57 protein-coding genes (1 of these 57 cut by a window edge) are annotated in these 56,602 nt (G+C 68.0%); 29 read left to right on the forward strand and 28 right to left on the reverse strand.

Annotated elements, in window-relative coordinates:
- Nucleotides 1–312: 312 nt before the first annotated feature.
- Complete coding sequence (locus ACFYO1_RS21580; RefSeq protein WP_387233648.1) at nt 313–1,176, reverse strand: helix-turn-helix domain-containing protein; 864 nt, start codon at nt 1,174–1,176, stop codon at nt 313–315.
- Between the two features lie 471 nt (nt 1,177–1,647).
- Here ACFYO1_RS21580 and ACFYO1_RS21585 point away from each other — a divergent pair, with 471 nt between their 5' ends.
- Nucleotides 1,648–2,097: a DUF4254 domain-containing protein gene (locus tag ACFYO1_RS21585; RefSeq protein ID WP_387233651.1), complete on the forward strand. Its 450-nt coding sequence runs from the start codon at nt 1,648–1,650 to the stop codon at nt 2,095–2,097.
- Between the two features lie 1,210 nt (nt 2,098–3,307).
- Here ACFYO1_RS21585 and ACFYO1_RS21590 read toward each other — a convergent pair.
- The 6 genes from ACFYO1_RS21590 to ACFYO1_RS21615 all read right to left on the reverse strand — a co-directional run bounded on the left by ACFYO1_RS21590 (nt 3,308) and on the right by ACFYO1_RS21615 (nt 8,606).
- Nucleotides 3,308–3,619, reverse strand: coding sequence for a DUF3349 domain-containing protein (locus tag ACFYO1_RS21590; RefSeq protein ID WP_387233654.1), 312 nt, complete (start codon nt 3,617–3,619; stop codon nt 3,308–3,310).
- Between the two features lie 18 nt (nt 3,620–3,637).
- Nucleotides 3,638–3,973 (reverse strand): DUF3349 domain-containing protein, encoded by a 336-nt coding sequence (locus ACFYO1_RS21595; protein WP_387233656.1) that lies wholly within the window; start codon nt 3,971–3,973, stop codon nt 3,638–3,640.
- 10 nt (nt 3,974–3,983) lie between these two features.
- Nucleotides 3,984–4,268, reverse strand: coding sequence for a hypothetical protein (locus ACFYO1_RS21600; RefSeq protein WP_387233659.1), 285 nt, complete (start codon nt 4,266–4,268; stop codon nt 3,984–3,986).
- An 11-nt stretch (nt 4,269–4,279) separates the two neighbouring features.
- On the reverse strand, nt 4,280–5,545 hold the full coding sequence (locus tag ACFYO1_RS21605; RefSeq protein ID WP_387233662.1) for an anion permease: 1,266 nt from the start codon (nt 5,543–5,545) through the stop codon (nt 4,280–4,282).
- Between the two features lie 112 nt (nt 5,546–5,657).
- On the reverse strand, nt 5,658–6,893 hold the full coding sequence (locus ACFYO1_RS21610) for a lipase family protein (RefSeq protein ID WP_387235285.1): 1,236 nt from the start codon (nt 6,891–6,893) through the stop codon (nt 5,658–5,660).
- Nucleotides 6,894–7,094: 201 nt separating this feature from the next.
- Nucleotides 7,095–8,606: an ATP-dependent DNA ligase gene (locus ACFYO1_RS21615; protein WP_387233665.1), complete on the reverse strand. Its 1,512-nt coding sequence runs from the start codon at nt 8,604–8,606 to the stop codon at nt 7,095–7,097.
- Between the two features lie 93 nt (nt 8,607–8,699).
- On the opposite strand from ACFYO1_RS21615, the gene ramB reads away from it, so the two are divergent.
- On the forward strand, nt 8,700–10,106 hold the full coding sequence (gene ramB, locus ACFYO1_RS21620) for an acetate metabolism transcriptional regulator RamB (protein WP_387233668.1): 1,407 nt from the start codon (nt 8,700–8,702) through the stop codon (nt 10,104–10,106).
- Nucleotides 10,107–10,285: 179 nt separating this feature from the next.
- On the opposite strand, the gene ACFYO1_RS21625 is transcribed toward ramB, so the two are convergent.
- A complete protein-coding gene (locus ACFYO1_RS21625) occupies nt 10,286–11,521 on the reverse strand; it encodes an MFS transporter (RefSeq protein ID WP_387233671.1) in 1,236 nt (411 codons plus the stop codon).
- Between the two features lie 75 nt (nt 11,522–11,596).
- Here ACFYO1_RS21625 and ACFYO1_RS21630 point away from each other — a divergent pair, with 75 nt between their 5' ends.
- Nucleotides 11,597–12,436 carry a TetR/AcrR family transcriptional regulator gene (locus ACFYO1_RS21630; RefSeq protein WP_387233674.1) on the forward strand — a complete coding sequence of 280 codons (840 nt, stop codon included), beginning with the start codon at nt 11,597–11,599 and terminating at the stop codon, nt 12,434–12,436.
- Between the two features lie 70 nt (nt 12,437–12,506).
- On the opposite strand, the gene ACFYO1_RS21635 is transcribed toward ACFYO1_RS21630, so the two are convergent.
- Nucleotides 12,507–14,333, reverse strand: coding sequence for an acyl-CoA dehydrogenase (locus ACFYO1_RS21635; RefSeq protein ID WP_387233677.1), 1,827 nt, complete (start codon nt 14,331–14,333; stop codon nt 12,507–12,509).
- A gap of 370 nt (nt 14,334–14,703) precedes the next feature.
- Here ACFYO1_RS21635 and urtA point away from each other — a divergent pair, with 370 nt between their 5' ends.
- From urtA to ACFYO1_RS21665, 6 genes are all read left to right on the forward strand, one after another.
- Nucleotides 14,704–15,942, forward strand: coding sequence for an urea ABC transporter substrate-binding protein (urtA, locus tag ACFYO1_RS21640; protein ID WP_387235287.1), 1,239 nt, complete (start codon nt 14,704–14,706; stop codon nt 15,940–15,942).
- A gap of 72 nt (nt 15,943–16,014) precedes the next feature.
- Nucleotides 16,015–16,899 carry an urea ABC transporter permease subunit UrtB gene (gene urtB, locus ACFYO1_RS21645; protein WP_387233680.1) on the forward strand — a complete coding sequence of 295 codons (885 nt, stop codon included), beginning with the start codon at nt 16,015–16,017 and terminating at the stop codon, nt 16,897–16,899.
- A complete protein-coding gene (gene urtC, locus ACFYO1_RS21650; protein WP_387233683.1) occupies nt 16,896–18,044 on the forward strand; it encodes an urea ABC transporter permease subunit UrtC in 1,149 nt (382 codons plus the stop codon). Before urtB ends, urtC begins: the two co-directional genes overlap by 4 nt.
- Nucleotides 18,041–18,883: an urea ABC transporter ATP-binding protein UrtD gene (gene urtD / locus ACFYO1_RS21655; RefSeq protein WP_387233687.1), complete on the forward strand. Its 843-nt coding sequence runs from the start codon at nt 18,041–18,043 to the stop codon at nt 18,881–18,883. The genes urtC and urtD overlap by 4 nt, the downstream gene beginning before the upstream one ends.
- Nucleotides 18,883–19,575, forward strand: a complete 693-nt coding sequence (urtE, locus tag ACFYO1_RS21660; RefSeq protein ID WP_387233690.1) for an urea ABC transporter ATP-binding subunit UrtE — start codon at nt 18,883–18,885, stop codon at nt 19,573–19,575. Before urtD ends, urtE begins: the two co-directional genes overlap by 1 nt.
- 10 nt (nt 19,576–19,585) lie before the next feature.
- Nucleotides 19,586–20,290, forward strand: coding sequence for a GntR family transcriptional regulator (locus tag ACFYO1_RS21665; RefSeq protein WP_387233693.1), 705 nt, complete (start codon nt 19,586–19,588; stop codon nt 20,288–20,290).
- A 3-nt stretch (nt 20,291–20,293) separates the two neighbouring features.
- Here the strand turns inward: ACFYO1_RS21665 and ACFYO1_RS21670 are convergent, their stop codons facing one another.
- Nucleotides 20,294–21,166, reverse strand: coding sequence for an NERD domain-containing protein (locus tag ACFYO1_RS21670; RefSeq protein ID WP_387233696.1), 873 nt, complete (start codon nt 21,164–21,166; stop codon nt 20,294–20,296).
- A gap of 193 nt (nt 21,167–21,359) precedes the next feature.
- Here ACFYO1_RS21670 and ACFYO1_RS21675 point away from each other — a divergent pair, with 193 nt between their 5' ends.
- Complete coding sequence (locus ACFYO1_RS21675; protein WP_387235290.1) at nt 21,360–21,893, forward strand: carboxymuconolactone decarboxylase family protein; 534 nt, start codon at nt 21,360–21,362, stop codon at nt 21,891–21,893.
- A gap of 86 nt (nt 21,894–21,979) precedes the next feature.
- On the opposite strand, the gene ACFYO1_RS21680 is transcribed toward ACFYO1_RS21675, so the two are convergent.
- Nucleotides 21,980–22,684 carry a TetR/AcrR family transcriptional regulator gene (locus tag ACFYO1_RS21680; RefSeq protein WP_387235293.1) on the reverse strand — a complete coding sequence of 235 codons (705 nt, stop codon included), beginning with the start codon at nt 22,682–22,684 and terminating at the stop codon, nt 21,980–21,982.
- Nucleotides 22,685–22,900: 216 nt separating this feature from the next.
- Here ACFYO1_RS21680 and ACFYO1_RS21685 point away from each other — a divergent pair, with 216 nt between their 5' ends.
- The gene (locus ACFYO1_RS21685; RefSeq protein ID WP_387233699.1) at nt 22,901–23,278 is read left to right on the forward strand and encodes a VOC family protein; all 378 of its coding nucleotides are present in this window, start codon (nt 22,901–22,903) and stop codon (nt 23,276–23,278) included.
- Between the two features lie 73 nt (nt 23,279–23,351).
- On the opposite strand, the gene ACFYO1_RS21690 is transcribed toward ACFYO1_RS21685, so the two are convergent.
- Complete coding sequence (locus ACFYO1_RS21690; RefSeq protein ID WP_387233702.1) at nt 23,352–24,203, reverse strand: SDR family oxidoreductase; 852 nt, start codon at nt 24,201–24,203, stop codon at nt 23,352–23,354.
- A 99-nt stretch (nt 24,204–24,302) separates the two neighbouring features.
- On the opposite strand from ACFYO1_RS21690, the gene ACFYO1_RS21695 reads away from it, so the two are divergent.
- On the forward strand, nt 24,303–24,701 hold the full coding sequence (locus tag ACFYO1_RS21695; RefSeq protein ID WP_378722140.1) for a winged helix-turn-helix transcriptional regulator: 399 nt from the start codon (nt 24,303–24,305) through the stop codon (nt 24,699–24,701).
- A 46-nt stretch (nt 24,702–24,747) separates the two neighbouring features.
- The gene (locus ACFYO1_RS21700; RefSeq protein ID WP_378722141.1) at nt 24,748–25,164 is read left to right on the forward strand and encodes a PPOX class F420-dependent oxidoreductase; all 417 of its coding nucleotides are present in this window, start codon (nt 24,748–24,750) and stop codon (nt 25,162–25,164) included.
- Here the strand turns inward: ACFYO1_RS21700 and ACFYO1_RS21705 are convergent, their stop codons facing one another.
- Both ACFYO1_RS21705 and lpdA read right to left on the reverse strand, forming a co-directional pair.
- Nucleotides 25,165–25,869, reverse strand: coding sequence for a polysaccharide deacetylase family protein (locus ACFYO1_RS21705; protein WP_387233707.1), 705 nt, complete (start codon nt 25,867–25,869; stop codon nt 25,165–25,167).
- A gap of 104 nt (nt 25,870–25,973) precedes the next feature.
- Nucleotides 25,974–27,377 carry a dihydrolipoyl dehydrogenase gene (gene lpdA, locus ACFYO1_RS21710; protein WP_387233710.1) on the reverse strand — a complete coding sequence of 468 codons (1,404 nt, stop codon included), beginning with the start codon at nt 27,375–27,377 and terminating at the stop codon, nt 25,974–25,976.
- Nucleotides 27,378–27,537: 160 nt separating this feature from the next.
- On the opposite strand from lpdA, the gene ACFYO1_RS21715 reads away from it, so the two are divergent.
- Entirely contained in the window at nt 27,538–27,876 is a 339-nt protein-coding gene (locus ACFYO1_RS21715; protein WP_387233713.1) for an MmcQ/YjbR family DNA-binding protein, read from the forward strand.
- Here ACFYO1_RS21715 and ACFYO1_RS21720 read toward each other — a convergent pair.
- Nucleotides 27,873–28,847, reverse strand: a complete 975-nt coding sequence (locus ACFYO1_RS21720; protein WP_387233716.1) for a dipeptidase — start codon at nt 28,845–28,847, stop codon at nt 27,873–27,875. The two genes, ACFYO1_RS21715 and ACFYO1_RS21720, sit on opposite strands and share 4 nt — an antisense overlap.
- 130 nt (nt 28,848–28,977) lie before the next feature.
- Here ACFYO1_RS21720 and ACFYO1_RS21725 point away from each other — a divergent pair, with 130 nt between their 5' ends.
- The 3 genes from ACFYO1_RS21725 (at nt 28,978) to ACFYO1_RS21735 (ending at nt 32,347) form a co-directional block, all read left to right on the forward strand.
- Nucleotides 28,978–29,523, forward strand: coding sequence for a hypothetical protein (locus ACFYO1_RS21725; RefSeq protein ID WP_387233719.1), 546 nt, complete (start codon nt 28,978–28,980; stop codon nt 29,521–29,523).
- Between the two features lie 41 nt (nt 29,524–29,564).
- The gene (locus ACFYO1_RS21730; RefSeq protein WP_387233722.1) at nt 29,565–31,622 is read left to right on the forward strand and encodes a prolyl oligopeptidase family protein; all 2,058 of its coding nucleotides are present in this window, start codon (nt 29,565–29,567) and stop codon (nt 31,620–31,622) included.
- Nucleotides 31,623–31,699: 77 nt separating this feature from the next.
- Nucleotides 31,700–32,347, forward strand: a complete 648-nt coding sequence (locus ACFYO1_RS21735) for a TetR/AcrR family transcriptional regulator C-terminal domain-containing protein (RefSeq protein ID WP_387233725.1) — start codon at nt 31,700–31,702, stop codon at nt 32,345–32,347.
- On the opposite strand, the gene ACFYO1_RS21740 is transcribed toward ACFYO1_RS21735, so the two are convergent.
- The 3 genes from ACFYO1_RS21740 to ACFYO1_RS21750 form a co-directional block, all read right to left on the reverse strand.
- Nucleotides 32,344–33,204, reverse strand: coding sequence for an alpha/beta fold hydrolase (locus ACFYO1_RS21740; protein ID WP_387233728.1), 861 nt, complete (start codon nt 33,202–33,204; stop codon nt 32,344–32,346). The two genes, ACFYO1_RS21735 and ACFYO1_RS21740, sit on opposite strands and share 4 nt — an antisense overlap.
- 50 nt (nt 33,205–33,254) lie before the next feature.
- Nucleotides 33,255–33,887, reverse strand: coding sequence for a TetR/AcrR family transcriptional regulator (locus ACFYO1_RS21745; protein ID WP_387233731.1), 633 nt, complete (start codon nt 33,885–33,887; stop codon nt 33,255–33,257).
- Nucleotides 33,888–34,307: 420 nt separating this feature from the next.
- A complete protein-coding gene (locus tag ACFYO1_RS21750; RefSeq protein WP_387233734.1) occupies nt 34,308–34,772 on the reverse strand; it encodes a MarR family winged helix-turn-helix transcriptional regulator in 465 nt (154 codons plus the stop codon).
- Nucleotides 34,773–34,881: 109 nt separating this feature from the next.
- Here ACFYO1_RS21750 and ACFYO1_RS21755 point away from each other — a divergent pair, with 109 nt between their 5' ends.
- The gene (locus ACFYO1_RS21755) at nt 34,882–35,916 is read left to right on the forward strand and encodes an SMP-30/gluconolactonase/LRE family protein (RefSeq protein WP_387233737.1); all 1,035 of its coding nucleotides are present in this window, start codon (nt 34,882–34,884) and stop codon (nt 35,914–35,916) included.
- A 153-nt stretch (nt 35,917–36,069) separates the two neighbouring features.
- On the opposite strand, the gene groL is transcribed toward ACFYO1_RS21755, so the two are convergent.
- Nucleotides 36,070–37,695 (reverse strand): chaperonin GroEL, encoded by a 1,626-nt coding sequence (gene groL / locus ACFYO1_RS21760; RefSeq protein WP_387233740.1) that lies wholly within the window; start codon nt 37,693–37,695, stop codon nt 36,070–36,072.
- 208 nt (nt 37,696–37,903) lie between these two features.
- On the reverse strand, nt 37,904–38,197 hold the full coding sequence (locus tag ACFYO1_RS21765) for a hypothetical protein (protein ID WP_107659693.1): 294 nt from the start codon (nt 38,195–38,197) through the stop codon (nt 37,904–37,906).
- Between the two features lie 87 nt (nt 38,198–38,284).
- On the opposite strand from ACFYO1_RS21765, the gene ACFYO1_RS21770 reads away from it, so the two are divergent.
- On the forward strand, nt 38,285–40,342 hold the full coding sequence (locus ACFYO1_RS21770) for an NAD(+) synthase (protein ID WP_387233745.1): 2,058 nt from the start codon (nt 38,285–38,287) through the stop codon (nt 40,340–40,342).
- A gap of 114 nt (nt 40,343–40,456) precedes the next feature.
- Nucleotides 40,457–41,131 (forward strand): suppressor of fused domain protein, encoded by a 675-nt coding sequence (locus tag ACFYO1_RS21775; RefSeq protein WP_387233748.1) that lies wholly within the window; start codon nt 40,457–40,459, stop codon nt 41,129–41,131.
- A gap of 1 nt (nt 41,132) precedes the next feature.
- Here the strand turns inward: ACFYO1_RS21775 and ACFYO1_RS21780 are convergent, their stop codons facing one another.
- The 6 genes from ACFYO1_RS21780 to ACFYO1_RS21805 form a co-directional block, all read right to left on the reverse strand.
- Complete coding sequence (locus ACFYO1_RS21780) at nt 41,133–41,342, reverse strand: hypothetical protein (protein ID WP_387233751.1); 210 nt, start codon at nt 41,340–41,342, stop codon at nt 41,133–41,135.
- Nucleotides 41,343–41,376: 34 nt separating this feature from the next.
- Nucleotides 41,377–42,105 carry a Clp protease N-terminal domain-containing protein gene (locus ACFYO1_RS21785; protein ID WP_387233753.1) on the reverse strand — a complete coding sequence of 243 codons (729 nt, stop codon included), beginning with the start codon at nt 42,103–42,105 and terminating at the stop codon, nt 41,377–41,379.
- Between the two features lie 71 nt (nt 42,106–42,176).
- Nucleotides 42,177–43,256: an RNA polymerase sigma-70 factor gene (locus ACFYO1_RS21790; protein WP_387233755.1), complete on the reverse strand. Its 1,080-nt coding sequence runs from the start codon at nt 43,254–43,256 to the stop codon at nt 42,177–42,179.
- A 63-nt stretch (nt 43,257–43,319) separates the two neighbouring features.
- On the reverse strand, nt 43,320–44,222 hold the full coding sequence (locus ACFYO1_RS21795) for a CDP-alcohol phosphatidyltransferase family protein (RefSeq protein WP_387235295.1): 903 nt from the start codon (nt 44,220–44,222) through the stop codon (nt 43,320–43,322).
- Nucleotides 44,222–44,956, reverse strand: coding sequence for a phosphatidylserine decarboxylase (locus ACFYO1_RS21800; RefSeq protein ID WP_387233758.1), 735 nt, complete (start codon nt 44,954–44,956; stop codon nt 44,222–44,224). Before ACFYO1_RS21800 ends, ACFYO1_RS21795 begins: the two co-directional genes overlap by 1 nt.
- Before the next feature lie 102 nt (nt 44,957–45,058).
- Nucleotides 45,059–45,331 carry a GlsB/YeaQ/YmgE family stress response membrane protein gene (locus tag ACFYO1_RS21805; protein ID WP_387235298.1) on the reverse strand — a complete coding sequence of 91 codons (273 nt, stop codon included), beginning with the start codon at nt 45,329–45,331 and terminating at the stop codon, nt 45,059–45,061.
- Nucleotides 45,332–45,592: 261 nt separating this feature from the next.
- Between ACFYO1_RS21805 and ACFYO1_RS21810 the strand changes: the two genes are divergently transcribed.
- A complete protein-coding gene (locus tag ACFYO1_RS21810; protein ID WP_387233760.1) occupies nt 45,593–46,630 on the forward strand; it encodes a beta-ketoacyl-ACP synthase III in 1,038 nt (345 codons plus the stop codon).
- Here ACFYO1_RS21810 and ACFYO1_RS21815 read toward each other — a convergent pair.
- Nucleotides 46,627–47,355 (reverse strand): SIMPL domain-containing protein, encoded by a 729-nt coding sequence (locus tag ACFYO1_RS21815; protein ID WP_387233763.1) that lies wholly within the window; start codon nt 47,353–47,355, stop codon nt 46,627–46,629. The two genes, ACFYO1_RS21810 and ACFYO1_RS21815, sit on opposite strands and share 4 nt — an antisense overlap.
- Nucleotides 47,356–47,388: 33 nt before the next feature.
- Entirely contained in the window at nt 47,389–47,844 is a 456-nt protein-coding gene (locus ACFYO1_RS21820; RefSeq protein WP_387233766.1) for an SRPBCC family protein, read from the reverse strand.
- Nucleotides 47,845–48,047: 203 nt separating this feature from the next.
- Here ACFYO1_RS21820 and ACFYO1_RS21825 point away from each other — a divergent pair, with 203 nt between their 5' ends.
- The 8 genes from ACFYO1_RS21825 to ACFYO1_RS21860 form a co-directional block, all read left to right on the forward strand.
- A complete protein-coding gene (locus ACFYO1_RS21825; RefSeq protein ID WP_387233769.1) occupies nt 48,048–48,212 on the forward strand; it encodes a hypothetical protein in 165 nt (54 codons plus the stop codon).
- 67 nt (nt 48,213–48,279) lie between these two features.
- Entirely contained in the window at nt 48,280–49,947 is a 1,668-nt protein-coding gene (locus ACFYO1_RS21830; RefSeq protein WP_387233772.1) for an FAD-dependent oxidoreductase, read from the forward strand.
- A 16-nt stretch (nt 49,948–49,963) separates the two neighbouring features.
- Nucleotides 49,964–51,475, forward strand: coding sequence for an ATP-binding protein (locus tag ACFYO1_RS21835; protein ID WP_387233775.1), 1,512 nt, complete (start codon nt 49,964–49,966; stop codon nt 51,473–51,475).
- Nucleotides 51,472–51,825: a UBP-type zinc finger domain-containing protein gene (locus tag ACFYO1_RS21840; RefSeq protein WP_387233778.1), complete on the forward strand. Its 354-nt coding sequence runs from the start codon at nt 51,472–51,474 to the stop codon at nt 51,823–51,825. Before ACFYO1_RS21835 ends, ACFYO1_RS21840 begins: the two co-directional genes overlap by 4 nt.
- 84 nt (nt 51,826–51,909) lie before the next feature.
- Nucleotides 51,910–52,353 carry a hypothetical protein gene (locus ACFYO1_RS21845; RefSeq protein ID WP_387233781.1) on the forward strand — a complete coding sequence of 148 codons (444 nt, stop codon included), beginning with the start codon at nt 51,910–51,912 and terminating at the stop codon, nt 52,351–52,353.
- A 40-nt stretch (nt 52,354–52,393) separates the two neighbouring features.
- A complete protein-coding gene (locus ACFYO1_RS21850; protein WP_387233783.1) occupies nt 52,394–54,694 on the forward strand; it encodes an AAA family ATPase in 2,301 nt (766 codons plus the stop codon).
- A 135-nt stretch (nt 54,695–54,829) separates the two neighbouring features.
- On the forward strand, nt 54,830–56,125 hold the full coding sequence (locus ACFYO1_RS21855) for a hypothetical protein (RefSeq protein ID WP_387233786.1): 1,296 nt from the start codon (nt 54,830–54,832) through the stop codon (nt 56,123–56,125).
- 112 nt (nt 56,126–56,237) lie between these two features.
- Nucleotides 56,238–56,602: the beginning of a Na+/H+ antiporter subunit A gene (locus ACFYO1_RS21860; protein ID WP_387233790.1), read on the forward strand. 2,560 nt of this gene lie beyond the right edge of the window; only the first 365 of its 2,925 coding nucleotides appear in the window; it begins with the start codon at nt 56,238–56,240; its stop codon lies beyond the right edge, outside the window.

Genomic DNA, 56,602 nt, shown 5'->3' on the forward strand with positions numbered 1-56,602 from the left:
GTCTGCGCGCGCGCCCCGGGCGGCTGCCGCCCGCGGGATGCCGCGGGGGGGGGGGGGGGGGGGGGGGGCGGCCGGCGCGCCCGCCCCCCCCCCCCCCCCCCCCCCCCCCCGGCGGTGTGGTGGACCGGGCAGTGGCCCACCAAGCTCATATGCCGGGCGCCCCCTTCCCGACACCCACCATCCTCCCCACCCCACCTGAACGCCCGCCCCAGCCCAGCTGGGAGTCGGCTGGGAGCCGAATCCACATTCGGTGGCACACCATGGCGGACCCTTCTCGGGTTTTGCCGCCACCATGTGCCACTGAATGCGGATTCATCGGTGGCTTTGTAGCTTGCGTTCGATCAGGGTGAGGGATTCCTCGGGAGGAAGCGCGCCGTCGGCAATGGCGTTGGCGTACAGGGTGTTCAGGTGGCGTACCGGTTCGGCGTCTTCGACCAGGGCCTGATAGATCAGGGTTTCGGTCCAGGCGATGTCCGGTAGGAGTGGGTTGTCGAATCCGAGCAGCGAAAAGGTTGCGCCGCCGAGCAACCCGCCGCCGGTGGCGTCGAAGGGGATGACCCGGATGTCGATCGTGTCCGGATGCTGCTCGACCATGGCGGCGAGATGGCGCAGTTGGCCTTGCCAGATTTCGCGACCACCGATCTGCTGGTTCAGCGCTGCCTCGTTGACAACTGCCGTGAGGTGCAACGGGTCCTCGGTGATCAATCGCTGCTGCCTGCCAAGGCGCACCTGCACCAGGCGATCGATATCGACCTGCCGGATTCGCGCAACATCGCTGAGCAGCAACGCACGCACGTAATCGGCAGTCTGTAACAGGCCCGGAATCAGGATGCTGTCGTAGGTTCGGACCTTTTGCGCGCCGAACTCGAGGCCGTACAGCCGAATGAGGCTATCCGGTAGCAGATCCGCATAATTCGACCACCATCCGCGCTGCTTGGCGATCTCGCGTAAGCGCAACATCTCCGCACGTTCGGCCGGGTCGAACTCGAATAGGGCCATCAGCTTCTTCAGCTTGTCCTCGGCCAGGATTCGCTCCTTCTCTACCTTCGACCAGTAGGAGAGGGTGAAGCCGAGTTCCTTGGCGATGACCGAGGCGCTGACATCGAACTCGGTGCGGCGGCGGCGAATTCGGAGCATCAGCTCCCAGCGAGCGACCGTGGGCGAGAGTGGAGCCATGGCTCGAGGGTGTCCTTCCAGCTCTGTTGATGCGTGGAGTCGACCGAACTTCCGCTAGAGTACGCCACCGACTTGTCCAGCGATAGGTCAACTTGACTTATCGCTGGACATAGCTTTAACTCGTTGTGTCACACGCCACATGTGGACTTGGATCGGGCTCGCGCGGTGGGAGCGAGGGGTTTCGCGTGTCGACGCATGCCATCAATAGACCTGGATAGCCGGCGACCGGACAGCGCATCATGCCCGATGAGCCGATGACGACGCCTGGGTGATGCCGCGCGGTCAGAGGATGACGACGGAGTACGCGGCGGTGACCGCCTATGCGGCAGAAGCGGTTTCGCTGAACGAGTTGATAGAGCGGATGGAACTGACGGCGTTCGAGCCGGTGCCTTCGTCGATCGCCGGGCAACCCAGGCCGATAGATCCATACCTGTTGCCCAGTAACGATATTCACGTCAGGGGGTTATCACCTTGGAACCACTTCCGCCCAAAGCCATGCTCCTCGAAGCCTGCCGAACCGCGCCGCTCTCCGGCCACCCACTGCTCGAATCCGCCTATCTACTAACCGGATTGCACAAGCGGCGCACCCGCTCCGATCCGCGCGCAATCGCCGACATCGACGCCCACCGCGCCCGCCTGGTCCTCGCCATCGACCGCTGGGTCACCACCGAAGTCCCCCCACCCCACGACAGCGCACACTTGCACACCGAAACCGTCGGCATGGTGATCGACCGACTAGCCCAGTTCTCCGTCACCGCCAACGAATCCCTGTCCAGCACACCGGAATGGGCCATACACGACGCCTGGGAACGCCTCGCCGAACTCGCCACCGGCTACCACGACCTGGCCTTCGAAGTCTCCGCCGGCTTCCGCCGCCTCCCCACCCTCACCCACCCCCGAACCCACAACCCACTCCCATAGACAACCCACCCACGCCTCTCACCAAAAGAGTCATCGATCAGCGCAACTCGACTCTCCACCGCAGCCACGTCCCACTCACCCGCCCACCCCTGACCGAACGGGACACCACAGCGCCGCCACCCGACCTCCGCCACAGCCACGTCCCGCTGGTCACCGATCCGGCACCGGTCGGGACAAACCATCAGCGAACGGGACACCACGGCGGGCCCACTCGCACTTCGGCGCAATCACGTCCCGTTCAGGGGTCCGCTGGTGGTCAAACGGGACATCACAGCGCCGCCACTCGCACTTCGCCGTAACCAGGTCCCGAGGGCACCTATTCTGGCCGCCGGGAGCAGGCAGCCACCGAGCAGAGTTCGACGAAAGGCCCAGCGGCACTTCAACGCAACCAGGCCCCCTTCAGCCGCTCAGCGCTCTGCACTCAGCCGTTCGGCAGCGCCGATACCCGACCTTCGCCGCAACCATGCCCCGCTCGTCACCGATCCGACACCGGTCGGGACAAACCATCACCGAACGGGACACCACGGCGGGCCCACTCGCACTTCGGCGCAATCACGTCCCATTCAGGCGTCCGCTGCTGGTCGAACGGGACATCACAGCGCCGCCACTCGGCCTTTGCCGCAACCAGGTCCCGAGGGCACCCGTTCTGGCCGCTGGGAGCAGGCAGGCACCGAGCAGAGTTCGACGAAAGGCCCAGCGGCACTTCAACGCAACCAGGCCCCCTTCAGCCGCTCAGCGCTCGGCACTCAGCCGCTCAGCGCTCGGCAGCGCCGCCACCCGACCTACGCCGCAACCACGTCCCACTCAACTGCCCACCGCTGGCCGAACGGGACATCACAGCGCCGACACTCGCACTTCGGCGCAACCAGGTCCGAGGGGCACCAGCCCTGGCCGCCGGGAGCAGGCAGGCACCGAGCAGAGTTCGACGAAAGGCCCAGCGGCACTTCGCAACCAGGCCCCTCCAGCCGCTCAGCACTCAGCGCTCGGCAGCGCGCCGACACCCGACCTTCGCCGCAACCATGTCCCGCTCGTCACCGATCCGACACCGGTCGAGACAAACCATCACCGAACGGGACACCACGGCGGGCCCACTCGCACTTCGGCGCAATCATGTCCCACTCACCCGCCCACCGCTTGCCGAACGGGACACCACAGCGCCGCCACCCGCACCTCGCCACGGCCAAGTACCGTTCGGCGATTTACCCGACGGTCAGAGTGGTGTCGGGTCTTCCGGGGACGAGCCGTCTTGTGGCCAGGCGTGGGCTTCCAGTCGGGTTTGGACGCGGAGAACGTCTGTCTCCGAGGGCATTTCGTTGGTGATCTTGGTGATCATTACCTGGATGTCGGTTTTGTCGGCGGGGAGGTCGCCGGTGCCGGCCAGTTCGGCGGCTATTTGGCGGACCTCGTCGTCGGAGAGGCGGCGGCGGAGGAGGGCGAGCAGCGGGATGTAGTCGGATTCCGGGACACCGTCCGGATATCCGGCCCGTAGCCAGTCGATGATGGCGTTCAGGAAGGGAGGCATCGGTGAACGCGTCTCGGGCTAGTCGACGTCGGCCGGTGGGGTGGCCAGCGGCCAGCCGCCCGCCGCGAGGTGGGAGGCCACCCGCGCGACATCGGTCTCGGCCGGCTGTTCCTTCGCGACTCGCGCGATGGCTTCCTCGATCTCGGTGCGGGTGATCGCGCTGTCCGGATTCTCCGCCGCGAGTTCCTCGGCGATCGCGACCACCTCGAAATCGGTGAGATGCCGGTGCAGCACCGCGAACAGCGCCACATAATCCGAATGCGGGATGCCCTGCGGATAGCCGGCGCGCAGCCAGCCGATGATCCGGCCGAGGACGTTCGGCCTGAGCTCTGCGGATTTCGCTTGATCGGTCACATTGCGCCCTTCAGGACTGTCCGAACAGGTGAATGCCGAACCTGGCGGCGATGAAAGCCTTTGCCGTGTACAGGATTCCGGTCATGATCGCCGCGATGATCAGCCCGAAGCACAATACCGCGACGGCAAGCGCGGGGTAGTTGCGCCGAGCGACCCGGCCGTCCGCGGTCACGGAGTCCCCGGCCGACCAGAATCGGACGCCGACCGCGAACACCAGCGGCAGCCCGGCGCCGAGGATCAGCCCGGCGAGCATGACCTTCCACAGCGCGTTCAGGTTCGTGATGAGCGTATGCACGTCTACTCCTTCTAAACCTGCGCCGACCGGGTCGACTGCCCCGGCTCCGCTGGCAGATCCGCGCTGTCCGGTGTGCCGGATTCTGCACTATCGGCGCGCGCCGCGCTCTCCGGCTTAACAACATCACCGGGGCCACCCGGCGTGTCGTCGGGCCATTCGTTGACGTTGCTGGTGTCGACCGGATCCCGGCGCGACCGCACATACATCAGCCCGGACAGGCCGAGCAGGATCGCGAACACCACGAGCACGCCCGGCAGGCCGCCGATGAAATGCGCGATCGCCCAGCAGGCCGCGCCGGCCAGACCGGCGAGCGGCAGGGTGAGCATCCACGCGACGACCATGCGGCCCATCACGCCCCAGCGCACCTCCGCGCCCTTGCCGAGACCGGTGCCGAGGATGGACCCGGTCGCGGTCTGCGTGGTGGACAGCGGCAGCCCGAAGTGCGCGGAGCTGAGAATGATGGCCGCCGACGCGGTTTCGGCCGCCAGCCCCTGCGGCGATTCGATCTCCACCAGGCCCTTGCCGAGGGTGCGGATGATCCGCCAGCCGCCGAGGTAGGTGCCCGCTGCGATGGCGATCGCACAGGCGGCCATCACCCAGATCGGCATCTCGGCGTTCTTGGTGAGCGTGCCGTGCGCGACCAGGGCCAGGAAGATGACGCCCATCGTTTTCTGCGCGTCGTTGGTGCCGTGCGCGAGCGAGACCAGCGAGGCCGAGCCGATCTGGCCCCAGCGGAAACCGGCCTCCACCTTCTTCGGGTCGGACTTCTTGGTGATCCGGTAGACCAGCCAGGTGCCCAGGGCCGACACCAGCGCCGCCACGATCGGGGCGAGCACGGCGGGCAGAATGATCTTGGTGAGCACGCCGTCCGAACCGGCCGCCCAGATCACGCCGCTGAAGCCGAGCGCGGCGAGGGTGGCGCCGATCAGGCCGCCGAACAGTGCGTGCGAGGAACTCGACGGCAGGCCGAACAGCCAGGTGAGCAGGTTCCAGAGAATGCCGCCGACCAGACCGGCGAACACGATGATCAACAGGTCGTGTCCCTGCACCGCGTCGAGCCGGACGATGCCCTTGGCCACGGTGGCGGCCACGGCGACGGAGAGAAACGCGCCGACCAGATTCAGCACCGCCGACAACGCCACCGCGACCCGTGGCCGCAGCGCGCCGGTGGCGATCGAGGTCGCCATGGCGTTCGCGGTGTCATGGAAGCCGTTGGTGAAATCGAATGCGAGTGCTGTGACGATGACGATCAGGAGAACCAATAATTCGACGGTCACATGTCCAGTGTGCGGCACAGGTCAATAGGATTGCCAGGTGGTTGCGGTTCACCGCGCGTCGCCGATGCGTTAAGTTGGACCCTGTCCTCTATCGGCTCGGATTCGCCAGCTATCAGCCGAATCGGGTGCAGCCCTGCGGCACCGGTTTTCCGGCAAATCGATCTTCGATCCAGGCGTAAGCGCCCGGAATTCCGCTGGTGCTGACGATGAAATGTTCACCGAGATATACCTGGAAATCCACCTGGGTACCGCCTCGGCACCAGTCCCGATAGAGGTTCTCGGCGCCGGCCAGCGGCACCCACCATTCGTTCAGGCCGTGGTACAGGAACACCGGGATGGCCGGCGGCAGCGCACCGAGCCGGTTCTGCGCCAGAATGTCCCGGATGAACGGCAGCTCGGTCGGTGCGGGCACATCGGTGAGCGCCTGCACCGGAATCGGCGCGACCACCCCGACCGCCTCCTCGTGCGCCATGCAGAAATCTTTGCCGATGCGCGCGAGCCGCCAGCCGTTGTCGTTCATCAGGCCGAGCATCTCCGGATACTCCCGCGCCATGCCCAGGGTCGCGGCGAGGAAGATCCCGGAGGCGAGGGGTTGGCCGTTCATGGTGTGCAGCAGCATGTCGAAATCGGCGGGCACGCCGCCGAACGCGACACCGACGAGATTCAATTCCGGCGCGTACTGCGGCGCCAGCTGCGCGGCCCACGCCGAGGCGATGGCGCCGCCGGAATAGCCGGTGATCGCGGTCGGCGCATCGGGCACCAGGCCGAGTTCGGGGGTGCGCACCGTGGCCCGGATCGAATCGAGCACCGCGTGCCCGGCCATCAGCCCGGCCGCGTACGCCTGACGCGGTCCCTGATGATCCGGCACCAGCACGGCGAAGCCCTTGTTCAGCGGGATCTGCGCCATCCACAGCTTGCTCGACACCATGCGCAGCTCGTAGGACGGCGCGCATTGGTTCCCGAGCGAATCGATCGCCGGATTCAAGGTCACCAGCGGACGCGGTCCCGGCCCGGCCCACGGCGTGGCCGGCATGAGCAGGGTGGCGACCACCGGGACCGGCTTGCCCTTGGCGTCGTTCGACCGGATCAGCAGCTCGGTCGAGATCAGCGGCACCCCGGTGACGCCGGTGCCACCGGGACGGGACGCCAGAACCGTTCCCGGAGCCAGGGTTTCGAAGCCGGCCGGCGGCGTGTAGAACGGATCGCCCAGCGGCGTCGGCAGGGCGTCGGCGATCTCGCGGGACGGAAACAGCAGGTCATCGATCGGGTTCGCGTGCGCCAAGGTGCCCAGCACCGCGCTCACCGCCACGACCGCGGCCAGCGCCATCGCGCGCAGCCGCCACACCATCGAACCCAACCGTCTTCCCCGATCCCGAAGCAGCAACCTGCCGAACCCAGTGCAGTCTGGCTTGCCCCTTCACCCCGGAGGAGCCCTGACTTGCAGTGGCACAACAATCCTCGCACCGTACGCCCGCTACCGCTGGATATCGCCGGGACTGCCGCGAGTCGGCGGAGAACGCGACACGTCAGCGCCGATTCGCGGATCAGGTCACGGGAGAAGCGCTCGAACCGTGTCGATGGTGTCGGCTTCGCGCGGTTCCTTGTCCGGCCGGTAGCGGACCACACGGGCGAAGCGCAGCGCGACACCACCGGGGTAGCGCGGGCTGACCTGCACTCCGTCGAGGGCGATCTCGACGACCAGTTCCGGCCACAGGTAGACGGTCTGCTCGTCGCGGGTGCGTTCGTGACGCGGGAATTCGGCGGTCTGCCACTGCAGTAGCGCGTCGGTGAGGCCCTTGAAGGTCTTACCGACCATGACCGGCTCGCCGGTTTCCGGATCGCGGGCGCCGAGGTGCAGATTGGACAGATAGCCGGTGCGGCGGCCGTACCCCCACTCGGCGCCGAGGACGAGCAGGTCGAGGGTGTGCGTCGGTTTGATCTTCTGCCAGGCGCGGCCGCGCCGCCCCGCCGCGTAGGGCGCGGACAGCGACTTGATCATCACGCCCTCGTGGCCCGCGGCGAGCGCACCGTCGAAGTATTCGGCGGCGGCCTCCTCGTCGGGCCGGATCAAGGCGGGAATGCTCTGCGCGGAAGCCACTTTCGTGAGCGCGGCACGACGTTCGGACAGTGGGGCGTCGAGCAGGTCCGCGCCGTCCAGGTGCAGGCAGTCGAAGAAATACGGATGCAGCAGCAGTTCCCGGGTGGAACTCACCTCGGCGAAGCGGCTCATCGTCTCCTGGAACGGGCGCGGCCGTCCGGCATCGGTGAGCGCCAGGGTTTCCCCGTCGAGCACCACGCTGGCGCAGTCGAGCCCGGCGACCAGCTCGACCAGTTCCGGAACGCCGGCGGTGATATCGCGCAGCGTCCTGGTGAACACCCAGACCCGCGGACCGTCGCGATGCACCTGGATCCGGGCGCCGTCCATCTTGATCTCGACGCTCACGTCACCGTCGAACTCGGTGAGCGCCCCGTCCAGCGTCGCACCGGGCGAGGCGAGCATCGGCTGGATCGGCCGGCCCACCTCGAGCCGGAATTCGCCGAGCGCCGCGACGCCGCCGGTCAGCGCGGCGAGCGCGGTCACCGGCAGCCGCCCGGACAGCATGTAGGCGCGGCGCACCAGGTCGGACGGCACGTCCGCCGCGACGGCCACGGCCTCCATGACGATCGCGGTGAGCGCCCCCTGCCGGAGTTCACCGGTCAGCAGGCGCAGCAGAAACGCCTGCTCGTCCGCGGTCGCGGCGGTCCACAACGTGGCGAGCAAGGTTTTGCGCCGGGCCGCCGATCCGGCGCCGGCGGTCCCGGCCAGTTCGGTCAGCGCGGAGTCGACGGCCGAAACCGTCAGCGTCGCAACGGGTGCCGGGGTAGTGTCCACGGCAGCGAGGGTGCGCCAACCGGTGCCGATCCGGCCCTGCCGGAGCTCGCCGGAGGCCCACGCGACGACCGGCGCGAGTTCGTCCGGCGCGGCGGCGGTCAGCAACTCGGCGAAGGCAGCGATCTTCGTCTTGCGTGACCTGGTCGCGCGAACCGTCTCCGAAGCCTGGACGACATGCGAGAACAACACTCGTCGACGGTAACGCCTGCCTGTGACACAAAGCTCAGCAGAACTGCTAATTACCCATTGGCACGGTTGCGAAAACGCCCATAAACTGGACGCATGGCCAAGACTTACGTCGGGGCGCGGCTTCGTCAGCTGCGGACCGAACGGGGGCTGAGCCAGGTCTCACTCGCCCAGAAGCTGGAGATCTCGGCGAGCTACCTCAATCAGATCGAACACGACGTGCGCCCGCTCACCGTTCCGGTGCTGCTGCGGATCAGCGAGGTGTTCGGGGTCGACGCGACCTTCTTCTCCTCCCAGGACGACACCCGGCTCATCGCCGAACTCCAGGAGGTCGTGATGGACCAGGAGCTGGGCATCGAGGCCGACACCCAGGAAATCGCGGACATGGTCTCCGCGCACCCGAGCATGGCCCGCGCACTGGTCAACATGCACAACCGCTACCGCAACACCTCCGCCCAGCTGGCCGCCGCCACCGAGGACCGCTTCGCCGACGGTTCGGGTAGCGCGGCGATCAGCAAGCCGCACGAGGAGGTCCGCGACTTCTTCTATCAGCGGCAGAACTACATCCACGAATTGGACACCGCCGCAGAGGAACTCACCGCGCGCATCCGATTCCACGGCGGCGACGTGAACAGCGAGGTGGCGCGGATCCTGCGCGCGCACGACGTGCGGATCGTGGAGCGCATCGACCTCGGCGAGGGCGTACTGCATCGCTATGACGAGGAAACCCAGCGACTGGAGATCGCGCCGCACCTGTCCGGCGGCCAGCGCACCTTCAAGCTCGCCGCCGAGCTCGCCTATTTCGAATGCGGCGAGCTGCTCGAAAAACTGGTCGAGGAGGGCAATTTCGCCTCCGAGGACACCCGCAAGCTGGCCATGCTCGGGCTGGCCAACTACTTCGCGGCGGCAACCGTGCTGCCGTACACGCACTTTCACGAGGTAGCCGAGGACTTCCGCTACGACATCGAGCGGCTCTCGGCGTTCTTCACCCAGAGCTACGAGACCATCTGCCACCGGCTTTCGACCTTGCAGCGACCCAAGCTGCGCGGCGTACCGTTCTCCTTCGTCCGGGTGGACCGGGCCGGGAACATGTCGAAACGCCAGTCCGCCACCGGTTTCCACTTCTCCGCCAGCGGCGGCACCTGCCCGCTGTGGAACGTCTACGAGACCTTCGCCTACCCCGGCAAGATCATGACGCAGATCGCCCAGATGCCGGACGGCCGCAAATACCTGTGGGTCGCCCGCACGGTGGAACGCCGCGCCACCCGTTATGGCCAGCCGAGCAAGACCTTCGCCATCGGCCTCGGTTGCGAACTCCGGCATGCGGGCCGGGTGATCTACGCCGACGGCATCGATCTCGACGAGGTCCAGGCCACCCCGATCGGGGCCGGGTGCCGGGTCTGCGAACGCCTCAACTGCCCGCAGCGCGCGTTCCCGCCCCTGGGCAAGGTCCTCGACATCAGCGAACATCGCAGCTCGGTCTCGCCTTACGTGCTGAAGTAGTCCGAGTTACCGGGATCGTCATCCGCCACGCAGGTTCGGCGGCGGGCATGCAGGAAGTGTTGCACCCCAACGCCTTCCTGAAGGGCGCAGCGAAGCTCGGGCGCCAGGGGCACGCAGGCCGACGACGACGAAGGCCGACACCGCGGTATCGCGGCGCCGGCCTCCATGGTTTCGCAGGCTCACACGGCGGCGAGCGACCGCCGTTGAACCCGCAGGCCGATCAGAGTCATGGCCAGCGCGAGGACCAGCAGCGCGGCCAGGGTCCAGGCCAGGGCCGAGAAGCCGTGCGGGGCAGCGGCCGCCGCGACCAGCGGACCCACCGTGGCGCCCACGTAGAAGCTGAACATCGCGACCGACATTGCGGCGGCGCGGGATTCGCCGCCGAGCTCGCCCGCGCTCTGCAGGACGGCGGGACCGATCACGCCGAGGCCGCCGACCAGAACCGCGAGCAGGATGGTCAGCACCGCCAGGTGCGAACCCTCGAAGGTGGCCGCCACCATCGCCGCCGCCGCGACCAGGACGCCGAGCATGATCTGGTAGTGCTTGGTCAGCCGGGCCAGCGGAATGGCCAGCAGCGGCAGCGCCACCATCACCGGGAGCGCGCCGGCCCGCAGGGCGAGCAGTTCGCCGGAACCCTTGACCACGCCGGTGAGTTCGAGACCGGTGTAGACGCCGACCATCACCGCCATGCTCATCGAGCCCGCGACCAACATCGGCAGCAGCGGGCGGATGCGCAGCACCGCCGGGATCGCCGCATAGCTGTGCCGCAGCGGCAGATCACGCCCGGCCGGGACGTCCTCGAGCATCACCCGGCGCAGCACGACCGCGACCACCGCGAAGACGAGGGCGGAACCGATGAACATGGTGCGCCACGGGAACGAGGCGACCACGGCCTGCGAGACGATCTGCGCGATCACCGTCGCGGCCAGGAACGAGGTGGCCACCGACATGGTCGCCACGGCCCGGTGCGCGGGCGTGATCCGGGTGGCCACGTAGGCCATGATCGCGGGCGGAATGGACCCGACCACCAGGCCCTGCACGATGCGCAGGGCCACCGCGATCGGCGCGCTGAACGCCAGACCGGTCAACAGGGTGACCACCGCGGCGACGAGCATGCCGGTCATCAGCACCCGGCGGTGCCCGTAGCGGTCCGACAGCGGGCCGAACAGCACGAAACCGCCCGCGTAGCCGAAGGCGAACGCGCTGATGATCCAGGTCATCACGCCGGAGCCGACATTCCAGTCCGATTTCATGGCCGCGAACAGGGGAATCGGCACGTACATCTGGCCGGTCGCGAGCAGCGCGGCCAGCACGAAAACGGGTACGGTGCGCGCGGTGTGGGCGCGCGAGGGGACGCCCAGGGTGGGCGTGGCGGCCGGAGTACCGGTCGGGTGCGGAAGAGTCGGCGTAGCCATGAGGACGACAGTAGGACCGCGGACGATCGATTGTCAACCAAATAGTTGGTTTAAACAGATGGTAAAATCTGGACCATGACGGCCACGATCAAACGCAGCGACGCGACCAAGCAGGCGCTATTGCGTGCCGCGCGGGACGAATTCGCCGAATACGGCCTGGCCGGCGCGCGGGTGGACCGCATCGCCGAGGCCGCCGGGGTGAACAAGGAACGCATCTACGGCCTGTTCGGCAGCAAGGACAAGCTGTTCGACGTCATCCTGATCGACACCATGCGCGAGTTCATGGACGTGGTCCAGCCGTTGGCCGAGACCGACCCCGGCCGCTACATCGGCAAGCTGTTCGACTACCACAACAACAACCCGCAACTGCTCCGCCTGCTGCTGTGGGAGGGCCTGCACCGCGGCGTCGACGCACACGACATCGACGGCTGGCGCGCCCAGCATTACGAGCAAAAATTCGACCGGGCCAGCGAGCAATTCGGCATCGACGCGCAGTACGCCGGCCGATTGCTGCTGGCGTTGTGCGGTATGTCCAACTGGAGTCTGGCCGTCCCGCAGACCACCCGGCTGCTGCTCGGCAACGCCGCCGAGGACAAGGCCGCGACCCGCGAGTTCATGCAGGAGTTCGCCAAAGCGGCGATGGCGAACCTGCCGCCCGCGATGAAGGCGGACCCGGCGCCCGCACCGGAAACCGAACCGATCAATGCATTGACCACTGGGGCCGACCACCCCGCCAGAGTCGACCGCGCAGCCCAGCGTCTCCGCGATGCCCAGGCAGCCGCCGACGCCGCCCGCGACGAACTCGCCGCCGCCCTCCGCGACGCGCACGCCGAAGGCACCAGCGCCAACCAACTGGCCCGCGCCGTCTCCGGCACCCTCTCCCGCCCGGTCGTACTGAAACTGCTGGCCGACTAGCTCCACCCAACCGAAGGCGCCCTTCACTCCAGCCGAGTGAAGGGCGCCTTCGGTCAAGCGACGATCCGGCTCAGAAAGCCGCTTCGTCCAGGTTCATGATGTCGTTGTCGATCGCGGCGATGATCGCCGTGCTGGCGGTCAATTGGGGCAGCACGTTCTTGGCGAAGAAGCTTGCGGCGGCGACCTTTCCGGCGTAGAAGTCCCGGTCCTTCGCCGGGGCGTCCGCGGCCAGTGCGGCGGCCGCGATCTCGGCTTGCACCAGCAGACGCCAGCCGACGAGCAGGTCGCCGACCGAGAGCAGGAAACGCACCGAGCCGAGGCCGACCTTGTACAGCTCGGCCGGATCCTGCTGGCCCGCCATCAGATAGCCGGTCAGCGTGGCCGCCATGGCCTGCACCTCGCCCAAAGCCGTACGCAGCAGCTCACGTTCGGTCTCGAAGCGCCCGCTCGGCGTCTCCAGGAACGCGGCGATCTGCCCGGTGACGTGCCCGATCGCCACCCCCTTGTCCCGAATGATCTTGCGGAAGAAGAAGTCCTGCGCCTGGATGGCGGTGGTGCCCTCGTACAGCGAGTCGATCTTCGCGTCCCGGATGTACTGCTCGATCGGGTAGTCCTGCAGGTAGCCCGAACCGCCGAGGGTCTGCAGCGATTCGGTCAGGTACTCGTAGGCCCGCTCGGAACCGACACCCTTGACGATCGGCAGCAGCAAATCGTCGACCCGGTGCGCCAATTCGGCGTCCGCACCCGAAACCAGCTGCGCCACATCGGGATTCTGATGCGCGGCGGTGTACAGATACACCGCGCGCAGCCCTTCGGCGTAGGCCTTCTGCAGGGCCAGGCTGCGCCGCACATCGGGGTGCCGGGTGATCGGCACGCGCGGCGCGGCCTTGTCGGTCATCTGGGTCAGATCGGCGCCCTGCACGCGCTCCTTGGCGTACTCGAGCGCGTTGAGGTACCCGGTGGACAGCGTGCCGGTGGACTTGATGCCGACCACCATGCGCGCGTTCTCGATCACCTGGAACATCTGCGCGATGCCGTTGTGCACGTCGCCGACCAGCCAGCCGACCGCGGGCACGTCGCCGCCGAAGGTCAGCTCACAGGTGGGCGAGGACTTCAGGCCCATCTTGTGCTCGAGATTGGTCGCGAACACGCCGTTGCGGGCGCCGAGCTCCAGCGTCTCGGCATCGAAGAGGAACTTCGGCACGTAGAACAGCGACAGGCCCTTGGTGCCGGGGCCCGCGCCCTCAGGGCGGGCCAGCACCAGGTGGAACATGTTTTCCGCGGTGTCGCCGACATCGCCGCCGGAGATGAAGCGCTTGATGCCCTCGATGTGCCAGGTGCCGTCGGGCTGTTCGATCGCCTTGGTGCGCCCGGCGCCGACATCCGAGCCGGCGTCCGGCTCGGTCAGCACCATGGTGCCCTGCCAGCCGCGCTCGTACCCCTCGGTGGCCCAGTGCTTCTGCTGGTCGTTGCCGACGTTGTAGAGCACCGCGGCCATCACCGGGCCCATGTTGAAGAAGCTCGCCGCCGGGTTGGCGCACATGATCATCTCCTGGACCGCCCACACCACCGCGGCGGGCGCGGGCGTGCCGCCCATGCCCTCCGGCAGTCCGAGCCTGCTCCAGTCGGCGTCGTGCACCGCCGTGATGGTCTTGCGCAGCGCGTCCGGCACCGTGACGGAGTGGGTGTCCGGCACGAACGCCACCGGATCGCGGTCGGCCGCGGCGAACGACTCGGCGATCGGCCCCTCGGCCAGCCGCTTCACCTCGGCCAGGATCTCGCGCACGGTATCGGAGTCGAGATCACCGTAGGCGCCCGTGTCGAGCAGCTTGTCCAGCCCGAACACCTCGAAGAGGTTGAATTCGATGTCGCGCACGTTCGCCTTGTAGTGACCCACGACGGTCCTCCCAGGTTTCGGCCGTTTTGACGATGTACAAACGCAGCCTGCCGTACCGCGGCGACGCTACGCAACCGTAGGCTCGCCGCCACCTCACCGGGGTTCACCAGGCGGTAACCGCAAAGGTTCACACGGCCGAAACACAGGCAACCGACTCGTCACCGAGAGATATTCCGGCGCAACAACTTCTGTCTAACGTTCGCACCACGAATACACCGCCTGTATACATCCCGGTCGACAGCTCTGACCGGGGCAAAAGGTGGAGGTGTTCGCCGCGGTGCACGTCGTGCCGCCGAATTACCTGATGAAGTGAGAAGGGTCCCGCCCCATGTCAGATTCCCGTGCCATCCATCGACACCGCTCCCGGCGCATGGTCAAGGCGATGGCGGTACCCACCGCAGTAGCGCTCGCCGGTTTGTTGCTGACCGCCTGCGGCGCCAAGGACGACGCAACGACCACCGGCTCGAACACCAAGTCCTGCGTGGACACGTCGAAGGACTCGATCAAGGTCGGATCGCTGCACTCGCTGTCCGGCACGATGGCCATCTCCGAGGTCACCGTGGCCAACTCGACCAAGCTGGCGGTCGACCAGATCAACGCCGCGGGCGGGGTGCTCGGCAAGAAGATCGAGCTGGTGCTGGAGGACGGCGCGTCGGACCCGAAGACCTTCGCGGAGAAGGCCGAGAAGCTGATCAGCTCGGACTGTGTCGCGGCGGTGTTCGGCGGCTGGACCTCGTCGAGCCGCAAGGCGATGAAGCCGAAGTTCGAGAGCCTGAACTCGCTGCTCTACTACCCGGTGCAGTACGAGGGCCTGGAGGACAGCAAGAACATCTTCTACACCGGCGCGACCACCAATCAGCAGATCATTCCGGCGCTGGACTACTTGAAGCAGAAGGGCATCACGTCCCTCTACCTGGTCGGCTCCGACTACGTCTTCCCGCAGACCGCCAACCGTGAGATCAAGGCGTACGCGAAGGCCAACGGCATCGAGATCAAGGGCGAGGACTACACCCCGCTCGGCTCGACCGACTTCTCCACCATCGTGAACAAGGTGCGTACCGCCAAGGCGGGCGCGGTCTTCAACACGCTCAACGGTGACTCGAACGTGGCGTTCTTCCGTGAGTACACCAGCGCCGGTCTGAAAGCCGCTGAGATGCCGGTGGTTTCGGTGTCCATCGCGGAGGAAGAGGTCGCGGGCATCGGCGCGCAGAACATCGCCGGGCAGCTGACCGCGTGGAACTACTACCAGACCGTGGACACCCCGGTGAACAAGAAGTTCGTCACCGACTACAAGGCCGCGTTCGGCGCGGACAAGCCGACCTCGGACCCGATGGAGGCCGCCTACGCCTCGGTCTACCTGTGGAAGAACACGGTGGAGAAGGCGAAGTCGTTCGCGGTGGCCGACATTCAGGCCGCGGCCGACGGCGTGACGTTCGAGGCGCCCGAGGGGCTGGTGACCGTCGACGGGTCGAACCATCACATCACCAAGACCGCGCGGATCGGTGAGATCCGGCCGGACGGGCTCATCTACACGGTGTGGGACTCCGGCAAGGCGGTCACGCCGGACCCGTACCTCAAGTCCTACGAATGGGCCAAGGGCCTCAAGTAATTCGCCCGATCGGTGTGGGGTGACCGTGAATTCACGGTCACCCCACACCGGCCCGATATCCGAGGAGTCCTAGTGGACGTCGTGATCGGCCAGCTCTTCACCGGGCTGAGTCTGGGATCAATTCTGTTGCTCGCCGCGCTCGGCCTGTCGCTGACCTTCGGTCAGATGGGCGTGATCAATATGGCGCACGGCGAGTTCATCATGGCCGGGTGCTACACGACTTACGTTGTGCAGAAAGTCATTTCGTCGGCCGGTGTATCGCTGGTGGTGTCGCTGCTGGTCGGCTTCCTGGTGGGTGGACTGCTCGGCGCGGCGCTGGAGATGGGCCTGATCCGCTGGATGTACGACCGGCCGCTGGACACCCTGCTGGTCACCTTCGGTGTCGGGCTGGTGCTGCAACAGCTGGCCCGCGACATCTTCGGGGCACCGGCGAAGAATGTCGTTGCGCCGGAATGGCTCAGCGGTGGTGTCACCATCCTGGGCGCGGTGGTGCCGAAGAGCCGGATCTTCATCCTGGTGCTCGCGGTGGCGGCGGTGATCGCGCTGGCGACGGTGCTGAAGACGACGCCGATGGGGCGGCGCATCCGGGCCGTCGTGCAGAACCGGGGACTGGCGGAAACCAGCGGTGTATCAAGTCGTTTCACCGATATCAGCACGTTCTTCATCGGCTCCGGCCTGGCCGGGGTCGCCGGCGTGGCGCTCACGCTGATCGGTTCGACCAGCCCGACCATCGGGCAGAGCTATCTGATCGACGCCTTCCTGGTGGTGGTGATCGGCGGACTCGGCCAGATCAAGGGCACCGTGATCGCGGCTTTCGCGCTCGGCCTGCTCAACTCCTACATCGAATACTCGACCACCGCGTCGATCGCCAAAGTCATCGTGTTCGTCGTGATCGTCATCTTCCTGCAGGTGCGCCCGCAGGGCCTGTTCACCGTTCGCACAAGGAGTTTGGCATGACCACGCTGATAGAACGGTGGCGCGCGCACTCGACCCTGACCGCGCTGGGTGGCTTCGGCGTCGCCGCGATCCTGTTGTTCGCGGTCGCGCCGGCAGCACTCAGCGACTTCCGGTTGAACCTGCTGGCCAAGTTCCTCTGCTTCGCGATCGTCGCGGTGGGGATCGGATTGGCCTGGGGCCGTGGCGGAATGCTCACGCTGGGGCAGGGGGTGTTCTTCGGCATCGGTGCGTACATCATGGCGATGCATTTGCAGATGGCCGACGCGTCGCGGCTCGGCAACGATGTGCCGGAGTTCATGGAGATCTCCGGGATTCGGGAATTGCCCTCGTTCTGGCAGCCTTTCGCGTCCGGGCCGGTGGCGCTGATCGGGATTCTGGTGCTGCCCGCGCTGGTCGCGGCGGTGCTCGGGTACGGCGTGTTCAAGCGCCGGGTCAAGGGCGCGTATTTCGCCATCCTGAGTCAGGCGCTGGCCGCGGCGCTGGCCATCCTGCTGACCGGGCAGCAGGCCATCGGCGGGTTCACCGGGCTGTCGGACTTCCGCGCGTTCTTCGGGTTCAAGCTGTCCGATCCGGCGAACCGGAAGATGCTGTTCTTCATCGCGGCGGGCACGCTGCTGGTGGTGGTCGCGCTGGTGCGCCAGCTGATGCGCAGCCGGTACGGCGAATTGCTTGTGGCAGTGCGGGATCAGGAGGAGCGGGTGCGCTTCCTCGGATACGACCCGGCCAACGTGAAGATCGTCGCGTACGTGGTCGCCGCGTTCTTCGCGGGCATCGCCGGGGCGCTGTTCACGCCGATCGTCGGCATCATCTCCCCCGCCGACATCGGCGTGGTGCCGTCCATCGCGTTCCTCATCGGCGTCGCGATCGGCGGCCGGACCACCCTGCTCGGCCCGGTGCTGGGCGCGATCGGCGTGGCCTGGGCGCAGACCGCGTTCTCCGAGGAGTTCCCGTCCGGGTGGACCTATCTGCAAGGCGTGCTGTTCATCGTGGTGATCGGCTTCATCCCGGCCGGGCTGGCGGGCGTGTGGCCGATGCTGAAGGGCTTGCTGGACAGCAGATTCCGTCGTGTCACGCCGACAACGCCCGCATCAATCGTCGTCGAACCGCAGCCCGCGATCGAACCGGAGAAGGTGGAATCCCGATGAGCACGACCACACCGGAACCGAAGCTCGGCGGCAATGCCGGAATGTCGAGCGAGTATCTCGAGATCCGCGGCCTCTCCGTCAGTTTCGACGGCTTCAAGGCGGTCACCGATGTCGATATCACTGTGCTGCAAGGTGATCTGCGTTTCTTGATCGGTCCGAACGGCGCGGGCAAGACGACGCTCATCGACGCGATCACCGGCCTGGTCCCGGCGACCGGATCGGCGCAGAAGACCGGCGTCGAACTGCTCGGCAAGAAGGTGCACCAGATCGCCCGGCTGGGCGTCGGGCGCACGTTCCAGACGGCGAGCGTGTTCGAACAACTCAGCGTCCTGCAGAATCTCGACATAGCCGCCGGTGCGGGCCGCTCGGCACTCACCATGCTGCGCCGGCGCGCCTCGGTGCTGCCCGGCATCGAGGAGGCGCTGGAGATCACCGGCCTCGGCGACCTGCGGGACAAACCCGCCGGGGTGCTCGCGCACGGCCAGAAGCAGTGGCTGGAGATCGGCATGCTGCTGGTGCAGAACGCGTCGGTGCTGCTGCTCGACGAGCCGGTGGCCGGCATGAGCGCCGAGGAGCGTGAGGAGACCGGGAACCTGTTGCGCCGCATCGGCGGTGAACGCATCGTCGTCGTGGTGGAGCACGACATGGACTTCATGCGTTCGTTCGCCAGCTCGGTGACCGTGCTGGCCGGCGGCAAGGTATTGAGCGAGGGCACCGTCGAACAGGTGCAGGCGGACCCGAAGGTGCAGGAGGTCTACCTCGGCACGGCCGCGGCCATCGGCACCGCCCTCGAAGACGCCGCAACGACCGGAGATGTCACCGTGAAGGAGTCCGTCTGATGCTCGAGCTCATCGATATCCATTCCGGCTACGGCCGCACCGAGGTGATTCACGGTGTGTCGGTGACGGTTCCGGACGACAGCGTGGTCGCCATCATGGGGCACAACGGCGCGGGCAAGACCACGCTGTTGCGCACCGCGGTCGGGTTGATCGGCACCAAGGCGGGGCAGATCAGGTTCGACGGGGAGCCGATCACCAAGCTGTCGCCGTCGCGGCGGGTGCGGCGCGGTCTCGCGTATGTACCGCAGGGACAACAGAGTTTCCCGCAGCTGACCACCGCGGAGAACCTCCAGGTAGTCGCGGACGGGCGCAAGCGCGGCAAGGCGCTGATCGACGAGTCCCTGGATCTGTTTCCCGCGCTGCGGGAATTGCTGGGCCGCAAGGCCGGTCTGCTCTCCGGCGGGCAGCGCCAGCAGTTGGCGATCGCGCGGGCGCTGATCACCGAGCCCAAGCTGCTCATCCTCGACGAACCGACCGAGGGCATCCAGCCCTCGGTGGTCGCCGAAATCGAGCGCACCATCATCGATTTGACCCGCCGCGGCGGGTTGAGCGTGCTGCTGGTGGAGCAGCACATCGGTTTCGCGCTCCAGGCGGCGCAGCGCTATTACATCCTGGCGTCCGGCCGGGTCACCTCCACTGGCGAGGGCGGCGCGGGCGCGGAGACCGCGGTCCGCTCGGCGATGGCGATCTGAGCTGACCACCGTGCCGCGTCGGGGGCGGATCCCGTTGAGCGAGCGCGTGTATCACTCGCTGCGCCGGGATCTCGCCGCCGGTATCTTCGTGCCGACCGAACGACTCGGCGAGGAACGGCTCGCCGAGATCTACGGGGTATCGCGCACCCCGGTCCGGGAGGCACTCGCTCGGTTACAGGCCGACGGACTGATCGAGCGGCGCGCCGACGGTCTTTACCCGTACCGGCCGCGACTCGATGAACTCGATCACCTGTATGAACTGCGAATCGTCCTGGAGGCCAGGGGTATTCAGCGGGTGAGCGCGGATTCACCCGAAACCGGGCGGCCCGCACACGATCTCGACCTGATCCGAGCCGAGCTGGACACCTGGCGCACACTGCGCGACACCCCGCCGGAACCCGGTCCGGCGCTGGTCGCCGACGAGCGTTTCCATACGACCCTGCTGACCGCGGCGGGCAATACCGCGCTGGCAGAAGCACTTACCGCGGTGCACAGCCGGGTGCGCCCGGTCCGCACCCTGGACGTGCCGACCCCGGACCGCATCGCCACCATGACTGCCGAGCACATCGCGATCGCCGAACAACTCCTGTCCGGCAACGTGAAGGGCGCGCTGCACACCCTCATCACGCACATCGACATCTCCCGCGCGCACGTCCTGGCCCGCGCTCAGCGTGCGCTGGAGCTCACCAAACTGGCTCGGGCCGTGCGGGATTGACCCTCAGCAGTCCTGCTGGAACGGCCAGCACTGCTTGGGCCGGTAGGCGGGCGGTGAGGGGGTCGGGCTCGTCGTGCTGGTTTCCTGCGGCGTCGGCTGCGAGGAGTCGTGCACCAGCGAGTTGGCGATCACCCCGATCACCGCGATCATCCCGACGACCGCCAGCGCGACCATGGTCCACCCGGCGTACGAGTGCTTTTTCGTCGCGACACCCGGGGTGGGCTCGACCCGGGGTTTGGGCGGACGCGGGATGACGCTCGGCGACTCCTGCGCCACCTGCTCGAACCCGGCGTCCACCAGGTCGGTGCGCGACGGCGTGCGGTCGGCGAGACCGAGCGCGGCGCAGTCGCCGATCACCCGGTCGGCCGTCCACTTTCGCGGTCCGGCGGAGAAGCTTTCGAGGTAGATGCGCAGCTCGGTGGCGTCGGCGACATTGCCGACGACAACGTCCAGTCCTGGTCGCAGGTTGGTGCGCGACGGCCGCACCACGGCGCCGCGGAACGGGATCAGCGCGACGGCGCCGCAGACGTGCCCCGGGTCGATCAGCGCCCGCTCGAGCGTGGTCTTCACCGCCGAGATGCCGTGTTCCAGCCGATCCGACGGGCTGCCGGACGGCTCGTCCAGGTCCGCTTCGGCATCGCTGATCTTCCATGGCCCATCCGCGGCGATGCTGAGAATTCCGCTCTGCCTGCGCCGGAACCCTTTGACCTCGAGCACGGTCAGCCCGCGCGGCGTCCAGATCACCGCATCGATGCGCCGATCGCCGACCGGCACGTCGATCATGGCGAGGGCCGCCGACGGATAGGAACGCAGACATTCGACGAATTCTTGTTCAGCACCCGAGAGTTGTGCCCCGGGCTTGACCCTCACCAGCATGTCGAGCTCGTCCGCCTCTCCGCGTCGTCAGGACGGGCAGATCGATCGTAACGGGGTAAACCCCAGGGTGCGCGGGCAATTGGCGACAGCCCTCGATCCGGGACGTACTCGCCGGTAGGCTGACGGCTCGGCCCGGTACCGCCGGGCCGCCCACCCCCTCACGCGGAGGAGCCGACCAAGCATGGTTTCAGCGCTGCGACCACGCATCTCGCCCGGACGCCTGCGCGAGCTGGGCCCGATCAACTGGGTGGTCTGGCAGGTGCTTTCCAAGGCCGCGGGCACCGATGACGCGCACCTGTTCAGCACGCTCGGGCGCACCAGGGGATTGTTCCGCGGCTGGCTGCACTACTCGGGCAAGCTCATGCCCGGCGGCCGGTTGCCGCGGCACGAGTCGGAATTGGTCATCATTCGCGTCGCGCACCTGACCGGTTGCGAGTACGAGATGGACCATCACATCCGGCTCGGCAAGCGGGCCGGGGTGACCGCGGAGATCCTCGAACGGCTGCGCACCGGGCCGGAAGCGCCGGGGTGGACGGACAAGCACCGGGCGCTGATCGCGGCCGTCGATCAGCTGGTGCGGACCCGCGATCTGGATGACCCGCACTGGGCGGCGCTGGCCGAGCATTACGACGAGCGCAGTTTGATCGAGATCGTGCTGCTGGTCAATCAGTACGAAGGGCTGGCCTCCACGATCACCGCCCTGCGCGTCCAGCGCGACGGGGTCTAGCGCGCAGCAGACGCGCGCTTCTTGAATCCGCCCGGGATGCGAGCCGGGCGCGGGATATCGAGAAACATGCGTGAAGTCGCAGGTGCTCAATGGTTTTCGATGAGGGGCGCCAAGCCGTCGAGTACTCGGGCGAGGCCGAAATCGTAGGCGTGGTCGGCGCTGTAGGCGGAGTCGTGGGTTCGGCCCGCGGTTGATCCGACGCGGACCGCCACCGGGAATCGTTCCGCGTCGAAGACCTGCTCCAGCAGTGGCGCCGCGCGTTCCCACCATTGGTGATCGGACATCGCGCTGTCCGCGGCGGCCCGCGCGGTGTCGATGGCGATGCGGGCGACCGAGGTGACGAAGCCGAGCACGTAGGTGAGCGACGCGTCCATCGTGACGTCGTCCAGGCCGAGGCCGTCGAAGGCGCGCAGTTCGTGGTCGTATTTGGCGGCCATGCCCGGCCCGAGCGGCGGGCGGGTGGTCGGCAGGTAGGCGACCCACGGGTGGCGCGCGAGCAGGGTTCGGTTCTCGGCAGCGATCCGCCCGACCCGTTCACGCCAGGGCAGGCCCGACAAATCGGCGCGGTCCATCTCGCCGTAGACCTTGTCCACCATCAGGTCGATCAGCTCGGCTTTGCCCGGTACGTAGGTGTAGGTGGCCATGGGGGTCAGGCCGAGCCGGGAGGCGACGGCGCGCATGGTGAGCGCGGCGATGCCGTCCGCGTCGGCGATCTCGATGGCCGCCGCGACCACGGCGTCCACGCTGCTGCGTTGCTTCGGTCCGCGCACGGGTGCCGGACTGCCCGGCATCCGCCACAGCAACTCCAGTGTGCGCACCGGGTCGCCGGCGCTGCTGCGATCCTGCTTTCCGCGCCGCTGCCCCGAATCGTCGTCCACCCTGCCTCCTCGCCTGGTCGCCCCGATCGTATCGACGTGACGCAGGTCATAGTGCGGCCGCCCCGGAATTCTTCTACAAAGTACATCGTACTAAGTATAGAGTTAATTCCGGAGCTCCGAGGAGGGCCTATGAACATCACCGCTTCCGCCATCTCGCTCAACGTCCCCGATCCGCTGGCGTCGGCGAAGTTCCTGATCGACCACCTGGGCTTCGTGGAGAAGATGTCGGCCGACGGGTTCATCTCACTGGACCGTCCGGACGCCGGGCTCAACGTGATCTACCTGCGAACCGGGCTGAAATCGTTCAAGCCGGAAAGCGCGGCGGGCAGCGCCGGCGAGGGCCTGCTGGTCGTGTTCATCGTGGAGGACATCGACGACCAGTACGCCCGCCTGCAAAGCGAGGGGGTCCCCATCGTCACCCCGATCGAGACCGAGGAATGGGGCGAGCGCTACTTCCAGATGCGCGACCCGAACGGGATCATCGTGCAGCTGGTGCAGTGGGTGTAGCCGCATAGAACTCGATTTCCCGCGCACCGAATCGTCGGCGATTCGGTATGCGGGAAATCGGCGGGTGCGCGGCTCAGCTCAGGGCCGCGCGGAACACCTCGGCGGCGGGGGTGGTGGGGCGGCCGAGCAGCTTCTGCAGGTCGCCGCTGGTTACGTCGAGCAGGCCCTTGGTGATGCCGGCGTCCGCGTCGGCCAGCGCGTGGGCGTAGTCGGCGGGCAGGCCTGCCTGCTGGAGGGCGGCGGCGTAGTCGGCCTGCGGGAGGTCCCGGTAGCTGACCGGCCGGCCGGCCACCGACGAGATCACCTGGGCCAGTTCGGCATAGGTGAGGCGCTCGTCGCCGCCCAATTCGTACACCTGACCGGCATGCCCGTCGGTGGTGAGCACCTTCGCGGCAGCTTCGGCGTAGTCGGCGCGCGCCGCGCCGGCCACCCGGCCCTCGCCCGCGGCGCCGTTCAGCACGCCGGATTCGACGGCGTGCGCGAGGCCGCCGAGGTAGTTCTCCCAGTACCAGCCGTTGCGCAGAATCGTGTGCGGCACAGTCGAATCGGCGAGCGCCGCCTCGCTGCCGATGTGCTCCTGCGCCAGGATCATCGGGTTCTGCGATCCCTGCGGAATGCTGGTGTAGACGAGCAGTTCGACGCCCGCGCGCTCGGCGGCGCGAATGACGTTGGTGTGCTGGGCGACTCGGGCGCCGAATTCGTTGCCGGAGACCAGCAGCACCCGGTCGACCCCGGCCAGCGCGCGGTCCAGCGCTTCGGCGTCGTCGTAACTCGCCTGCCGCACGTCCACGCCCTGCTCGGCCAGATCGGCGACCTTCTGCGGATCGCGCACGATCGCGACCACCGGCGCGGCGCCCTCGCGCAGCAGCGCCTGTACGACGAGACGGCCCAGCTGTCCACTGGCGCCGGTCACGGCAACGGTCATCTCTACCTCCATGAGCATGTACGGTTCGTTAAGCACTAACTATTAGTAAGTACTATGCATTCATACACCACTTTGGTCAAGTTGGGTACTATCGGATGTATGAGTACGCAGCGCACCTCGTCGCCAGACCTGGACGACCCGTCGCTGGAACCCGACGTATTCGCCAGGAACTGCACGTCACGGCCGGTTTTGCAGAACATAGCCAGCCGCTGGGGCATTCTCGCCCTGGTCGCGCTGCGCGAGGGGTCCTACCGGTTCAGCGCGCTGCGCAGGCGGGTCGACGGCGTCAGCGAGCGGATGTTGTCGCAGACCCTGCAGGCCCTGGAACGCGACGGCATGGTGCATCGCGAGGTGCAGGAAACCATCCCGCCGCGGGTCGAATACACGCTGACCGAACTGGGCGCCCAGGTCGCCGATCAGCTGCACGCGCTGGTCCTGGTGGTCGAGACGAACATGCCGAAAGTCCGTGATGCCCAGGCGGCCTACCACCGCGACTGAGCCGCCCGGGGGAAGAGACCCGGATCACCACCGGTTGAATACCGGCATGGAACTCGCCCGAGCAGTCGACTTCGCCCGCGACCACCGCAGGTCCGTGCTGACCACCATCCGCCGCAACGGCCGTCCGCAACTGTCCAACGTGCTGCACGTGATCGGCGGCGACGGCACCATCCGCATCTCCATCACCGCGGACCGCGCGAAATACCACAACCTGGTGCGCGAACCGTGGGCCGCCATCCACGTCACCCGCGAGGACTTCTTCGCCTACGCGGTGATCGAGGCCATCGCCTCGGTCACGCCCGTGGCCGAGGACCCGCACGACGACACCGTCGAGGCCCTCGTCGACTACTACCGCGCCGCGAACGGCGAACACCCGGACTGGGACGACTACCGCCGCGCCATGGTCGCCGATCGCCGGGCCCTGGCCATCCTCACCCCGTCTCATGCCTACGGGATGCTCTGATCAGTGCCGCATCAACTCCGAGACGGTGACGAATTGGTAGCCCTGAGCCCGTAGTTCGGCGACGATGCGCGGGATGGCGGCCAGCGCCGGTTCGGCCCACCGGTGCATGACGTGCAGCAGAATTATCGAGCCCTGCCGCGTCTCGCGCACGGCCTGCGCGGCGATCTCGTCGGCGGTCGCGGTCTCGCCGGAGTCGGGCTCGACATCCCAGGTCACCGAGGTGCGATCGTGATCGGACAGGTACTCGGGCAGCGACCAGAGCTTCTTGCCGTACGGCGGACGGAACGTAATCGGGCCCGAGTAACCGGTTTTCGCGATCTCGGCGTCGGTGCGTTCGATCTCGTCCCGGACGGTACTCGCGGAACTGAAGACCATTCGGTGGTGGCTATAGCTGTGGTTGCCGATCTCGTGCCCGGCCTCGGCGATCGCCCTGCCGTACTCGGGATGCGCCGCGAGATCGCCGCCGACCAGATAGAAGGTTGCTTTGATCTGTTGCTCGGCAAGCACTTTCAGGACGCCGGGCGCACGATCGGTCGGCCCGTCGTCCAGGGTCAGCGCCACCACTTTGTCGCTGGTGCCGACCCGGTTCACCAGCCGTCCGGCCAGCTGGAACGTGCGCGAGTTCATCAGGTAGTACCCGCCGACCGCCACCAGCAGCAAGACGACAACCACCAGCGCCCCGCCGATCAGCCACTTACGCATCATCGCTGTCTAGCAAACCAGCGGCGAGACCACCAGACCCGACCACGAAAAACGGTGGCGCCCGGACCTTTCGGACCGGGCGCCACCGTCGGGCTGTGCGACTGCGCTCAGAAGTTGATCATGTGCCCGGCGAGGCCGTGGAACGCCTCCTGCAGGGCTTCGCTGAGCGTGGGGTGGGTGTGCACGTTGCGGGTCAGCTCGTTGATGGTGAGGTCCCACTTCTGCGCCAGGGTCAGCTCGGGCAGCAGCTCCGAGACGTCCGGGCCGATCAGGTGGCCGCCGATCAGTTCGCCGTACTTGGCGTCGGCGACCAGCTTGACGAAACCGGTCGGATCGCCGAGGCCGTGCGCCTTGCCGTTGGCCATGAACGGGAAGGTCGCGACCTTCACGTCGTAGCCCTCGTCGCGGGCCTGCTGCTCGGTCAGGCCGAAGCTGGCGACCTGCGGCTGGCAGAAGGTGGCGCGCGGCATCATCCGGTAGTCGCCCAGGGTGACCGTGTCCGCGCCCGCGATGGTCTCGGCGGCGACCACGCCCTGCGCCTCCGCGACGTGCGCGAGCTGCAGCTTCGCGGTGACGTCGCCGATGGCGTAGATGTGCGGCACATTGGTGCGCATGTAGTCGTCGATCGCGATGGCGCCGCGGTCGGTCAGCTCGACGCCGGCCGCCTCCAGGCCGTAACCCTCGACCCGGGGCGCGAAGCCGACGGCCTGCAGCACCTTGTCGACGGTGACCGTCTCCACGTTGCCGGACTTGTTGTCCTTGATCGCGACGGTGACCTTCGAGCCGTCGTCCTCGATGGACTGCACCGCGGCACCGGTGGAGATGGTGATGCCGAGCTTCTTGTACTGCTTGGTGATCTCTTTCGAGACGTCCGCGTCCTCGTTCGGCAGCGCGCGGTCCAGGAACTCGACGATGCGCACGTCGACGCCGTAGTTCTTCAGGACGTAGCCGAACTCCATGCCGATGGCGCCCGCGCCGACGATCAGGATCGAGCCGGGCAGGTCGCGGGTGAGGATCTGCTCCTCGTAGGTCACCACGTTGTCGCTGAGCTGAGTGCCCGGCAGCAGCTTGGTCACGGTGCCGGTCGCGATGATCACGTTGTCGAAGGTGACGGTCTCGGTACCGCCCTTGGACAGCTCGACCGACAGCGTGTTCGCGTCGGTGAAGGTGCCCTTGCCGTCGAACTCGTCGATCTTGTTCTTCTTCATCAGGAAGTGGACGCCCTTGACCCGGCCGTCCGCCACCTTGCGGCTGCGATCGAACGCGACACCGAAGTCGAAGTTCACCTCGCCCGAGATCCCGAAGGTCTTGGCTTCCTTGGTGAAGATGTGCGCCAGTTCAGCGTTACGCAGCAGCGCCTTGGAAGGGATGCAGCCGACGTTCAGGCACACACCGCCCCAGTACTTTTGCTCGACGATCGCGGTACGGAGGCCTAACTGTGCCGCACGGATGGCGGCGACGTAACCGCCAGGACCGGCACCGAGAACGACAACGTCGTAATGGGAAGTCACGACACCGAGCCTAACTCCGTCGCTACGAGTTGGCCCACCGGTCCCCCACAACACTGAGCCGTAGGCCACACCCGGGCGCAACTTCGGTGCTCGCACGGCGGGCGATGTGGCGAATCAGACAATTCGGCCGAGTGTCGTACCCCGGCGCGATACTCAGCGGGTGGTGACAGCTGATGACGTGCGGCGGATCGCGATGAGCCTGCCGCGAACGACCGAGGCGCTGGTCCGGGACCGGGTGAAATACCGGATCGGCCGGATCGTCTATCTGGCGCTGTCCGCGGACGAGACCCGGATGGGGTTCGCGTTTCCCAAGGCCGAGCGGGTGGCGCTGGTCGAGGCCGAGCCGGACAAGTTCATGCTGCCGCGGCCGTCGGACGAACGGTACAACTGGGTCCGGGTGCGACTGGCCGCCCTCGACGAGGCGGAGCTGACCGAGCTGATCGTCGAGGCGTGGCGGATGTGCGTGCCCAAGCGGGTGGCCGCCGAACACCTCGGCTAGTTGTCGCGCCAGACCTGCCGCGCGACCCGGGAGAAGTTGCCGCCGAACACTGCCGCGCGATCCTCGGCGCTGAATCCGCGCCGCGCCAGCACCTCGTCCAGACCGGGCACCCCGCTCGTCCCGAGCAGGTCCTCGGGCGGAACCCATTGCAGCGGGCCCCATTGGGTGTACGACTCGGGAAACAGCTCCGGGTGATCGGCGAGCATGTCGTTGAAGTCCTCGGCGTCGAACGAGTAGTCCGAGCCGATCCCGATGTGCTCGATGCCGAGCAGCTCCGCGCCGTATTCGACGTGATCCGCCATCGCCTCGACCCGGGCGGCAGCCTCATCGATGCCGTTGTGGCCCAGGAAGATACCCACGCCGTTCAGTCCCACCACCCCGCCGGTGGCGGCACAGGCCTTCGCCTGTTCATCGGTGATGTTGCGCGGATGCTCCCACAGCGCGGCGAAATTGGAGTGGCTGTAGATCATCGGGACCTGCGTGTATGTCGCCAGATCGAGCCCGGTGCGCCGGGAGCAGTGCGATCCGTCCGCGAACATGCCGACCTCGTTGAGCGTGCGCACCAGGTCCCGGCCGAAGGCGGTGAGCCCGGTGTCGTCCGCGTCCAGGCAGCCGCAACCCGCCAGGTTCGCGCTGTTGTAGGTCGGCAGCAGCGAGCGAACGCCCAACTCGTAGAACAACGCCACGTTGTCCAGGTCGCCGCCGAGCGGCCCCGAGTCCTCCAGATCGAAGGCCAGCGCGATGGTTTCCGGATCGCCGATATCGGAGTGGCTGTGCACCAGGCGAAATCGCCCATCGGCGAGCGCGTCGGCGCGATACTGCCGGATCAGCTTCAGCGAATCCTCGGTCGAATGCGGCGAATACCCGGCATTCACCGACAGATAGGACCCGAGTGGATACCGCGCGAGGTCCGCGATCCGCGCCGAGGGCACCAACGGCAGACAGCAGTGCTGCTCCCACAGAAACGGCAAGAAAACCTCCTGGTCGGATCGGGCTCGAATCCGCGATCCTACTGAGCCGCGGCACGTTCCGCCGTAACGACGTGTCCCATTCGCCCGATTCACCAAGTGCTCCATTCTTCCTGCCTGAAGGCGGTGCGACATGCGTCGCGTCCTCGTTCTCCTTGCCTCCGTCCTCGCACTGGCCGGCCTCTGGATCGTTCCCGGGCCCGCCGCGGCAACACCCACCTATTGCGGATCGGTGTGGGGTTCGCTCGAGAAGTCGAGCGAACCCAGGGTCGCCGCGCCGATCACCGGCATCCGGTCCGGCGAGCACGAATGTTTCGATCGGCTGGTCTTCGATGTCGCCGGTCCGGCCGCGGGGTATCGCGTCCGGTACGTCGATGCGGTGACGATGGACGCGTCGGGCGCGCCGGTACCGCTGCGCGGCGGAGCATTCCTGCAGGTCGTCGTCTACGCGCCGGCCTACAGTGACGCCGGCCGGGCCACCTACCAGCCGGGGAACCGGAACGAACTGGCCGACGTAGCCGGATACCAGACCTTCCGCCAGGTCGCCTGGGCCGGATCGTTCGAGGGGCAGACCACGGTCGGCCTCGGCGTGCGCGGCCGGCTGCCGATGCGGGTGTTCACCCTCGGCGGACCGGGCAACGGATCCCGCGTGGTGGTGGACGTCGCGCACTACTGGTAACCCCCACGCCCCGATTTGCGCTGGTCGGCAACAATGAGGGCATGAGCGGCGTTGAGCAGAATGTGACCGACCCTTACCTCTGGCTCGAAGAAGTGACCGACGAGCGGGCGCTCGACTGGGCCCGCGCGCACAACAGCGTGGTGGTCGAGCAATTCGCCGCCTCCGACCGGTTCCGCGAGCTCGAACAGCGCATTCTGGACATGCTCGACACCGACACCAAGATCGCCTACCCCGGCCGGCGCGGCAGCTGGCTCTACAACTTCTGGCGTGATGCCGAACATCCGCGCGGGTTGTGGCGGCGCACCACGTTCGCCGAGTACGCCAAGGAGTCCCCCGACTGGGACGTACTGATCGACCTGGACGCGCTGGCCGCCGCGGAGGACGAGAACTGGGTGTGGGGCGGCGCCGCGGTGCTGCGCCCGGACCAGTCGCGCGCGCTGATCAGCCTGTCCCGCGGCGGTGCGGACGCCAAGGTGGTGCGCGAGTTCGACATGGCGACAAGGGAATTCATCGATCCGGCGGACGGCGGATTCTTCCTGCCCGAGGCGAAGTCAGACCTGCACTGGATCGATATCGATTCGGTGTACGTCGGCACGGACTTCGGCCCCGGCTCGCTGACCGACTCGGGTTACCCGCGCATCGCCAAGCGCTGGCAGCGCGGCACCGCATTGGCCGACGCGGTCACCGTCTTCGAGGGCGAGGCCGGCGACGTCGCGGTATCGGCGGGCTACGACCGGACCCCCGGCTACGAACGCCACTACATCGGCCGCGCCACCGACTTCTTCAACGAAGAGGTCTATCTACTCGAAACCGACGGCACGCTAAGGCATTTGGACGTGCCCACCGATGCCAGCGAGTCCTGGTACAAGGATTGGCTGCTGATCCGGCTGAAGTCACCGTGGGAGGTCGGCGGAAACGCCTACCCGGCGGGCGCGCTGCTGGCTATCGACTTCGAGAAGTTTCTCGCCGGCGCACGGGAATTCGAGGTGATCTTCACCCCGGACACGCACACCTCGCTGCACGGCTACGGCTGGACCGAGAACCACCTGCTGCTGATCACGCTGGAAGACGTGCAGACCAAGCTCTACGTGGTGACGCCCGGCGCGGACGGCTGGCATCGGGAATCGCTGGCCGACACCCCGCCGATGGCCACCACCAGCGTGATGAACCTCGATCCGCTCGAGGGCGGCGACGAATTCATGCTCACCACAAGCGGATTCACCACGCCCGCGACGCTGCTGGCCAGCTCGGTCGGCGGCGACACCGAGCAGCTCAAGCAGGAACCCGGCTTCTTCGACGCCGACGGCATCGAGACCGAGCAGTTCTTCGCGACCTCCGACGACGGAACGCAGGTGCCGTACTTCGTGATTCGGCATCGCGACCGCAGGGGCACGCCCGGCCCGACGGTGATGTCCGGCTACGGCGGCTTCGAGGTCTCGCGCACGCCCGCCTACAGCGGCGCGTCCGGGATGGGCTGGCTGGAACGCGGCGGCACCTGGGTGATGACGAACATCCGCGGCGGCGGCGAATACGGCCCGCAGTGGCACACCGCGGTGCAGAAGGCGAACCGGCACAAGGTGTACGAGGACTTCGCCGCGATCGCGAAAGACCTTGTCGCGCGCGGCATCACCACCGCCGATCAGCTCGGCGCGGTAGGCGGCAGCAACGGCGGCCTGCTCATGGGCGTGATGCTGACCCGCTACCCGGAGCTGTTCGGCGCCATCGTCTGCCAGGTGCCGCTGCTGGATATGAAGCGCTACCACCTGCTGCTGGCCGGCGCCTCGTGGATCGCCGAGTACGGCGACCCGGACAAGCCGGAGGAGTGGGAGTACATCAGCAAGTACTCGCCGTATCAGAACGCGAAGGCCGACGTCGCCTACCCGCCGATCCTGCTCACCACCTCCACCCGCGACGACCGCGTGCATCCCGGCCATGCCCGCAAGATGGCCGCGCTGCTGGAGGAACAGGGCCACGAGTTCTGGTACCACGAGAACATCGAGGGCGGCCACGGCGGCGCCGCGGACAACAAGCAGTCGGCGTTCCAGGCCGGCCTGATCTACGAGTTCTTCACCCAGATGCTGGTCGAACGGCGCGGATGACCGCTGGTTCCGGGGTTTCGGGCCTACGGTGTAGATATCGTCTACGTCGTAGACCTGGACCCGGAAGGAGAGCCGTCGTGGATTCCGACAACGCCGTCGAGGTGACGCGCGCGCGACGCGCCCGGCGGGCGAGTCCGGCGCCGACGACGCGCACCACCTTGAACCGCGACTATATCGCCGCGGTAGCGCTGAGCCTCATCGATCGGACCGGTGTCGACGGATTTTCCATGCGCAAACTCGGCGGCGCGCTCGGCGCCGACCCGATGGCCGCCTACCGGCACTTCACCGATCAGCAGGACCTGTTCGACGGCATCGCCGCCGCGATGTTCGCCGAACTGGACATGGAATCCCTACCGTGGCAAGAACCTTGGCGCGACCTGATGCGCGCCTACGCGTTCCGGCTGCGGTCCACGTTGCGCAGGCACCCGAATGCGGTGCCGGTCTTCGCCACTCGCCAGGTGCGCAGCGAGCTGGCCGTCGAGACCGGCAGCTGGATGGTGGAACACCTTCAGGGCGCGGGCTTTTCGGCGACGGTCGCAACGCAGCTCACCCGCTGCCTGCGCGAGTACGCGATCGGGCACATCCTCAGCCACGCCATCGCCGCGGTGGCGGCGCAGCGCACCGAGCAACCCGAACAGCCCACCGGCACCGATCATTTCGATCTCGGGCTGGACGCGATGCTGGACGGCTTCAGCCGCCACCTCGACCTCGGCCGGCCCGGCTAACGATCGCGCAGCCACTTCTCGATCTGATCGAGGGTGGTGCCGGGTTCGCGGATCCAGCCGTTGTGCCCCAACGGTTCCGGCTGATGCCAGGTGGTGATGTCGGCCTTCGGCAGCTTCTCCAGCAGGTGCTGGGCGGAGCCGGGTGGAGTCAAATCGTCGGCGGTCATGGTGATGGACAGAACGGGCAGCTCGAGCCGGGAGATCCGCTCCTCGTAATCGATATCGGCGCCGACCGGCTGAAACCGCCCGGTGCGGGCCAGTCGGGCCCAGTCCGCGATCAGCACCTTGGACTGGCGGCCGAAACCGCCCGCCGGGATCCGATCGCCGGGCCAGAAGCCCGCCAGCCCGGCGGTCAGCGCCGCGGCCGCCGTGCCGACCAGGATGCCCGGACTCGAAAGTCCCGGGTAGCCACGGTAATACGGCGTTCCGGAGGCGACCAGGATCAGCCCGCCGAGCCGGCCGCGGATCCGCGCGGCGTACATGACCGAGAACTGCCCGCCCATGCTGTGCCCGAGCAGATACGGCGTGCTGGCCGGGAATCGGTCGCGCACCACCGAGAAGATCGCCGGGAAGTCGACCGAGACCAGCTCGTGGTAGCCGAAAGTGCTGGCGGCGCTGGGTTTCGGCGTGCTGTCGCCGTTGCCGCGCAGCTCACCGATCGCCACATCGAACCCGCGCGCCGCCAATCTTCCGGCGAACAGCTCGTAGTACCCGGCGGGGACGCCGAGACCGGGCACCATCACCACCACCGGGCGCGGCGCGTCCGGGGTGACCGGATGCCGATGAGCCCCTGCGGCCGGGATCAGCCGTACCGGAACCATGCTGCCGTCGGGCATTTGGATCGGAACCGTCTCCATCCTGGGCACGCTACCGTTCGCCCGCGAACCGCGCCCCGGCCGCTCGGTGGTTACGCTCCGACCGCTCCCATGATCACCCTGCTCAGCACCCGGATCACCTCGTCGAGCGGCGGACGCGGGTCCGATCCGCTCCAGGAATCCACCACATAGTTCACCGCGCCGATCACCGCGAGCACGCGCATCTCGTAGTCGCCGGTCGGGATCTCGCCCTGCATGGCCGCGTCCTCGGCGACCCCGGTGAGCAGCGAGCCCCAGATCCGGCGCAACTCGAGCCGGAACTTCTCCACCTTCGGGCCCGCACCGACCACCTCGACCAGGGCGACGCGCGCCTTGCGCGGATCCGATCCGATGGACTCGACATAGGCGCGCACGGACGCGTCGATGATCTCGAGCACGCCCGCGTCGGCCTTGCTCTCCATCGCGGTGGCGACCGCCTCGCGCGACTCGCGATCGATCTGCTCGTAGAGCTCTAGTAGTAGGGACTCGCGGCCGGTGAACTCCTCGTAGAACTGTCGTGAGGAGAGTCCGGCGTCCTTACAGATGGCGCCGACCGAACTATTGGCGTAACCGTCGCGCGCGAAGACCGTCAGGCCCGATTCCAGAAAACGCGCACGCCGCTGACGTTGCCGGTCCTCGACGGGTTGCCCGGCATACATTCGACCCGTATTCGCATCCTGTGACATTGGGCCAGACAATACAGAAGCCCGAGAAGCCCCTGACATGGATCGGGCCGTTGGTATCAACCCGCAACTGACCAGGCGTTTGCCGAAAGTTGGCAGAGTTGCAGGCGGCTCAGCGACCACCCAAAGAGCGCTACCCGCGTCGCAGGGACAGCAGGTTCTTATGGTCGATCGATAGGGGAAAGAACCGTCACGAGTTACGGTTCATACCGGGCGGATCCATTGTCACTGACAGTTTGCCGAAGCGGACGATACCGACCGGCAGTACTGCCGGTACGCGATTTTGACGGGAATTCGTAGAATAATCTTCAACCGAACTGGACCGCTGGTTACGTCTGATTCGTCCTGTCCACCAAGGAAGTTCGCGGACCGCGGGACACCGCCGAATAGGTCGCCCAATAAAGGACATAGACCGCCGGCTGCCTACTTCTTTGGCGCAGTGGGGGTTTCGGGGCGGACGGCGTCGTAGAGCTCCGCGCAGCGGGTGAGCAGTTGCTCGAGCGTGGCGCGTTCGGCGTCGGTGAAGCCCTCTGCCACCGCCTGCTCCACCCGGACCGCGCGGGCGTCGGCGTCCCGCATCACCGCGGCGCCGGCCTCGGTGAGGCGGGTTTCGAGGATGTTCTTGTGCCACGCGTGCGGGGTGCGCTCGATGAGGCCGCGCTCCTGCAGGTTGGTCAGCAGTGCGTTCATGGTCGGTGGGGTCACGCCGCACAGGCGAGCCAGCGCGGCGGCCGAGATGCCCGGATTCTCGTCGAGGAACAGCAGGGCGGCGTACTGCGGAACGGTGACGCCCGCCGGCTTCAGCGCGGCATGTTTCGCCGTTTGCAGCGCCTGCTCGGCGCGCTTCACGTACGAGCCGACGCGCTCGGAGGAGTGCAGGGACGTCATTACCGCATGGTATCTGCCCGATCTAACGTAAGACTATTGACTGATGTTAGAACTCTAACCTATCTTCGTATTCATTCTTAGATGTGGATACATCTAAGGGATAGATTCGATGAGAGGCACGACCGTGTTCCACGCACCGCGTCGCCGCATGGCGACCATTGCCATCGCGCTGACCTGCACCGCCGCCGCAGCCTGCGGCACCACCGAGACCGCCGCGCAACCCGACCGGGCCGCCCAGCCTGTGCGCATCAGCACCGCATACGAACTGCCCGGCGAGGGCGTCTACCCCGAGGGCATCGCCGCCGATCCGCGAACCGGCGACACCTATGTCGGCTCGTACGCCACCGGAGCCGTCTACCGAGCGACGCCGGGAACCCAACGGGCCGAGGTCTTCCTGCCCGCCGGCGCGGAGGGCCGCAAGACCGCCAATGGCCTGCGGGTCGATCCGGCGGGACGGCTGTGGGTGACCGACTCGACCGCCGGAGTCACGGTGTACGACATCGCGACTCGCGCGTTGATTGCCCGGTTCGACGTGCCCGGCCCCGCGCCGCGGTTCGTCAACGACATCGCCATCACGCCGGACGGCACCGCCTACCTGACCGACTCCAGCCGAAACATCGTCTACCGCGTCACCGCCGCACAGGTGGCCGAGGTCGCCGCGCACGGCGGACGGGCGGATCTGACCACAGGTTTCGATCTGACCCCGGCGGTCGCGCCGCACGGGGCCGATGCCTTCACCCTGAACGGCATCGTGGCCGACGCCGCCGGTCGCTACCTGCTGGTCGTCGACATGAACGCGGGCGAGCTGTTCCGCGTCGCCCTCACCCCGAATGCCGCCGACCCGATCCGCAAGGTGAACCTGAACGGCGGCAACATGATTCACGGCGACGGACTGGAATTGCGGGACAACACACTGTGGGTGGTGCAGAACACCGACAACGCCATCTCCCGCTGGAGCATCGGCGACGACGGCGCCACCGCGACCCTGGATCAGCGCATCGCCGACGAATCCCTGGGCCTGCCAACCACTTCGGTGCACAGCAACAACCAGAACCTGGTCGTCGCTTCACAATTCGACAAGGGCGGGCCGATGGGACCGGGCACCCCGAAGCCCTTCACCGTCGTCGCCGTAACGGGTATCTGAGCATTATTCCTGAACCGGACTTGTAGATAGGTTAGCCTAACCTGTACAGTCGGATTCGAAGCACGCGGAAGGGACTCCGCAGACAGCCGAAAGCCGGTCCGCCCGAGGGTGGACCGGCTTTCGGTTTCTAGCAGTATTGCCGGGTGGCCGGACTCAGAAGTCCATGCCGCCCATGCCACCGGTCGGGTCGCCAGCAGGTGCGGCGGCCTTCTCCGGCTTGTCGGCGACGACGGCCTCGGTGGTGAGGAACAGCGCCGCGATGGACGCCGCGTTCTGCAGCGCGGAGCGGGTGACCTTCACCGGGTCGGCGACACCGGCCGCGAGCAGGTCCTCGTACACGCCGGAATCGGCGTTGAGGCCGCTGCCTGCGGGCAGGTTGGACACCTTCTCGGCGACAACGCCCGGCTCGAGGCCGGCGTTGAAGGCGATCTGCTTCAGCGGAGCCGACAGCGCGACGCGCACGATGTTGGCACCGGTCGCCTCGTCACCCTCGAGCTTCAGGTCGTCCAGGGCGGGCGCCGACTGCAGCAGCGCAACGCCACCACCGGCGACGATGCCCTCTTCGACGGCAGCCTTCGCGTTGCGCACGGCATCTTCGATGCGGTGCTTGCGCTCCTTGAGCTCGACCTCGGTCGCGGCGCCGGCCTTGATCACCGCGACACCGCCGGCCAGCTTGGCCAGACGCTCCTGCAGCTTCTCCCGGTCGTAGTCGGAGTCCGAGTTCTCGATCTCGGCCCGGATCTGCTGCACGCGGCCCTTGATGGCCTCCGCGTCGCCCGCGCCCTCGACGATGGTGGTCTCGTCCTTGGTGATGACAACCTTGCGCGCCTGGCCGAGCAGCTCGACACCGGCGGTCTCCAGGGAGAGGCCGACCTCTTCGCTGATGACCTCGCCACCGGTGAGGATGGCGATGTCGGCGAGCTGGGCCTTGCGGCGGTCACCGAAGCCCGGCGCCTTGACGGCGACGGACTTGAAGGTGCCGCGGATCTTGTTGACGACCAGGGTCGACAGGGCTTCGCCCTCGACGTCCTCGGCGATGATCAGCAGCGGCTTGCCGGCCTGGATGACCTTCTCCAGCAGCGGCAGCAGGTCCTTGACGGTCGAGATCTTCGAGCCGACCAGCAGGATGTACGGGTCCTCGAGGACCGCTTCCTGACGCTCCGGGTCGGTGACGAAGTAACCCGAGATGTAGCCCTTGTCGAAGCGCATGCCCTCGGTCAGCTCCAGCTGGAGGCCGAAGGTGTTGCTCTCCTCGACGGTGATGACACCTTCCTTGCCGACCTTGTCCATGGCCTCGGCGATGAGCTCACCGATGGACGAGTCGCCGGCGGAGATACCAGCGGTAGCAGCGATCTGCTCCTTGGTGTCGATCTCCTTGGCGGTGTCGAGCAGCTTGGCGGTGACAGCCTCGACGGCCTTCTCGATGCCGCGCTTCAGGCCGAGGGGGTTCGCGCCGGCCGCGACGTTACGCAGGCCCTCGCGCACGAGCGCCTGGGCGAGCACGGTGGCGGTGGTGGTGCCGTCGCCCGCGACGTCGTCCGTCTTCTTGGCGACTTCCTTGACCAGCTCGGCGCCGATCTTCTCGTACGGGTCCTCCAGCTCGATCTCCTTGGCGATGGAAACACCATCGTTGGTGATCGTGGGGGCGCCCCACTTCTTCTCCAGGACAACGTTGCGACCCTTCGGCCCCAGCGTCACCTTGACCGCATCAGCGAGGGCATTGAGGCCCCGCTCGAGACCGCGACGGGCCTCTTCGTCGTACGCAATTGTCTTGGCCATGGCGTTGTTGAGATCCTCCATGTGTATGGCTGACACACAGGACGACCGCAGGTTGGATCGCCCCATTACGCTGGCCAGGTTCGGTGCCCGCGACGGACGACCGAGGGTGTCGATGGAACCCGGTCTCACCGGCCCGACCTGGCACTCACAGGTAGAGAGTGCCAATGCCATTTCTAGCACTCGGGGGTGCCGAGTGCAAGGTTCGGCGTCAGGCCCGATCGTCGACGCGCAGGACCAACGCGACGAACGCGTCGGTCCGGCGTTCCTCCGGGGAGCGGGGCTCGCCGCCCTCCACCGTCACCAGCTCCGCATCGTGCAACAACAACTCCGCTTCGACCCGCATGATCGCCCGAATAAATGGGGGCGCCACCTCGGGGGGAAGGTCGCCGTTGACGACGTAGCTGCCGTCCGGCTGTGACTCTGTGGACACATAAGAAAGCGCACGCAGCAGATCGGCGCGTCGTTCCCCCGCGATTAGGTCGGAATCCGTTTCATCCGCCATTGCTATAGCTTAGCGGGCAACCATCGAGGGTAGGTTGCGGAGGGGAAATCATGATCAACTCCGCATCCTCGGCGAAGGGGGACGGCAGTGCGTGAACTGCCCTTCGGCTCGCTCTACCGGCACGACTTCGCCCGGGTGGCGGTGGCCGTGCCCAGGGTCCGGGTCGCAGACCCGGACTACAACGTGGAGCAGACGCTGCTGCTCGCCCGGCAGGCGGCGGCCGACTCGGTCGTCCTGACCGTGTTCCCCGAGCTGGGGCTTTCGTGCTACAGCGCCGACGACCTGTTCCACCAAGACGCGCTGGACGACGCGGTGCGGGCGGCGCTGGCGCAGGTGGTCGCGGCGAGCGCCGACATCGATACGGTGCTGGTGGTGGGCGCGCCGGTGCGCACCCAGGGACGGCTGTTCAACTGCGCCGTCGCGATCTGCCGGGGAGTGGTGCTCGGGGCGGTGCCGAAGAGCTATCTGCCGAACTATCGGGAGTTCTACGAGAAGCGCCAGTTCGCGGCGGCCAGGGAGAACCTGGAAACGCACGTCACCATCGCCGGGCAGCGGGCGCCGTTCGGCGCGGATCTGCTGTTCACGGCGAGCAATCTCGACGGGTTCGTGTTCCATCTGGAGATCTGCGAGGACGGGTGGGTTCCGTTGCCGCCCAGCGGTTATGCGGCGCTGGCCGGAGCAACGGTGCTGGTCAACCTGTCGGCGAGCAATATCGTCATCGGCAAGGCGGACTACCGCCGGGCACTGTGCACGTCGCATTCGGCGCGCTATCTGGCCGCGTACCTGTATTCGGCTGCGGGACACGGGGAATCGACGACCGACCTGGCCTGGGACGGGCAGGCGCTGGTCTGCGAGAACGGCGACCTGCTCGCCGAGGGTGAGCGCTTCGCCGACCATCCGCAGCTGGTGACCGCCGATCTCGATCTGCGCCGGCTGGCCGCGGATCGGCTGCGCACCACCAGCTTTGCTGACAATGTGCACGACCACCGGGATCGGCTGACCCGGCTGCGCCGGATCGAGGTCGAGTTGCCGATTCCGGCGGGCGCGGTCGAGCTGCGGCGCGAAATCGAGCGCTTCCCGTACGTTCCCGCGGATTCCGCGGCGCGCAACGAGCGTTGCGCGGAGGTGCGCCACATCCAGGTGGAGGGGCTGAGCACGCGGCTGCGGGCCACCGGGATCGAGCGGGTGGTCATCGGCGTTTCCGGCGGCCTGGACTCCACACTGGCGCTGATCGTCGCCGCGGAGACGATGGACCGGCTCGGGCTGCCGCGCGCAAATGTGCTGGCGTACACCATGCCCGGGTTCGCGACCAGCACCCGGACTCGCACCGACGCGCACCGGCTGATGGACGCGCTCGGGGTGACCGCGCGGGAGATCGACATCCGCCCGTCGGCCACCCAGATGCTGCGTGATCTCGGCCACCCGGCCGCCGACGGCGCGCCGCAGTACGACATCACCTACGAGAACGTGCAGGCGGGCGAGCGCACGTCGCATCTGTTCCGGCTGGCCAACCAGCACAACGCGCTCGTCATCGGCACCGGCGACCTCAGCGAACTCGCCCTGGGCTGGTGCACTTTCGGCGTCGGCGATCACATGGCGCACTACAGCGTGAACGCGTCGGTGCCGAAGACACTGATCAAATACCTGATCGCCTGGTCGGTGGAGACCGCGCAGTTCGGGCCCGCCGCGGGCGAGGTGCTCGCGTCGATCCTGCGCACCGAGATCTCCCCGGAGCTGGTGCCGGACGCGGATTCGTCCGCGCCGGGGCAGAGTTCCGAGGCCACCGTCGGACCGTACGAACTCCAGGATTTCCACCTCTACTACCTGCTGCGTTTCGGCTATCTCCCCAGCCGCATCGCCTATCTGGCCAGGCACGCGTGGTTGGATCCGAGCCGCGGGCACTGGCCGGAACTCATTCCCGCCGACCAGCGCAACGCCTACGACCTCGCCACGATCAAGCACTGGCTGGCCGAGTTCCTGCGCCGGTTCGTCCAGACCAGTCAGTTCAAACGCTCGACGCTGCCCAACGCGCCGAAGGTCGGGTCCGGCGGCTCGCTCTCGCCGCGCGGTGACTGGCGCGCGCCGAGCGACGCGTCGGCCGCGGCCTGGCTGGACGAACTCGCCCGCAACGTACCGCAGGACTGACCAGGCTGTCCGCCAAGGCAATTCGGCTCGACCGGCGCGGAGCACCGACCTGCCGGCCGTGCGCGCTCCGTCCGCAGACCGCGCACGGCCGGAGCTTCCGCCTATGGTGATCGGGTGAGTGAAGCACCCGGCTGGACCGCCATCGACGACGCGCTGCGGCCGTTGTACGGCGATCTCGAACCTTTTCATTGGGCCACCGATCACCGCTGGTCGCTCGGCGGGCCCGACCCGCTGGACGGGATCAGCGCGTACTCACGCACCGAACCGGTACCGCACTGGCACTACATCAGTTACGGCATGACCGAGCTGTACGAGAAGGAGTGGGACAACCCCGACGAGTCCGGCTGGGGCTTCGAGTTCACCTTCCGGCTGGTCCGTGAGCCCACCGACACCGAGCCGCCGGTGTGGCCCACGAACTTTCTGCAGAATCTCGCCCGCTATGTCTTCCAGTCCGGCAAGTGGTTCGAGCCGGGGCACACGATCAAGTCGAACGGGCCGATCGCGGCCGACCGGCCGAACTGCACCATCCAGGCCGTCGGCTTCACCGTCGACCCGGAACTCGGCAGCATCGAAACTCCGCACGGGAGTGTGCGATTCCTGCAACTGGTCGGGCTGACCATGCTCGAGTACCGGGCGGCGCAGGGCGGAAAGACGCTGGCGTTACTGGCGGAACTGGCGCCGCAGCTACCGCTGTACGTCACCGATATCGAACGCGCGCCACTGGTCTCCGAGCCGAAACCGCAAGCGCAGTGGCCGCGTTGGGGTGGCGGGCTGCGCGGACGCGCCTAGATCAGGCGGCCAGCGGCAGGTCGAGCGGGCGCTGCCCGACCTGCCGCCGGGACGCGGTGCCGCGCGAGCGAAGCAGCCGCCGCCTGCGCACCCGGGTGGCGTTGACCGCTCGAACTCCGTTGCGCGCACGGCGAATCCGTCCGCGCACGGCCGTCGAACGGACTGCCCCGGCCGAGATGGACACCGCGAGGACGGCCGCACCGATCTTCATCGCGCCTCCGCTCATATCGACGCCCATCCGCGACTCACTGCTGGTCGGCGACGAACGCGGCGAGCAGTTCGACGATGTGCGCCTCGGTCTTCGCCTTATCCATGCCGAGGCCGGTGAGCAGGCCGTTACCGTTCTCCTGCTCGAGCAGCGCGAGCAGGATGTGCTCGGTGCCGATGTAGTTGTGGCCCAGGCGAAGCGCTTCGCGGAAGGTCAACTCGAGAACCTTCTTGGCCTCCGGATCGAACGGGATGAGCGGGGGCACATCGCCTTCGCCCGCCGGCAGCGCGGCGGTTGCGGCGGCGCGCACGGCGTCCAGGGTGATGCCGCTGGTCAGGATCTCTTTCGCACCGATGCCGTTGGGTTCGGCGAGCAGGCCGAGCACCAGGTGCGGGGGCTTGATCTCCTGGTGGTTCGTGGTGCGGGCGGATTCCTGCGCGGCCACGATGACCGAACGCGCCCGGTCGGTGAACCGGGCGAAGCCCGCGTTGGGATCCATTAGCGCGGCCTGGGCCACGTCGCCGGGCCCCTTCGGCACGAACCGCTTCTGCGCGGCCTGCTTGGTGACGCCCATGCTGGCGCCGATATCGGTCCACGAGGCGCCGGCCCGGCGAGCTTGGTCGACGAAGTGGCCGATCAGGTGATCGGCCAGTTCGCCGAGGTGATTTCCGGTGACCACTGCGTCGGACAGCTGGTCGAGCACGTTGTCGGGTCGGGCCTTCTTGATGCCGTCGATCAGATCGTCGAGGCGGTAGGGAATCGTCATGCGTCAACGATAGGTTGACGATTTGTCATCGTCAACCCCGAGTTGACGGCAATCTCACGGTCGCTCGCGACCTACTGCGCGGGGGCGGTCGACCTGGCGAGATAGGCCAGCTTCTCCGGATTCACGACCAGCCGCAGCGTCGCGACCGCGCCCTCGACCAGCTCCACCGCGACCACCGCCACCGGCAGGCCGTTCACCCTGGCCACCGCGGCGGGCGCGCCGTTCACCTGCTCGACGCGGATCTCCATGCCGGGCACCTCCCAGCGGAACAGCCCGGACACGTACCTGGCGACCTTCTTCGCCCCGACCACCGGCCGCCGGGCCGTGTCGAGCTGCCCGCCGCCGTCCGCGATCGAGACCGCGTCGGCGGTGAGCATCTGTTCCAGCGACTCGATGTCCCCGGTCCGTGCCGCCTTCAGGAACCGCTTGATCAGTTCGCCGGCGTACTCGCCCGGAATGTCGAAGCGCGCCCGGCCCTCGCGCACCCGCACCCCGGCCCGCCGGTAGACCTGCTGCGAGTTGGCCTCGCTGATGGTGAGCATGTCGGCGATCTCGCGGTGGGCGTAGCCGAACGCCTCGCGCAGCACGAACACCGCCCGCTCGACCGGCGACAACCGTTCCAGCGCGGTCAGCAGCGCGAACGAGACCAGCTCGCGTTCCTCGACGGTCTCCAGCGGACCGAGCTCGCCGCGCTCGGTGGACACCGGCTCGGGCAGCCACGGCCCGGCGTACGTCTCCCGGCGCGCCCGCGCCGAAACCAGCCAGGTGCGGCACAGATTCACCAGCACGGTGGTCAGCCAGGCCTCGGCGGAACGAATCCGGCTGCGATCGGCGGCAGCCCAGCGCAGATAGGTCTCCTGTACGGCGTCTTCGGCTTCCCCGGCCGCACCGAGCATCCGGTAGGCGAGGGCGAACAGCCGGGGACGATGCGTCACGAATACGCCCAACCCGTCCGGCTCCACCGCTACCTTCTTCCGCGCCCGCCCACCGGACATGACCGTACCGCTCGCACGGTCGGACAGCCGACCGTGTTCACCCCGCGCGGAATCCGCGATACCGAGCAATCGCTTCAGGCCGAACCGGGTGGCGCCGAAGCCACCGATCCCCCACTCACCGAAGTCGAAGCCACCCACTGCCGCCAGAGTGCCCATGCTCCGAGAGCTTGGTCGCCCCGGCTTTCCAAGACCTTAAGAAATCCCAGCAGGAAACAAGGTTCAGCGGGACAGGTCGTCGGTCTCCCGTCGCTTGCCGCCTGGCCTGCGCAAACGCAGCCGCGCGGTGGAGCCGCGGATGGCCGGGCGGCGGATCACCGGCCGCCGCTGGGCCCGGCGTTGCGCGCGCCGCTCGGCCGGCTTGTGCGTCCAGGTCTCCGGGCGCGCGGCGACCCAGCGCTGGGAATGCCAGGCGAACGGGATGTGCACCAGGTACAGCGCGATCAAGATCAGCAGCAGCACCGTCGGATAGGTGACCAGCAGCGCCGCGGCCAGCGCGACGAGCACCAGCAGCCCGGCCGCCGCCTGCGGCGCCACCGACACCGACTTCATGGCCAGCGTCGGCACGGTGCTGACCGCCAGCGCGGCCGCGAGCACGGTCCACGCGGCGACCGCGTAGAAGCCGACCCACCAGCCGTCGCCGAACAGCACGAACAACGCGACCGGCGCCATCGCGATGAGCGCCGCGGCGGGCGCGGGCACCCCGACGAAGTACTCGCGCGACCATTCCGGCCGGGTGTCGTCGTCCAGCAGGGTATTGAACCTGGCCAGGCGCAGCACGATGCTCACCGCGAACAGCAGGGCGATGATCCAGCCCGCGGTCTCGGAGTGCAGCAGCGTCACGTAGAGCACGAGGGCGGGCGCGACGCCGAACGAGATGGCGTCGGAGAGCGAGTCCAGCTCCGCGCCGATCTTGCTGGTGGCGTCCAGCATTCGGGCCAGCCGGCCGTCGAGGGTGTCCAGCACGGCCGCGGCGCCGACCATGGCCAGCGCGAGATCGAGCCGGTTGTCCAGGCCGAACTTCACCGCGGACAGTCCGGAACACAGCGCGAGGATGGTCACCACGCTCGGCAGCAGCCGAATAGAGCGGCGCCGCCGTCCCTGGGTCGGAGCAGCCGCCTCCATCATGAAACGACGGATTGGGTGGACCCGAGCACCGCCAGGACGGTCTCGCCGCCGATGGTGCGCTGTCCCGGTTCGACGAGTAACTCGGTGCCCGCCGGGAAGTAGGTGTCCACCCGGGAGCCGAAGCGGATCAGGCCGTAGGTGTCGCCGATGGTCAGCACGTCACCCACCTGGGCGTCGCACACGATGCGGCGGGCGAGCAGGCCCGCGATCTGCACCACGATCAGCTGATCGCCGGCGGGGGTTTCCAGCACCATGGTGTTGCGCTCGTTCACCGCGCTGGCCTCGGGCAGATCCGCGGACCGGAACTGGCCCGGCTGATGCTGGACCGAACGCACGACGCCAGAGACCGGCGTGCGCTGCACGTGCACATCGAGCACGGACAGGAAGATGCTCACCCGGGGCAGCGGCTGGTCGCCGAGGCCCAATTCCGCGGGGGGCGCGGCGGTGTCGACGAGGGCGATCTCGCCGTCCGCGGGCGCGACCACGGCGCCGGGCCGGTTCGGCGGCACCCGGTTCGGGTGCCGGAAGAAGGTCGCGCACGCGGCGGCGGCCAGCAGGCCCGTCCGGCGGACCCACTTGCGCTTGCCGCCGAGGACGGCGACGGCCAGGGGTGCGGCGACGAACGGAAGCCCGGCGGGGTGCAGCGGGGGGATCGCGTTGCGAACCAGATCGGCGACGTGGCCGACTCCGGTGCGGTCAGGCGTGCCGGGCGGCGTGGGACGGCGGGCCACAGGCTCCTCTTTCGTGCTAGATGCAGTCGGATCGCGCCGTCGACGAGTGGACCGGCGCAAGCGTTCACACCTTACGGGAAAGGAGCCTGTGGCAGGGTGTCGTCAGCTTCGGACCCGGCGTCCCGTCACCAGGCCGACCAGGAACAGCAGAATCACGGCGCCGGCGATGCAGGTGAAGAAGCTGAACCAGAGGCCGCCGCCTTCGACGTCGACGCCGAGCAGCTTCAGCAGGAAGCCGCCGAGCAGGCCGCCGACGATGCCGACCACGATGTTGAGCAAGATGCCCTGCTGGGCGTCCGTCTTCATGATCTTGCTGGCGATCCACCCGGCAAGACCGCCGATGACGATCCATCCGATAATCCCGAGACCGAGCATGGTGTCCTCGCAATCCGCGCCTGCTGTCCGTCGAGCCGTAAGAAAGCAGACACATAGTTGGGGCACGCTGGACTGAGCTTTCAGCATGCTAATCCGCGGATACCCGGAGTTTGTGAGAATACGCACGGCGAAACGCCGACTCTCGGGCTAATATGAGGGTGCCTCATGTCTACGGCTCCGTAGGTGGCGGCTGATGAGGGATCCATTTCGAAGCTTCGGGGACAACCCGGCGGCGGTGCCGCAGGTACATAGGAGACGCACATGGCTGCTCGAATCGCCCAGACCACCGGGGCAGAGCACACGGCGATCCTCGGACTCGGCGTATACCGCCCGGTTCGAGTCGTCACCAACGACGAGGTGGCGGGTCCGATCAACTCGAGCGACGAGTGGATCCAGACGAGGTCGGGGATCAAGACCCGGCGCTTCGCCGACGAGTCGGAGACCGTCCAGAGCATGAGCGTCGCGGCCGCCCAGGGGGCACTGGAATCAGCGGGGATCGCGGTCGACCAGGTCGACTGCGTGATCGTCGCGACGTCGACGCACCTGCTGCTCACCCCGGCCGCCGCACCGCGGATCGCCACCGAACTGGGCATGAACGGCTCGGCCGCCTTCGACGTCTCCGCCGGCTGCGCGGGCTTCTGCCACGCGCTCGCGCTGGCCTCGGACCTGGTCCGCGGCGGCACCGCGGGCCACGTGCTGGTGATCGGCGTGGAGAAGCTGACCGACACGATCAACCCGACCGACCGCTCCACCGCCTTCCTGTTCGCCGACGGCGCGGGCGCGGTGATCGTCGGCCCGTCCGACGAGCCCGGCATCGGGCCGACGGTGTGGGGCTCGGACGGCACCCAGCATCACGCGATCCGCCAGGACAAGGACTGGGTCGAGTTCTTCCGCGAGATCGAGGAGAAGGGCACCGACGCGGTCCGCCCCTACTTGGCGATGGAGGGCACGGCGGTATTCCGCTGGGCCGCACACTCGTTGGAGAAGGTGTGCCGCGACGCCATCGACCGGGCCGGGCTGTCCACCGAGGACCTGGACGCGATGATTCCGCACCAGGCCAACGGCCGGATCATCGAGATCATGGCCCGGGTGCTGAAGCTGCCGGAGAACTGCGCGCTGGCCAACGACATCGAGGAGACCGGCAACACCTCGGCCGCGTCGATCCCGCTGGCGATGGAATCGCTGCTGCGCAAGGGTGAGTCGAAGCCGGGCGATACCGCGCTGCTCATCGCGTTCGGCGCCGGGCTGTCCTACGCGGCGCAGGTCGTGACGCTGCCGAAGTTCGCGATCACGGTCTAGCCCAGGCCCCAGGTGACCTTCACGGTGAAGGTCACCGTCTGGGTGCCCGGCTCCAGCGGAACCGACTGGGCGGCCGAGTCCCGCCCGGACAGCTTGGCGCCGTCGTCGTCGCGGCTGTTCGCCTCGGTGATGGTCATGACCTTCGTCAGCCGCACCCCGGCGAGCACCGCGTACTGCTCCGCCCTGGCCTTGGCATCGGCGAACGCGCGCGCCCTGGCGTCGGCGAGCAGCTGCGAGTTGTCGTCGATCGCGAAAGACACCGAGCGCAGCCGGGTTTCGTTGCCGCCGGCCTTGATCGCGCTGTCCAGCACGCCGGAAGCCTTGCTCAGATCCCGCACGACGACGCGGACCGAGTTGCCGGCGCGGTAGCCGACGACGGTGTTGCCGCCGTCCTGGCCGCCCGCGTACTGCGGCTGGATCGAGACGTCGGTGGTGCGCACGTCCTCCCGGGTGGCGCCCGCGCCGATTATCGCGTCGGTCATCGCCTTGGCCCGGTCGTTGGCCCGGCTGATCGCGGCCGAGACGTTGTCCGCGGTGACCTCGACGCCGATGTCGGCGTTCAGGATGTCCGGGGCGCCGCGCACCTGACCGCTGCCGACCACGGTCACCTCGCGCTCGGGTCCCGCATCCGACGAGCCGCAGCCCGTCGCCAGTGCGGCGGTCGCCGCGAGTGCGGCAGCCGCCGCAGGCCAGCGCGTCATTCGCATACTCGGCAACTTACGCATCGAACGCGAACCACCGAGCCCGAACACGCCGAACTAGATGTGCGCCTCGACCTCGGTCTTGATCTTGCCGAGCGTCTCGTGCATGCCGCGGATCAGTGCCTCCTCGAACGGCGCTTCGCCGCCGAGCGCGGCATCGATGGACTTGCGGGAGAACCAGGTGGTGCCGTTGGGCATGTCGCGGCGCTCGACCAGCCGGGTGCCGGACTCGGTCGCCTCCAGCGTGTAACTCCAGATCGACCGGTTCTCGTTGATCTTGAACGCGAACGCCTGGTTCGGCTCGAACCGCACGATGCGCGCGGTGGTCGGCCAATACTTCTTGCCGTCGGTGTTCAGGTTGAGCACCCAGGTGCCCGCCTTCGGGGCGCCGAGCGGAACCATCCGCACGCACTGCGGGCTGAACTCGGGCATGCGCTTGAGATTCGAGACCACCGCCCACACTTTGTCCGGCGGCGCGGCGATATCAATGGTGGCTTCGAGATTCTTCGGCAACGCTGCCTCCGGTATTCATGTGAGCGGCAGGCAGTTTGCCCGGTCGGTCACGTTCGATAGTCAGGGCACATTTTAATCGGGAAGACAGTTGGGTCACATTCCGCATGTTGTGCATCGATCTTCGTAATGGCCAGCGCACAATGCCGGATAGAAGAAGCAAAGACACTGCCTCCAGCTTTCCCGCCAACGTGAGGTGACCGGCCGTGAACCTGCGCTCCCTCTTACCCAGACGCCATGCGGACCGAGTTCCGCTGCTGCCCGCCGACGACTCCGACAGCGGCCCGCCGGGGCGCGGCCAATCCGCGGAAAATCTCGAGCGGCTGCTCACCACCGACGAGCTCGACCTGATCCGGCAGCACATGCTGTGACGCGGTCGTGTCCGCTACGAGTGAAACACCGACGACACGGTTTGCACCGACGATTCATACTCGTTAGGTGACTTCACCCGCTGCCACGAAACCGGCCATCCTGAGTGTCGACGACGACCCCGGGGTTTCCCGGGCGGTCGTGCGCGACCTGCGGCGACGCTATGGCGCCGAATACCGGATTCTGCGCGCGGAATCGGGCGCCCAGGCGCTCGAGGCGCTGCGTGAGATGAAATTGCGCGGCCAGCCGGTCGCGGTCTTGATCGCCGACTACCGGATGCCGGGCATGGACGGCATCGAATTCCTGGAGCAGGCGATGGACCTGCACCCGTTCGCCCGCCGCGTGCTGCTGACCGCCTACGCCGACACCAGCGCCGCGATCAACGCGATCAACGTGGTCGACCTGGATCACTACCTGCTCAAGCCGTGGGACCCGCCGGAGGAGAAGCTGTACCCGGTGCTGGACGGCCTGCTCGACGCCTGGCGCAGCAGCGAACACCGGCCGGTCACCGAGACCAAGGTGGTCGGCAACCGCTGGTCGCCGCGCTCCTCGGAGGTGCGCGAGTTCCTCGCCCGCAATCAACTGCCCTACCGCTGGTACCTGGCCGACGAGCCGGAGGGCGCGCGGCTGCTCGAGGCGGCCGGCGCCGATCCCGAGCGATGTCCGGTGGTCATCACCGCGACCGGTGACGCCCTGGTGCAGCCGTCGGACAACGAGCTCGCGCAGAACGTCGGGCTCACGGTCAACGCGACGGGCGATTTCTACGACCTGATCGTGGTCGGCGGCGGGCCGGCCGGGCTCGGCGCCGCGGTGTACGGCGCCTCGGAGGGCCTGCGCACCGTGCTGGTCGAGCGCACCGCGACCGGCGGTCAAGCCGGGCAGAGCTCGCGCATCGAGAACTACCTCGGCTTCCCGGATGGCGTGTCCGGCGGTCAGCTCGCCGATCGGGCGCGGCGGCAGGCGGCGAAGTTCGGCGCCGAGGTGATCACCACCCGCGAGGTGACCTCGCTGGAGGTCAACGGTTCCGCGCGCACGGTGCGCTTCGCCGACGGAGGCCGGCTCTGCGCGCATACGGTGATCATCGCGACCGGCGTCGACTACCGCAGGCATCCGGCCCGCGGCGTCGACGACTTCACCGGGCGCGGTGTGTATTACGGCTCGGCGATGACCGAGGCCGCCGAATGCGCCGACCGCGACGTCTATATCGTCGGCGGCGCGAATTCCGCCGGACAGGCGGCGGTGTTCTTGTCCCGCAACGCGAAAACCGTCCATCTGGTCGTGCGGTCCGGCTCGCTGGACAATTCGATGTCGCACTACCTGGTCCAGCAGATCGCGCAATTGCCGAATATCAAGGTGCACACCAATACCGAGGTGATCGCCGCCGACGGCGACGAGCATCTGCAACAGATCGTGTTGCGCAACAACGAAACCGGCAACGAGGAAAAGGCCGAGGCCGAGCGCCTGTTCCTGTTCATCGGCGCCGCACCGCAAACCGATTGGCTGGACGGGGTGATCAAGCGCGACGAGGCCGGCTACGTGCTGGCCGGCCCAGACCTGCTGGTCGACGGCGCGCGCCCGGCGGGCTGGGAACTGACCCGTCCACCCCATCATCTGGAAACCAGCGTGCCCGGCGTGTTCGTGGCCGGCGACGTGCACGCCGACTCGGCCAAGCGGGTCGCCTCGGCGGTCGGCGAGGGCGCGATGGCGGTCATGCTCGTGCACCGGTATCTAGCCTGAACAGGAGGGCGGACATATGAATTCAACCGAGAACGCGGGCCGCAGCAGCCGGTTGGTCTGCGACCCAGCGGAATTGCGCACCCTGTTCCTGTTCGAGAAGCTGACCGACGAGCAGCTGGACTGGCTGTGCCGGGACGGGCGGATCGAAACCATCGAGCCGGGCCTGGTTTTCCGCGAGGGCGAGCCGGCCACCTGCTTCTATGTGCTGATGGAGGGCGAGGTGGTGCTGACCAAGCTGTCCGGCGGCACCGAGATCGAGCTGGTCCGTACCTCGCACCACGGCGCCTACTCCGGCGCGTGGATGGCCTACATCGGCGACAAGGTCGACCAGACCTACAACGGGTCGCTGAAGGTGACGGTGCCGTCGCGATTCTTCGTGCTCGACGCCGCGATCTTCGCCCAGATGGTGCAGGAATGGTTCCCGATGGCGGTGCACCTGCTGGAGGGCGTGTTCTTCGGCAACCGCAACGCCAACGCGCGGGTCGGCCAGCGTGAGCGGCTGCTCGCCCTCGGCTCGCTGTCCGCGGGCCTGACCCACGAGCTCAACAACCCGGCGGCCGCGGCGGTGCGGGCCACCTCCGGCCTGCGCGAACGGGTCGCCGGCATGCGGCACAAGCTGGCCATGATGGCCGACGGCAAGTTCGACACCGCCTCGCTCGGCGCGCTGGTGCGGCTGCAAGAAGAAGCCGCGGCGCAGGTGGCCAAGGCGCCGGAGCTGACCCCGATGGAGGCCGCCGATCGGGAGGACGTGCTCGGCGAGTGGTTCGAGGAACACGACATCATCGACGGCTGGAGCCTCGCGCCGAACTTCGTCCAGGCCGGCTTCGATGTCGACTGGCTGGAGCGGGTGTCGGCCACCCTCGAGGGCGCCACGGAAAAGGTGTTCGAAGGCGCGATCCGCTGGTTGAACTACACCATCGAGACCGAGCTGATGATGAACGAGATCGCCGACTCCACCACGCGGATCTCGTCACTGGTCAATGCTGCCAAACAGTATTCGCAGATGGACCGCGCGCCGTTCCAGGTGGTGGACATCCACGATCTGCTGGACAGCACGCTGGTGATGCTGAGCCGCAAAATCGGCGACGGCATCGAGGTGGTCAAGGAGTACGACCGCTCGCTGCCACAAGTCCCTTGCTACGCAGCGGAATTGAATCAGGTGTGGACCAACCTGATCGACAACGCGGTCTACGCGATGGGCGGGCGGGGCACCCTGAGCGTCCGCACCAGGCACGAAAACGACTGTGCCGTTATCGAAATCGGCGACACCGGTCCCGGTATCCCGGAGGACGTGCGCAGCCGGATCTTCGAGCCGTTCTTCACCACCAAGCCGATGGGCGAGGGCACCGGGCTCGGCCTGGACATCTCGTTCCGGATCGTGGTGAACAAGCACGACGGCGACATCCAGGTCGATTCCGAGCCGGGCAACACGCGATTCACCGTGTGGCTGCCGCTGAATCGCACGCCGGACGATCCGGCGGAGCAGAATCAGGCCGAACCGGAAACCACTTCAGGAGGTCAACGATGACGCAGGAGCTAGAGGGCATCGACACCGCGGTGCCGCCCAGTGGTACCGGTTGCGTGGAATGCGAAGCGGCGCAGGGCTGGTGGGTGCATCTGCGCCGGTGCGCGCAGTGCGGGCACATCGGCTGTTGCGATACCTCGCCGGCCCAGCACGCCAGCCTGCACGCGAAAGACACCGGCCACCCGTTCATTCAGAGCTTCGAACCGGGCGAGGACTGGTACTACAACTTCCAGACCGACGAAATGTACGGCGACGGACCGGAACTCGCCCCGCCGAACAGCCACCCGGCCGACCAGGGCGCGCCGGGCCCGCGCGACCGGGTGCCGGCGGACTGGCAGGCACACATCCACTGAAACCCCGCGCACCCGGTACGCTGCACCGGACGTGCCGGGTGTGCCGGTGCTGATCGACGACATATCCACCGGGGAAAGCACGGTATGAAGCGAACTTCCGCCATCGTCCTGGCCACCGGGACGGTGGCTTTGCTGCTGGCCGGCTGCGGCCAGTCCGCGAACGATTCCGCCGACGCGAACGGACTGCGCAAGGGCGACGCGACCACCAGCGCGACCGCGCCGGCCGCGAAGCCGTCGGCCCCGGCCCCCGCGCCGAGCCCCGGCACCCCGGCCAAGTCGCCGGCCGCCGAGCAGCCGGGCACGCCCGCGTCCGGCGATCCGGCGAAGACCACCTGCGGCGAGTTCAAGAAGCTGGATACCGACGCGGAGAAGGCGGTGATCGAGCAGATCCTGGCGGCCAACCCGGACAGCACGTTCACCGGCAGCCCCAACGTCGCGCTCGGCACCGCAAAGCTGGTCTGCCTGTCCGGCAGCGTGGCCGACACTCCCGTCGCGGTCGCCGCCGGGATCGTCCCCAAGAACAAGTAGCCCCGCCCACGAGCACGCCCCGGCGCGGCAGAATGGCACGGTGGCAGAACTCGCGCTCACCGCTCGCCTGAATCCTTCCGCGGCCGACGCCCGGCGGGGGGTGGTGCGACTGCATCCGGAGGCGCTGACCGCACTGGGGTTGCGCGAGTGGGACGGCATCGCGCTGGTCGGCGCGCGCCGCACCGCGGCGGTGGTCGGCGTTGCCCCGCCGGACACCCCGGCCGGGGTCGCGCTGCTGGATGACGTGACGCTGTCCAACGCCGGCCTGCGCGAGGACGCGACGGTGGTCGTCGCGCCGGTGACCGTGTACGGCGCCAAGCAGATCTCGGTGAGCGGCTCGGTGCACGCCACCCGCACCATCCCGGCGGCGACGCTGCGCCAGGCACTGCTCGGCAAGGTGGTGACGGTCGGCGACACGGTCTCCCTGCTGCCCCGCGACCTCGGGCCGGAGATCAGCTCCGCCGCTGCTTCCCAAGCACTTTCGCGCACCTTCGGCATCGCCTGGACCACCGAGCTGCTCACCGTCACCGCCACCGATCCGCGCGGCCCGGTCAGCGTGCAGCCGAACACCGCGGTCGCCTGGGGCGCCGGGGTGGTCGCGGCCAGAGACGCCGCCGACCGGGCGCTGGCCGGGACACCGATCCCACCGGGCGAGGCGTCTCGCGGCGCGACCGAGGCCGCCGCGTTCGACGGCGCGGCAGCCGCGCAGGGCGCGTCGAACGGTCGCGGCGCGGCCGTCCGGGACACCGATCCGCTGATCACCGTCAAAGACCTGGCCGGCATGCACAGCCAGGCGACGAAACTCACCGAGTGGCTCAGCCTCGCCCTGGACGAGCCCGAACTGCTCAAAACCCTCGGCGCGACACCGCGTCTCGGCGTCCTGATCACCGGCCCGGCCGGCGTCGGCAAGGCCACGCTGGCCCGCGCGGTCACCGCGCCGCGTCGCGTGGTCGAGCTGGACGGCCCGACCATCGGCGCCGCGGAGAGCGGCACCCGGCTGCGCGAGGTGGCCGAGGCGGTCGCCGATGCCTGTTCCGGACAGGGCGGTGTCCTGCTGATCACCGACATCGACGCGCTGCTGCCCGTACCGGCCGAGCCGGTGGCCACGCTCATCCTGGACCAGCTGCGCGCCGCGGTCGCCGAACCGTGCGTCGCCTTCCTCGCGACAACCGCGCACCCCGCGGGCGTCGACCCCCGGCTGCGCGCACCCGACCTATGCGACCGTGAGCTCGCCCTCGCGCTGCCCACCGCTACGGTGCGCAAGTCGCTGCTGGAGCAGTTGCTGCGCCGGGTGCCGACGGCCGAGCTGAAGCTCGATGAGATCGCCGCGCGCACACCGGGTTTCGTGGTATCCGACCTGGCCGCACTCTGCCGGGAGGCGGCCCTGCGCGCCGCGTCACGGGCCAGCAGGGAGCACTCGGATCCGCAACTGACCCAACCGGATCTGCTCGGCGCGCTGAAAGTGATTCGGCCGCTGTCGCGTTCGGGCATGGACGAGCCGGCCATCGGCAGCCTCACCCTGGACGAGGTCGGCGACATGGTGGAGACCAAGCAGGCGCTGACCGAAACGGTGTTATGGCCGCTGCGGCACCCGGATTCGTTCGCCCGGCTCGGCGTAGACCCGCCGCGCGGCGTGCTGCTCTACGGCCCGCCCGGCTGCGGCAAGACCTTCCTGGTGCGGGCGCTGGCCGGTACCGGCCAGCTCAGCGTGCACACGGTCAAGGGCGCCGAACTGATGGACAAGTGGGTCGGCTCGTCCGAGCGCGCGGTGCGCGAATTATTCCAGCGCGCACGCGATTCCGCGCCCTCGCTGATCTTCCTCGACGAGGTGGACGCGCTCGCGCCGCGGCGCGGCCAGACCGGTGATTCCGGCGTCGGCGACCGGGTGGTCGCCGCGCTGCTCACCGAACTCGACGGGGTGGAACCGCTGCGCGACGTGGTGGTGCTCGGCGCGACGAACCGCCCGGAACTGATCGACCCCGCGCTGCTGCGCCCCGGCCGGCTGGAGCGGCTGGTCTTCGTGCCGCCGCCGGACAGCGCCGCCCGGCTGGAGATTCTGCGCACCGCGGGCCGCGCGGTCCCGCTCGCCGCCGACGTCGATCTCGCCGCGCTGGCCCGCAAGCTCGACGGCTACTCCGCCGCGGACTGCGCGGCGCTGCTGCGCGAGGCCGCGCTGACCGCCATGCGCCGCGACCTGGACGCGGCCGACGTCACCGCGGCGGACGTGGCGGCGGCGCGGGCCACGGTCCGGCCGTCACTGGACGCGTTGCAGGTCGAGTCGCTGCGCCGCTACGCGGAGACCCGCGGCCAGTCCGCGAGCAACGAGGGTCGTTACCTCTGACCGCCGGCGTCCGGATGGCATACGCACCGTCAACCGCCATATTCTGACATTTCGCCCATTTCGACATGCTCGCGCCACGTGAGGGCAATCACAGATTCCCCGGTCGAGCGCAGGTATGTTCGGCACGTGCGGCGGATGGGTGATGCGTTCGACGCGGTCACGGCCTTTTTCGGGGCCGCGGTCGCGGGTGTGACGCTGTTCCTGCCGGTCACCTTCTCCTCGATCCGGCAGAGCACGCCGTACCAGATCACTAACCTGTGGGACAGCGTGCCGCGCGGCGCGGCCATCGGCGTGATCGTCGCGGTCGCGGTCGCCGTGCTGGTCGGCACCGCCTTCCGCCCGGCGACCGCGTGGCTGGTCGCGGTGCTCGGCACGCTCGCGCAGCTGATCAATCACAGTGCCGGACGCCATGTCTCGTCCGCCGACATGCTCACCACGCAGAACTACGTCGACGCGGTGTGCGCCGGCATCCTGCTCGGCGGGCTCGGCGTCGCGGCGCTGCGCAGGCCGGTGCTCGCCGGGGGCTTCGCACTCGGTGGCGCCGGATTCTTCGTGTTCAGCGACCTGGCGGACTTCCTGGACATCGACGACAACCCGCTCGACGTGCTGGAAACGCCGCCGAGCTGGTTGATCGCGCTGACGATGGTGCTGCTGGCGCTGAGTGCCTTGCGCAATCGGGCCACGGCCGACCGGCCGGAGCCCGCGCGGTCGTCGATCGAGCTGCCGATCGCACCGATCCTCGCGGCGACGGTGCTCGCCCTGGTCATCCTGGCCATCACCGAATGGCTGCAACGCCAGTACACCAACGCCCCCGCCATCGATCACGCCGTCGACATCGGGCTCACCGCCGCGGCCACCGTGTTCGCCGCGACCGCGGCGGCCATGCTGCTGCCCGGCCGCGACGGGTACGGCGTCTACCTCGCGGTCAGCCTCACCGCGGTCGCCGACGCCTTCGGCTATGCCGGCCGGCCCGGCTGGAGCGTCTGGGTGCTGCTCGCGCTGACCGCTCTCGGCCTGATCGCCGGGGCCAGGCGGCCCTCGGTGCTGGTGGCGGTCGCGCTGCTCGCGGCGATCGCCCTGTTCGCCATCCTCACCCCGCCCGAGGCGAACTGGATCCTGTTCTCCCTCGGCAGCGCGGTGCTCGCCCTCACCGCCGGTTACTGCTGCTCGTCCGCGCGGCCGCAGTTCGCGCCGAGCGGCGTGCTGGCCATCGCCGCGCTCTACCTGCCGACCGCCATCTCCGTGCTACCCGACGACAACAAGAGCTGGCATCTGCCGGACAACGCGGCGCACGACACCACCCCGGGCCGCACCGCGCTGGCGATCGTGCTCGGCAGCGCGGTCGGCCTCGCCGTGCTGCACCACTTCCGGCCGCGCGGCCGGCCGCAGGCCACCGGCCCCTCGACGGACGAAGCGTTAGCGGATATATAGCCCCATCGCCGTCATGTACCCGACGCCATAACCACGGAGGACGCGGAAATCTCCAGGCTCCACGTAGGATTGTCCCGCACCACCCCGCCGCCCCTACCCGACGGAGTGTAGTTTGCTCGCTCTCCTGCTCGCCCTCGCCGCCGCCGCGCTCGTCGCACCGCTGTGGGTACGGGCGCTGGGACGCAACGCTTTCTACGTGCTCGCGCTGGTACCGCTCGGCGGCCTCGGCTGGGTCGTCGCGAATTGGGGTAGCACACAGCGGGTTCGGCTGGAATGGGCGCCGAGCATCGAGATGAACATCGATCTGCGCTTCGACTCGCTCGCCGCGATCATGTCCGCGCTGGTGCTCGGCATCGGCGCGCTGGTGCTCTGCTATTGCGCCAGATACTTCGAGGACGACGAGCCGCGCCTCGGCCTGTTCGCGGCCGAGATGGTCGGCTTCGCCGGTGCCATGTTCGGCGTGGTGACCAGCGACAA

Origin of the sequence: Nocardia sp. NPDC006044, assembly GCF_042871115.1 — a bacterium.
In the GTDB taxonomy this organism is placed as follows: domain Bacteria; phylum Actinomycetota; class Actinomycetes; order Mycobacteriales; family Mycobacteriaceae; genus Nocardia.

Coding starts and splice junctions, on each gene's coding strand:
- ACFYO1_RS21725 (WP_387233719.1), top strand. CDS start 28,978: ATGCGTCGCGTCCTCGTTCTCCTTGCCTCCGTCCTCGCACTGGCCGGC.
- ACFYO1_RS21805 (WP_387235298.1), bottom strand. CDS start 45,331: ATGCTCGGTCTCGGGATTATCGGATGGATCGTCATCGGCGGTCTTGCC.
- ACFYO1_RS21765 (WP_107659693.1), bottom strand. CDS start 38,197: ATGGCGGATGAAACGGATTCCGACCTAATCGCGGGGGAACGACGCGCC.
- ACFYO1_RS21795 (WP_387235295.1), bottom strand. CDS start 44,222: ATGGAGGCGGCTGCTCCGACCCAGGGACGGCGGCGCCGCTCTATTCGG.
- ACFYO1_RS21840 (WP_387233778.1), top strand. CDS start 51,472: ATGACGCAGGAGCTAGAGGGCATCGACACCGCGGTGCCGCCCAGTGGT.
- ACFYO1_RS21855 (WP_387233786.1), top strand. CDS start 54,830: ATGGGTGATGCGTTCGACGCGGTCACGGCCTTTTTCGGGGCCGCGGTC.
- ACFYO1_RS21815 (WP_387233763.1), bottom strand. CDS start 47,355: ATGCGTAAGTTGCCGAGTATGCGAATGACGCGCTGGCCTGCGGCGGCT.
- ACFYO1_RS21750 (WP_387233734.1), bottom strand. CDS start 34,772: ATGACGTCCCTGCACTCCTCCGAGCGCGTCGGCTCGTACGTGAAGCGC.
- ACFYO1_RS21810 (WP_387233760.1), top strand. CDS start 45,593: ATGGCTGCTCGAATCGCCCAGACCACCGGGGCAGAGCACACGGCGATC.
- groL (WP_387233740.1), bottom strand. CDS start 37,695: ATGGCCAAGACAATTGCGTACGACGAAGAGGCCCGTCGCGGTCTCGAG.
- ACFYO1_RS21730 (WP_387233722.1), top strand. CDS start 29,565: ATGAGCGGCGTTGAGCAGAATGTGACCGACCCTTACCTCTGGCTCGAA.
- urtA (WP_387235287.1), top strand. CDS start 14,704: ATGGTCAAGGCGATGGCGGTACCCACCGCAGTAGCGCTCGCCGGTTTG.
- ACFYO1_RS21580 (WP_387233648.1), bottom strand. CDS start 1,176: ATGGCTCCACTCTCGCCCACGGTCGCTCGCTGGGAGCTGATGCTCCGA.
- ACFYO1_RS21700 (WP_378722141.1), top strand. CDS start 24,748: ATGGAACTCGCCCGAGCAGTCGACTTCGCCCGCGACCACCGCAGGTCC.
- ACFYO1_RS21670 (WP_387233696.1), bottom strand. CDS start 21,166: ATGCTGGTGAGGGTCAAGCCCGGGGCACAACTCTCGGGTGCTGAACAA.
- urtC (WP_387233683.1), top strand. CDS start 16,896: ATGACCACGCTGATAGAACGGTGGCGCGCGCACTCGACCCTGACCGCG.
- ACFYO1_RS21695 (WP_378722140.1), top strand. CDS start 24,303: ATGAGTACGCAGCGCACCTCGTCGCCAGACCTGGACGACCCGTCGCTG.
- ACFYO1_RS21835 (WP_387233775.1), top strand. CDS start 49,964: ATGAATTCAACCGAGAACGCGGGCCGCAGCAGCCGGTTGGTCTGCGAC.
- ACFYO1_RS21790 (WP_387233755.1), bottom strand. CDS start 43,256: ATGGGCACTCTGGCGGCAGTGGGTGGCTTCGACTTCGGTGAGTGGGGG.
- ACFYO1_RS21740 (WP_387233728.1), bottom strand. CDS start 33,204: ATGGAGACGGTTCCGATCCAAATGCCCGACGGCAGCATGGTTCCGGTA.
- ACFYO1_RS21705 (WP_387233707.1), bottom strand. CDS start 25,869: ATGATGCGTAAGTGGCTGATCGGCGGGGCGCTGGTGGTTGTCGTCTTG.
- urtE (WP_387233690.1), top strand. CDS start 18,883: ATGCTCGAGCTCATCGATATCCATTCCGGCTACGGCCGCACCGAGGTG.
- ACFYO1_RS21755 (WP_387233737.1), top strand. CDS start 34,882: ATGAGAGGCACGACCGTGTTCCACGCACCGCGTCGCCGCATGGCGACC.
- ACFYO1_RS21680 (WP_387235293.1), bottom strand. CDS start 22,684: ATGCCGGGCAGTCCGGCACCCGTGCGCGGACCGAAGCAACGCAGCAGC.
- ACFYO1_RS21610 (WP_387235285.1), bottom strand. CDS start 6,893: ATGGTGTGGCGGCTGCGCGCGATGGCGCTGGCCGCGGTCGTGGCGGTG.
- ACFYO1_RS21590 (WP_387233654.1), bottom strand. CDS start 3,619: ATGCCTCCCTTCCTGAACGCCATCATCGACTGGCTACGGGCCGGATAT.
- ACFYO1_RS21625 (WP_387233671.1), bottom strand. CDS start 11,521: ATGGCTACGCCGACTCTTCCGCACCCGACCGGTACTCCGGCCGCCACG.
- ACFYO1_RS21630 (WP_387233674.1), top strand. CDS start 11,597: ATGACGGCCACGATCAAACGCAGCGACGCGACCAAGCAGGCGCTATTG.
- ACFYO1_RS21745 (WP_387233731.1), bottom strand. CDS start 33,887: ATGTCACAGGATGCGAATACGGGTCGAATGTATGCCGGGCAACCCGTC.
- ACFYO1_RS21690 (WP_387233702.1), bottom strand. CDS start 24,203: ATGACCGTTGCCGTGACCGGCGCCAGTGGACAGCTGGGCCGTCTCGTC.
- ACFYO1_RS21685 (WP_387233699.1), top strand. CDS start 22,901: ATGAACATCACCGCTTCCGCCATCTCGCTCAACGTCCCCGATCCGCTG.
- ramB (WP_387233668.1), top strand. CDS start 8,700: ATGGCCAAGACTTACGTCGGGGCGCGGCTTCGTCAGCTGCGGACCGAA.
- ACFYO1_RS21845 (WP_387233781.1), top strand. CDS start 51,910: ATGAAGCGAACTTCCGCCATCGTCCTGGCCACCGGGACGGTGGCTTTG.
- urtD (WP_387233687.1), top strand. CDS start 18,041: ATGAGCACGACCACACCGGAACCGAAGCTCGGCGGCAATGCCGGAATG.
- ACFYO1_RS21780 (WP_387233751.1), bottom strand. CDS start 41,342: ATGAAGATCGGTGCGGCCGTCCTCGCGGTGTCCATCTCGGCCGGGGCA.
- ACFYO1_RS21785 (WP_387233753.1), bottom strand. CDS start 42,105: ATGACGATTCCCTACCGCCTCGACGATCTGATCGACGGCATCAAGAAG.